This is a genomic window from Paenibacillus gorillae (genome assembly GCF_000513275.1).
Lineage (GTDB): Bacteria > Bacillota > Bacilli > Paenibacillales > Paenibacillaceae > Pristimantibacillus > Pristimantibacillus gorillae.
On sequence record NZ_CBVJ010000145.1, the window covers coordinates 1 to 57,671 of the forward strand.

Here is a 57,671-nt window from a genome sequence, read left to right on the forward strand (position 1 = left end):
CCCTCAGACTTTCTAACGATCTGTATCTCCATCACTCATAGCAAATAAGCGCTCCAACCTCTCGATAGGAAAGCAGTGAAGGAACAAGGATTCTATATCCCAACTGCTCCTCCATCTATCGTACCTCCTAAGCTCTCTAGTAGAGCCCTATAAAGTAACCAAGTGTACTAGCTCTGACTCCGACAACTAACCTTACTCGCACATGTAGGCAGAAAAGTGTTACACATGACTCCCTAAACCCGAACAAGCCCGATCAAAATGCAAAAGTACATGTTGATGAAGCAAAAAACGCCTTAAACAGCCTTCAAAATGTAAAAGTGCAGGTGAAAAGGGGTAAAATCGCCGAAATGACCTCAAGAAGCCGAATCAAACTGCACTTTTGCATGTTGATGGCCATTTTGGCCGAATTTGAGCCAAACAAACTGTACTTTTACATTTTGTTCGCTCGATGAGCGTGAAAACGCTAGAGTAAGTCAGGGAACTCTGGAAAAGGAGCTAGTGTGTAAGGCAGGAGCGGAGCGAAACGAGTCCAGGATGACTTTTCGATGCTTTCATAGATGATGGAGCCGGGTTAGCGGCGGGGGATGGAAGCAAGAACGGTAGCATGGGCCGTTTCGCGCAGCGGAGGCTGGTTTACGCGCAGCGGAGGCTTGTTTTAGCGTATTTGGCAATTGAAGCCTGTCCCACCCTCGCTTCAGCAAGGCAGAGCAGGCTCACATAATTGAGTCTACCGATGATAATAGGAGGCTTCGAACTTTTGCAGGCGAAGTACGCCGTCCTTCTCTTGGCGGCGAAAGACGAATGAAAGCAGCATACGCGGGACAAGAAGCCAGAAATGCCAGAAGATGATGCTGATCATAAGCGATTCATGCAGCCAAGGATACATAATACAGGCGACGCACAGGCCGATCCAGAACAGATGGCGGTGAACGCGGCGGAAGAGCTTCAGACGAATATCATTGGCTGGCTTGAAGCCAAACCAGGGAGGGGTAATGCCCCACTTCCATTTACGGTCGACAGCTTCGTCCACTCGGATGAATGTGAGCAGCAAGATGGCAAGGTGAATGACTTGTACAACAGCGAAACCGAATAGCCAGCTAAACACGCCTTGCATTCCATATACGAGCAATTCAAATCCAAAAAGGATAGCAGCGGTCAGGATATGACTGGATACGAGCTCAGGCTGTATAAGCTTTCTTTTAACAAGTCTATATTGGTACACGGTAGCGGATGATTGATCGGATAACGATTGGCGCACCGGTTAACGTTCCCCCTTAACAAAACAGTATCTAATAGTATATCGGCTTAATCGCAATATCTGTCCATAGCATCACGATAAAAAATCAGCTGCTGTAGCAATCACCAAATGGGCGGATGCCGCATACGATATAGAAATATTTGAAAATGGACTATGAAAGAAGTATAAACCGCTAGAATATATGCCATAATAGTAGCTATATAGATATACAGGAAGGTGGAATAGCGTGATGACAGAAGATCGCCGACTGCACTGTATTATATGCGGCCAACATAAGGCCGAGGGTGAAGGGATTTGCATCGTAACCGAATTTATATGCGATAGCTGCGAGGTCGAGATGGTCCGTACCGACGTACAGGACGCTAAATATCCTTTTTTTATTCATCAGATGAAACAAATCTTTATCGAAAAAAATGCATGAGCGGACTCTGTTGCCAGAAGCCGCTCTTTTTTTGCCCCAAACTTGAGATACAATAGAAGAAAGACGCAAATAGAGAGGAAAAACTACTGCTATGGACCGATTATATGCACCGCTATTTGATTCGCTGAGGAAGCTTGCTGATCAACGGCCTGCAAGCTTCCACGTACCGGGGCATCGGTATGGCTCAATTTTCGGCGAAGGCTCCAGCAGCAGCATCGAACCGGAAAAAGCCGCGTTTCAAGCTATCATGCAGCTGGATGTCACGGAACTTTCCGTTACGGATGATCTGCATCACCCAGAGGCTGCTATTGCGGAAGCCCAGCAGCTGGCTGCAGCTTGCTTTGGAGCGGAGGAAACTTGCTTTCTCGTAGGCGGCAGCACCTCAGGGAATTTAGCCTTGCTGCTCGGCGTGTGCGATCCCGGCGACATTATCATCGTTCAGCGGAACGTTCATAAATCCGTGATTAACGGGTTAAAGCTGGCAGGCGCGCGCGCGGTATTCATCATGCCCCAGATTGACGAGCGGACAAGCATTGCGACGCTGCCATCGTTGGCTTCCATTAGCCAAGCACTTGCTCAATATCCGGAGGCAAAAGCCGTCTTTCTTACCAATCCCAATTACTACGGTATGAGCGTGAGGCTGAGGCCGTACTCAGATTTAATACATGAACAGGGTAAAATACTGCTCGTAGACGAGGCGCATGGCGCCCACTACGGCTTTCATCCGCTTTTGCCAGAATCGGCTATCCAGTCAGGAGCCGATGCAGTGGTGCAGTCTACGCATAAGACACTGACTGCACTCACGATGGGCGCAATGCTCCATATGCAAGGAGAGAGGCTTCCGAGAGCTGCAATACGGCAGGCTCTGGCCACTATACAGAGCTCTAGTCCTTCTTTTCCAATCATGGCTTCACTCGATATTTCCCGAGCAATGATTGAACGCCACCGTGAGAAATGGTTTGAACCAGGCATTCAGGCTGCTGCGGCTTTCAGGAATTGGTTAGCGGAGCGAAATCCAAATTGGCTGACAACTCTTTATCCCGATGAGCAATCATCAGCTTACAACCAGCTTGATCCGCTTCGTATTCTGATTACGGATATAACGGGCAATCATTCCGGATTTGAGCTGCAGCGGCTGCTTGAGGAGCAAGGCTGTTGGGCGGAGATGGCCGACCCCCGGTATGTTGTACTAGTGTTCGGTATTCAGACCTCTATACAGGATGTAGAGCGTTTAATGAATGCCTGCATAATGATTGAGGCACGTATCGCTAGCCATGCAGCGGCATCGCAAGTAATATCCGAACCCCAACAGAAGCTATTAAATGGGGAACCCTATTCATCATCACAGGCTGCAACTGAGAAGGAAGCAGAATTTCAATCTGCAGTTCTATTAGAAGAAATTCAAACAGGAAATCTAGCAGAAGTCCAAGCTGTGGCGGAGCCGATTTCTTTTTCCAGAAAAGCTGCTGACTCTATTTCCCGGGTAAGGCTAGCGGAGGCGGCAGGCCGCTGTGCTGCTGAGATGGTAGTACCGTATCCTCCAGGAATTCCTGTTCTCTATGCGGGAGAGAGAATAACGGAGGCGTCCATTCGCCAGATTAATCACCTTGCTAAGCACGGGGCGAAGTTTCAAGGCGCCTCAGACCCGTCTATGCAGACGATAGAAGTCCAGGAATGATGGGAAATGTTAAGGGATATGAGGCAATTCTCATTGACATGGGTATAGGCTTTGCTAGAATGGTAGTAAGGCAAAACGTATTGCCTTTTATATAGAAGGTTTATTACGAATCAGGAGCATAAGACGTTGAACAAGGGAATTTTCATTACAATAGAAGGCGGAGAAGGTTCCGGCAAAACTACACTGATCGAGCGCATCTCGCATACGATGCAGCAGCGGGGGAAAACCGCCGTGATTACACGTGAGCCGGGCGGCATACCAATCGCCGAACAGATCCGCGCGGTCATTCTCAACCGCAGTCACACAGAGATGGATGCCCGGACGGAAGCGCTTCTGTATGCAGCGGCACGCCGGCAGCATCTCGTCGAGAAAGTCATTCCAGCGCTTGAAGCCGGCAAGATCGTTATCTGTGATCGATTCGTCGACAGCAGCTTAGCTTATCAAGGTCATGCCCGCGGGTTAGGAATGGAGGAAGTATGGTCGATTAATCAATTTGCGATTAATGGCCTTATGCCTCACCTGACGATCTACATGGACATAGATCCTGTAGTCGGGCTCAACCGGATCAGCCAAGCCGCGGAACGGGAAGTGAACCGTCTCGATCTGGAGTCGCTTGCTTTCCACGAAAAGGTACGCGAAGGCTATCGCCTGTTGCTGGCGGAATATCCGGATCGGATCGTTAAGCTTCAGGCCGAGAACACCCGGGAGGTTGTCTATAAGGAAGCTATGGCGGTTATCGACACCAGATTTGCCTCCTTTTTCGTCGCTGACGGGGTATAAGAAGAAGCAAAAAGAACGATAAAACCATCTAAAACAGGAGGTATGAGGATGAAATTAGTCATTGCGATCGTGCAGGATAAAGACAGCAATCGGTTGTCCAATGCGTTGGTGAAGGATGGATTCAGAGCGACCAAGCTTGCCAGTACAGGCGGTTTTCTAAGAGCAGGCAATACGACATTCATGATCGGGATTGAGGATGAGCGTGTTCATGAGGTGCTTCAAGTCATTAGCTCCAATTGCAAAGTAAGAGATCAACTGGTTACGCCTGTCTCGCCGATCGGTGGCTCAACGGATTCCTATATTCCATTCCCTGTTGAAGTGCAAGTAGGCGGCGCAGCCGTATTCGTCGTACCGGTGGAACGGTTCGAACATTTCTGAAATGGGCGTGAGCAGCGATGAAGATTGATTCAGGTTATCGTCCGCTGGGGCAAAGCCGTACGAACGCTGATACTGCGACGAAGCCAGTGCAGATGAAAAGCTTTGCTGACGCCATGGTACAGCAGGATGCGCAGCGTACGCAGGAACAGCTGCAGCAGAAGCTGCAGGATATTCATAATCAGGGCGAGAGGCTCGCTAGGACGATGACTGTCCGCGAGCTTAAGCTCTATCGCCAGATGGTGAAGCGTTTCCTCGAGGATACGGTTCGCCGGGGCATTGGTCTGAAGGAGCTTCGCGGTTTCGACCGCAGAGGCCGGACGAAACGGTACAAGCTGCTGGACGAGATTGATGAGGCGCTTGTCTCGATGGCTGAAGAGCTGCTGGACAGCGAACAGGGACGTATTGAGCTGCTTGGGCGGATTGGCGAAATCCGCGGTATGCTCATTAATCTATTGTTTTAAAAGAAGGAAGGGTAGCGAAGTGCAATGAGCATGGAACAAGTAGCCGGACAATGGAAAGCGAAGCGAATATTAAAGCATGCTCTTCAAAGCGGCAAAGTATCGCATGCTTATTTATTTAACGGACCTGCCGGAACGGGAAGGATGGCGCTGGCCCGGGCATTTGCAAAAGCGTTGTTTTGCACCTCAGGCGGTGATGACGCTTGCGATCAGTGTCTGGAATGCCGCAAGTTCGAGAACGGCAACCAGCCGGATCTGCTGCGAATTGAGCCGGACGGACAATCAATTAAGATCGAGCAAATTCGTGATCTGCAGCGCGAGCTTGCCTACCGGGGCAGCGGCACAAAACGCAAAATATATATGATCGAGCGAGCGGAAAAAATGACGGTTCAAGCTGCAAACAGCTTGCTTAAATTTTTGGAAGAGCCGCTATCTCCAGTAGTAGCGATTTTAATAACCGATAATGGACAAGCCGTCCTCCCAACGATCCGGTCGCGTGCGCAGTGGGTACCTTTTCTGCCATTCTCGCCAAATGAGATGCTGCAGGCTTTGATAGACGAAGGAATATCCCCGACATTAGCCCGCGCGGCGGTGCAGCTCAGCTCCGGATTGGATGGGGCTAGAGAAATCATCCAGCAGAATCAGTTTGCAGAAATCAGAAACGTAGTGATACAATTAGGGAAGGAGAGTCTGACCCGATTCACCGCGGCAATGATTTCCATTCAGCAGCAGTTTATTAAGACGGATTTGGCGAACAATCCACAGCTGTTGCTATCACTATTCGTTTTATGGTTCAAAGACATGATTCAATTTCAAGCTGGAAGACAAGAAAGCATCGTTTATATAGATCAGTTGGAGTGGATAAGCAAGCATGCGTTCAGCCGTCCGATCGAGGGATGGGTGGCCTGTATTGAGCATACGCTTGAAGCGGGTAAGCGCATACGTTCTAATGTAGCGCCTCAACTTGCATTGGAGCAATTATTGGTAAACCTACAGGAGGGCTAAATCCTTGTATAATGTCGTCGGCGTCCGCTTTAAGAAAGCGGGCAAGATTTACTACTTTGATCCGGCCTTGCATCCGGTGGACAAGGACCAGCATGTCATTGTCGAGACGGCGAGGGGTATCGAGTACGGTAAAGTTGTGGTAGGACAAAAAGAAGTCGGTGAATCAGATGTCGTCCTCCCGTTAAAGAAAGTGATTCGTATCGCAAGCGATGTGGACGCCAAGGTTGTGGAAGAGAATCGCTCCGCAGCTAAGAATGCGTTTGCTACCTGCTTGGACAAGATAAAGGATCATCAGCTGAAAATGAAGCTAGTTGATGTCGAGTTCACCTTCGACCGCAACAAAATCATTTTTTATTTTACAGCTGAAGGCCGAGTTGACTTCCGCGAGCTGGTAAAGGATTTGGCCAGCGTGTTTCGCACCCGGATCGAGCTTCGGCAGATCGGTGTACGTGACGAGGCGAAGATGCTTGGCGGAATTGGACCATGCGGACGAGTGTTATGCTGCTCGTCATGGCTGGGAGACTTTGAGCCTGTATCTATTAAAATGGCCAAAGACCAGAATTTATCGCTCAATCCGACGAAAATTTCCGGATTATGCGGCCGTCTTATGTGCTGCTTGAAGTACGAGCATGACAATTACGAAAGCATTCGCGAAGAGCTTCCCGCTGTCGGGAAGATTGTAGTAACATCTTTCGGTGAAGGCAAGGTTACTGGCATCAATGCTTCCACGAAATCGGTATATGTCCAGCTATTTGATGTATCTGGCAAAGCGAAGGAACTTTCGATGGACGATGTCGTAGTGAAATAAGAAAGGCAATGCAGCCAATAACGGCGACCGCCGTTGATGCTTAACTATGTTTGATGCTCTGGGGTGGAAACTTGGAGAAAAAAGAGATCTTCGAACAAATGGATGAGCTGGACACTCGGATGGGACAATTCCATACCGAATTAGGCGCACTGAAGCAGCGGGTCAAACAGCTGCTGGAGGAGAATAAGCGACTAAGCTTAGAAAATAGCCAGCTGCGTAAAATTTTAAAACGCGAGACAGTCCCCGTGCAGGCAGCTTCCGCAGCGAGAACGGAGACTGCGGAAGCCAAGCCGAAACGGCAAACCGAAGCTGCTTCACATGAAGTCAGCACGGCAGATCATTCGGACGGGCTCGACCCATTCGAGTCCTCGCAGCAAGCTGTCGGAGAAGGCCATGACAATCTGGCCAGACTCTATCATGAAGGTTTCCATATATGCAATGTGTACTATGGACATCTTCGGACAGAGGGCGATTGCTTGTTCTGTTTATCTTTCTTGAATAAATAACCGAACATTTACCGTCCTTGCAAGAAGAGGACGGTATCTTTATGTCAGAGGAGCTATATGGACGTGGAAGAGCAGATGGAGATCAAACTTGAAGCGAATGAGCGAATTGATGATTTAATGACGGAGACGGGTTTGAAAATTATACAGAGCCGGGAAGTATTCAGCTTCTCGCTGGATGCTGTTCTTCTCTCCAAATTTGCAACGGTTCCGAAGCGCGGACGGATCATCGATCTTTGTTCAGGCAACGGAGTCATTCCGATGCTGCTGACGACGCGGACGAAAGCCAGTATAGACGCCGTGGAAATTCAGCCGAGATTGGCTGATATGGCCCGCAGAAGCGTCGCTATGAATAAGCTGGATGAGCAAATAAAGATTATCGAAGCCGATCTTCGCCAATATATGAAGGAAGCGGGCAATGGCGTCTACGATGCGGTTACCGTTAATCCTCCCTATATGGCGGTTAAGGCCGGCGATTCCAATGAAAATGAGCATTATTCGATTGCCAGGCACGAGGTGCATTGCACACTGGAGGACGTCGTTCATGCTAGCGCCAGACTTGTTCGGTCAGGCGGAAAAGTAGCAATGGTACATCGCCCATCCCGGTTTATCGATATTATGGAGACGATGCGCAAATACCGGCTTGAACCGAAACGGGTGCAGTTTATTCATCCCAATGCCAAAGGCGAGGCGAATATGGTATTAATAGAAGCTATTCGCGATGGAAGGCCGGAGCTTCGAGTGCTGCCTCCCGTTATGGTCTATGAATAAGAAAGCAAAGGAGGGACGAAAATGATAAGCATACAAAAAAGCTTTTCAGATCAGGGACAAGAAATAAAAGGGACGTTATATTTGGTAGCGACACCGATCGGCAATTTAGAGGATATGACATTTCGTGCGATTCGTACGTTGAAGGAAGTATCATTAATTGCGGCAGAGGATACGCGCCAGACACGTAAGCTGCTGACTCACTTTGAAATTGCGACGCGGATTGTCAGCTATCACGAGCATAATAAGCAAGCGAGCGGTCCAGAGCTGATGCGGCTTCTGGAAGAAGGTCAATCGATTGCTCTCGTAAGCGATGCAGGTTTGCCCGCTGTCTCTGACCCCGGTGCAGATCTTGTAGCAGACGCAGTCGCATCAGGTATTAAGGTAGTGCCGATACCGGGAGCGAATGCTGCTCTGTCGGCGCTTATTATTTCAGGTCTGTCGACGGAGAAATTCGTCTTTACCGGATTTCCGCCGCGGGACAAAAAGTCGCTGACGAAGTGGCTAAGCGCGTTGAAATCGCAAAACGGCACGTTGATGACGTATGAATCGCCGCATCGGCTGCGTAAGACGCTGGAAGCGATGCTGGAGCAACTAGGTGATCGACGGATTGCGATGATTCGGGAGTTAACGAAGCGGCATGAAGAAGCAGCAAGAGGTACTTTATCGGAATGCATCGCCTGGATACAGGAGCATCCGCCACTCGGAGAGTACTGTCTCATTATAGAAGGGGCAGACGCTGCAGCCGAAGCGGGAAGGTCATCTGGAACAGAGGAAGAAGCCGAGATATGGTGGAAATCTCTTGAGCTAGAGGATCATGTCGCCCATTACGAGGCGGAGCATGGCCGCAAGGAAGCGATTAAGCTGGCAGCCGTTGATCGCGGTTTGCCGAAGCGGGATGTCTATAACGCAGTGAATCGTTAATCGATCGCTGCGGTATAGGCTTTTTTGGGTAAAAAAAAGACCTTCCTGGCCGGGTTCTAGCACAGGAAGGCATAAAGGAGTATAAAAAGGTTAGAATTAACAAGTGAAGTATTTCTATTATAACCTATATTTCTTATTTTGTCACAGGAGTCGGCATTTCCGATAGACAAATATGGCAAACAATTTTACCTTTGAAGTAAGATACGTTCTCTGCGTTACCACAGAAGATGCATGCCGGCTCGTATTTCTTCAACATGATGCGTTCGCCATCTACATAAATCTCGAGGGCATCTTTCTCACCGATTCCCAGTGTGCGGCGCAATTCAATTGGAATAACAACGCGCCCCAATTCGTCAACCTTACGAACAATACCTGTAGATTTCATCATAGCTTTTGTTTCCCCTCTCAAAAAGTGATTTGATTTCGTCACTATTCGACATATTTTTTCTATTTGTGTCTACTATAATACCAACGATTACCAGAATAGTCAACCATCATTATTAGAATGATTACAAGAAGTCAATAGATTTGACTATATAGTAAGGTCATATTAATCTTACTATAGAATACAACAGCTTCGACATTTTGGAAACTAAATTACGACACTATTCGACATTTTAGCATGGCATTGTGTCGAAAATATGAACAAAAGGGAGTTGAATTGGCGAAATGAATCCGTATATAACCGAAGAGAAAGTGTTCAAGGATCCCGTCCATAAATACATTTATGTGCAGGATCAGACGATCTGGGATTTGATCAACACGAAAGAGTTTCAACGGCTAAGACGCATTCGTCAATTGGGAACTTCTTACTTAACTTTCCATGGCGCCGAACATAGCAGATTCTCCCATTCGTTAGGCGTGTATGAGATAACGAGAAAAATTATTTCCCAGTTCGAACGCAATGACTATCCTGGTTGGCCAAGAGAGGAGAAGCTGCTAGCTTTATGTGCGGCATTGCTTCATGATCTAGGGCACGGTCCCTTTTCTCATTCGCTCGAAGAGGTATTCGATACGCATCATGAGGAATGGACCTGCAGTATTTTATTGGAGGATACGGAAATTAATCGTGTTCTGAAGCAGGTATGTGATGATTTTCCAGACAAGGTAGCCGCGGTCATTCAGAAGACCTACCCGAATCCGATTGTCATCAGTCTTATCTCCAGTCAGATGGATGCTGATCGTATGGACTATTTACTGCGGGATGCTTATTTCACCGGCGTTCATTATGGAAATTTCGACCTAGAACGGATACTGCGTGTGCTTCGCCCCGTTCAGGGCAAAATCGTCGTGAAAGAGAGCGGCATGCATGCCGTTGAGCATTATCTAATGTCACGCTATCAGATGTATTGGCAGATTTACTTCCATCCCGTGACAAGAAGCTCGGAAATTATTTTGCGGCAAATTTTCCGCCGGGCGAAGGAGCTTTTTGAACAAAATTATCGTTTCGAGTGGATGCCTGAACCGATCAAGCAGCTGCTGGATGGAACCATTACGGTTAAGTCCTACTTAAAGCTGGATGAAGCGTATGTGCAAGCTGCATTTCTCCACTGGGAGGATGAGGGGGATGCGCTGCTTGCAGAGCTGTGCAACCGCTTCTTAAATCGCCGTCTTTACAAGTACATTACGATGACCAATCCTGACGATACTTTATTAGAAGAAATAAGTTTGCAGTTCGCTTCAATCGGCTTAAATCCAGAGTATCATATGGAGATCGATTTCCCGTTTGACCAGCCTTATGACGTATACCGTCCGGACTCGAAAAAAGGTGGAAAAGAGGAGAAAACACCGATTTTGCTGCTCGACGAGCAAGATCGTTTAACCGAAATCTCCGCTAAATCCGACATTGTACGATCGATCACCGGACTGCATCAAGGGGAGTATCATTTGTATTATCCGGAGGAGCTGCTTATTGAGGCCGGAACCAAGCTTAGCCTTGCTGTAAGAGAGTTGTTCAAGCTCTAAGACATGCACCTGGAAAATGCGCCCATACGCCCATAACTGGGACAGCCATTCCGATTACATATATATAGAAGGAGAAGGTTAGAAAATGATTTCTTTATTCGACACACATACGCATATGGACAGCTCCAAATTCGACAGCGACCGCGTTGAAGCGATCAACCGTGCAAGGGAGGCTGGCGTAGATTTGATGCTCAATATCGGCTTCAACCGGGAGACGATCCCGACGACGCTGGCGCTCGCTGAGCAGTATGATTTCGTCTACGCAGCCGTTGGCTGGCATCCGGTAGACAGCATCGATATGCAGCCGGGAGATCTGGAATGGATTGAAGAGCTATGCTCGCATCCGAAAGTGGTGGCAATTGGAGAAATCGGGCTGGACTATCACTGGGATACATCGCCCAAAGACGTGCAGCAACGGGTTTTCAGGGAGCAGATTCAACTCGCCCGCAAGGTGGGCAAGCCCATTGTCATCCATAATCGTGATGCGCATGAGGATATTGTTAAGCTGCTTAAGGAAGAAAATGCGGCAGAGGTTGGAGGAGTCATGCACTGCTTCTCCGGGAGCTGGGAAACGGCTCGAAAAATGCCTCGATATGAACTTCTATATTTCATTCGGCGGACCCGTCACTTTCAAAAATGCAAGGGTGCCAAAAGAGGTTTTGGAAAGGGTTCCATTAGACCGGCTTTTGATCGAAACAGATTCCCCTTATTTGTCTCCACATCCATTTAGAGGGAAGAGAAATGAGACTGCATTTGTGACCTATGTAGCGGAGGCTGCAGCAGAAATAACAGGAAAAACAGTGGATGAAATTGCAAAAATTACGATGGAAAACGGTAAAAAATGTTTTGGTATTGTATAAAAAAGGCCAAAAAACAAAGATTGAGAGACCTTTCAGGCGATAAAACTGATTTTTATTGCGAAAATCGGCTCTCTTTTCCGTCATAATCCAGAAATTTAGCTAAAATCGTCTTTTATCGCTTCTTTACAACAGGTGGCCCGTGAAGGTATGATTCATTTCAGAGCTTTAAGTTTTTGTATTGGATTTCCAGTTGACGCTTAATTTCCGGAACCGGAAAGCGGGGGAACCAGGCATCGAATCTGCAGCCATCGACGGCTTGGCAGTGACGAGCTTTTGATGTTTCTCAATGGGGTGAATTTGGCGGCGATTGCCATGAGCATTCGACCGTCGATAGGGCAGCTCTCTTGCCCGAATCCGACAGCTAACCTCGTAAGCGTAAATAGAGAGCGATCAATCTCGTGCATTCACCATTCCTGAAGTCTACCGACAATCCGGGAAGCCACGAAACAGATCCTCTGTCGACGGCTTCTTTTTATTTTCTGAATAACTCGGAAAAGGTCGACATAGGGTAAGTCTCAGGGGGTGGGAGGCTGCGAGAACATAGGAAATGCACTGGAGCGTGCTTGCACGCCAATATACTTAATAGTCGCGTCTATTATGATCATGCGTCACACAAGGGCGGCGGGGCTATGAAGGAGGACCGATGAAGTGGGCATTATCCAAGCTAAGGAGACCCATGGGAAACGATCATCCAGCATGTCTTTCGCATTGCGATGGAAGCATGAAAACTTGCGTTTGATTCTTTTGAGTGCCATTATCTCAATCGCTATGACTTTCATGTTTTTGGTGTTGTTGTACGGAACGGCTGACAAAAGCGTATCCGTAGTGGTGAATGGACAAGAAACCGTTGTGAAAACAAAACAATGGGTCCTGCAACGCCTACTGGATGAACAAGCTATTACGATTGGCCCGCATGACAAGGTATCCGTACCTCTCAATGCGTCAATCAAAGACGGTGACCGAATCGAGATTAAGCTCGCGGTACCGGTCGTTGTAGTAGCGGACGGCAAGACATCAACGGTGTACACGACGGAGAAGACAGTCGAAGCAGCGATTGGAGAATTAAATATTGCTGTGCGCGATCAGGATCGGGTAACACCTTCTAGAGGCACGCTGGTTGCAGATGCGATGACGGTCACCGTTACTCGCGTTGATACGAAAGTGTCTGAATCGGAGAGAGTTACGCCATTCTCGATCGTGAAAAAGCAAGACCCGAACCTCGAAGAGGGTAAAGAGAAGCTGGTGCAGACCGGCAAAGAGGGTCTTGTCGTCGAACATGTACAAAGGCAATACGAGAATGGAGTTCTCGTATCTCAGAAGATCGTAAACAAGGTTGTTGAAGCGAAAGCGGTCAACCAGGTTGTTGCGATCGGAACGAAAAAACCAGAGCCTAAAGTGAAGACGTTATCCAATAACGGCGGAGCTACTCTGGCGACGTTCACGAAACGCGGTGTTTCGTTCAAAGCCAAGAAGATATTGAATAATGTAACGCTGACGGCTTATACCGCAGACATGGAGTCTACGGGCAAAGACGAGAGCCATCCGCAATTTGGCATTACCGCCTCCGGGACGAAGGTTCAGGAAGGCCGCACGATCGCGGTCGATCCGAAAGTCATTCCGATCGGCTGGTGGGTCTATATCGAAGGAATCGGCTTCCGCCGGGCTGAAGATACGGGCAGTGCCATTAAGGGCAGTAAGATCGACGTTTATTTCGACAGCTCCAAGCTGGCGAATAAGTTTGGGCGCAAGAAGGGCTACACGGTATACGTTCTTGGACCAAATAAACCGACATCAAGCTAGCGTGCAAGGAATATAAGTCGATTTGTATTGGAAAAACTTATAAAGCCTTATATGATAAGAAGGGGCATTGCCTCTTCTTTTTTGTATTTTCACGTATATAAGTCTAGACGGCGGCTGCCGCTGCAATGTTGCGGTTCGCTGGCATAAAATATGCCCGGTCATGAAGAAAAGATCAGGCGTCGCAAGAAAGGGATGTAAATCATTGATTAAGGAAATTATCGTGGTGGAAGGCAAGGACGATACAGTAGCCGTGAAGCGTGCGGTAGAAGCCGATACGATCGAGACGAATGGCTCGGCAATCGGCGAGGAGGTGCTCCGCCGCATTGAGCTGGCACAGGAGCGTCGAGGCGTTATTATATTTACCGATCCCGATCATGCGGGGGAACGCATCCGCAAAATCGTGGCGAAGCGGGTGCCTGGCTGCAAGCATGCGTTTCTGCCGCAGGAGAAGGCGTTGTACAAGGGCGACATTGGCATCGAGAACGCGAGCCCGGATGCAATCCGGCAGGCGCTGTCCGAGCTGCGGACCGAGAATCCGGAGGGCGAGGGTGCAGGCGAGATCACCTGGGATGATCTGATGGATGCAGGCTTGATCGTACATTCCGATGCGGCCAACCGCAGGCTGAAGATGGGTAAGCTGCTTGGCATCGGCTACGCGAACGGCAAGACGTTTTTCAAGCGTTGTACAAGCTTCCGGATTTCCCGTACGGAATTCGTGGAAGCTCTGCGTAAAATGCAACAGGGACAGGAGTGAGCGGTGTGAGCGGACAAGAGACGAACGGCTCGGCTATGAAGGCGTTAGAAGTGGCAACGCCCAAGCGAACGAAAGAAATTATTGCGAAATACGGGTTCTCCTTCAAGAAAAGCTTGGGACAGAACTTTCTGATCGACCAGAATATATTGCATAAGATTGTGGCAGCGGCAGGCCTGGATAAGACGAAGGGTGCGCTGGAGATCGGTCCGGGCATCGGCGCACTGACGCAGCACCTGGCTGCTGAAGCGGCTAAAGTGACTGCTGTGGAGATCGATCCCCGGCTTATTCCGATTTTGCGCGACGTGCTTGCCCAAGATTCCCATGTAGAGGTCGTTCATGGCGACGTGCTGAAGCTGGACTTGAAGCAGCTGTTCGAGGAGAAGTTTGCGGACGTGTCCAAAGTGAGCGTCGTGGCCAACTTGCCTTATTACGTCACAACCCCGATTCTGATGAAGCTGCTGGAGGAGAAGCTCCCGCTAGAGAACATCGTCGTCATGATCCAGAAGGAAGTGGCAGAACGGATGGCGGCGAAGCCGGGCGGCAAGGAGTATGGTAGCTTGAGCGTGGCGGTACAGTTCTATTGCGAGCCGCAGATCGTGTGCCTCGTTCCGCATACGGTGTTCATTCCGCAGCCGAACGTTGATTCCGCTGTTATTAAGCTTGCCCTTCGGGACAAGCCGCCTGTAGATGTGCCAGATGAGGCTCATTTCTTCCGTATTGTGCAGGCTAGCTTTGCGCAGCGGCGCAAGACGCTAGCCAACAACCTGACGGCGCTTGTCGGCAAAGAACGGCGCGAGGAATTGACGCAGCTGCTGCTCAGCTGCGAAATCGATCCTGTGCGGCGCGGAGAGACGCTATCGCTGGAGGAGTTCGCCCGCATAAGCCGGGCTTTTCTAGAGGCAGGCTGGAAGGGCTAGCACAGGCCCATAAACAAAGACGTTCGCACACTCCGCACGTTACATCCATACGATAGACGAAGAGGTGATTTACCCATGAAGCAAGGGGACCTGGTCGTCCGCAAATCGTATGGCGGTGACGTGCTGTTCCGAGTTGAAGATGTTCGATCCGAGCGAGCCCTATTGAAAGGCACGGACTATCGATTGCTTGCGGATGCGCCGATTCCCGATTTGTCGGTTGTACGCGACCCCGAATCGACGAGAGCGACCCAGCAAGTGCGTATTAAAGTTAACGACTCCTTAAAGCGCATGCGGCAGCAAAGAGCACAGCAGCAGTCGGTGCAGACCGGCGACGAAATTAGACTGGCGGCTGCACAGCAGGCGCAGCCATATTTCGAAATGCCAGGTAAAGTACTCCATCTCGATGGCGATGGGAATTACTTACGAAAAAGCATGCAGCTGTACGAGGCGATGAAGGTGCCCGCACATGGCGTGCATGCTCATGAGTCGCAGATGGCGGACCTGCTGTACCGTCTGCTGCCCCAGGTGAAGCCTGATATTGTCGTTATTACTGGCCATGATGGCGTGCTGAAAAGCCATGCCAATGGTGACCTATACAGTCTGGGCAGCTATAAGAACTCGCAGAGCTTCGTCAATGCTGTTCACGTTGCCAGAGAATATGAGAAGAACCGCGACGGCTTAGTCGTCATAGCGGGAGCCTGCCAGTCTCATTTCGAGGCGCTTCTTCAGGCTGGCTCTAATTTTGCAAGCTCGCCTGGACGCATTCTGATCCATGCGCTGGACCCGGTCTATATTGCAATCAAATCCAGCTATACGTCCATTCGGGAGACCATTAATTTATCCGATGTCGTGCATGGCACCATAAGCGGTATTGATGGTGTAGGCGGAATTGAGACGATAGGCCGATGCCGGGTAGGTCTGCCTAAGCCGAAAGCGGCTGTGACAGCCTCCTTGCTGAAGACAACTTCCTAGTCATTTCCATCCGGAACAGGCTCTGCATCTGGGATGTTGCGGAGCTATGCCCTATTTATTTGTCCATTATTCCTCATATTAGAAAAATAAGAAAAAATACCGTTGACAAACAAATAAAATGGCTGATATAATATTTTGCTTTGTTTGACAACCTCCCTCTTTTTGGTTATAATGGACAAGGAAAGAGGTGGTAGTGGACAATGGTAAAAAATGCGCTGTTGGAAATTAAACGAAATTTGGAAGCCCATGTCGGCTCCAAAATCCGTCTTCGAGCAAACGGTGGCCGTCGTAAGACCATCGAACGAACCGGTACGTTGGAAGAAATCTACCCTTCTGTTTTCATTGTAAAACTGGATCAGGAGTCTCACGCCTTTAAGCGTGTCTCTTACAGTTATGCGGATATACTGACGGAGTCGGTGGAAGTGACCGTATGCAATGATGAAGGTCAAGTCCGTATCACCCATATGCAGCAATAGAGCAGAGCTATAGATGCCGAAAGGCCGTTTGTTTGGACGCGGATGGATTCCCATTCGCGTCCTTTTTTTCTTGAAGTCTGCAAGGCATGAACGAGGAATGACTGGCGCATACTAAAGCGCAGCAACCCCATTCCTAAGGAGGGCGACAGAAACAATGAGCCGCAGAAGATCCGTCATGTCAGAGCAGTTGAAATATGAGCTTGCCAAAGACCTTGGTTTCGCGAATAAAGTGGATCAAGAGGGCTGGGGCGGGATTACGACGAAGGAAGCGGGCAATATGGTCAAGCGCGCCATACAGCTTGCCGAGCAAGCTGCCGCGAATAAAGCGGGCCGTCCGTAAGGGCGAGGAAAGCTGTAATTCACAAGCTAAGGACACGGTGCAGGAAAGCAGCCGCAGTCTCTTAGCTTTTCTTGTGTCCGTTTGTTATAATGTTGCTTAAGCTAACGATACGAACGGGAGAGCTTATGATGAAAATATATGAGAAAGCGCCGGCTAAAATCAATCTGCTGCTCGATGTGCTGAGAAAGCGCGAGGACGGCTTCCACGAAGTCGAGATGATTATGACCATGGTCGATCTGGCAGATCGCCTGGAGATGGAGGAGCTGCCGCGGGATACGATTATTATTTCGAGTCAGGCCGGATACATACCGCTGGACGAGAAAAATTTAGCCTTCCAGGCCGCTAAGCTCATTAAAGACCGCTATGATGTACGTAAAGGCGTATATATTCATTTGGATAAAAAAATACCGGTAGCCGCAGGCCTTGCAGGCGGCAGCAGCGACGCCGCCGCCGCGCTGCGGGGATTGAACCGGCTATGGGGGCTTCAGATATCGGAGGACGAGCTGTGCAAGCTTGGCGCGGAGCTGGGCTCTGACGTGCCGTTCTGTGTAACGGGAGGCACTGCTCTAGCCACTGGCCGCGGAGAGAAGCTGGAACCGATTGCGGCGCCGCCTCAGTGCTGGGTTGTGTTGGCCAAGCCTCCAATCAATGTATCGACGGCTGACGTGTACGGCAAGTTCAGAGCGAATGAGCTGAAGACACATCCGTCAGCTGCGGATATGATATCGGCGATCGAGCGGGGTTCGTTCAACGACGTATGCGAAGGTCTAGGCAACGTGCTGGAGAACGTGACGCTGGAGCTGCATCCCGAAGTGCTGCAATTGAAGGAAAGCATGCAGCGGCTGGGAGCCGATGGCGTGCTGATGTCAGGCAGCGGGCCGACTGTATTTGGCCTGGTGTCGAAGGAAGCCAAGCTTGCCCGGATCTATAATGGGCTTAGAGGATTTTGCAAAGAGGTATACGTGGTAAGAATGCTTACATGACGATGACGTTCATCTTGATTAAATCCGTATAAAAATGTTATATTGTCTATATATTATTCGGGTTTAGGTGGGAGGGAGATGGCTTTGAAAAAATTAAAGCGCAGTGCGCGACTAGTAGAAATGACGCAATACTTGCTTAGTCGTCCTCACACGTTAATATCGTTGACAGCTTTTGCTGATCGTTATCAGTCTGCGAAATCATCTATTAGTGAAGATTTAGCTATCATAAAAGAAGTGTTCGAGGAAGAGGGCTTTGGCGAATTGAACACGCTGGCGGGCGCAGCGGGTGGCGTTAGATATACGCCTAAGATGCACACTGACACCGCCCTTTCGATTATGAACAATATTTGCCGCCAATTGGAGCAGCCAGAACGGGTGCTGCCAGGCGGTTATTTGTATATGACGGATATGCTGGGTCAGCCGGATCTTCTTGCTGATGTGGGGCGGATGTTCGCGACTTCTTTTGCAAGCCGCAATATTGATGTGGTCATGACGGTAGAGACCAAAGGGATTCCGCTCGCGTATGCGGTAGCTTCCTGCTTGAATCTGCCTGTCGTTATCGTACGCAGGGACAACAAGGTGACGGAAGGCTCTGCGGTTAGCATCAACTATGTATCTGGCTCCAACAAGCGGATTCAGACGATGTCGCTGGCCAGACGCGCATTGAAGGAGCAGTCGAGGGTGCTTATTATCGACGACTTCATGAAGGCTGGCGGAACGATTCAAGGCATGATGGATTTGCTCTATGAATTCAAAGCTACCGTAGCGGGAGTTGGCGTGTTCGTCGAGTCCGGTGAAGTGGAGCTGGAAGAACGTCTATTAGAGGATTATGTATCGCTAGCCAAATTGACGGCAGTCGATATGAAGACGAAGCAAGCGACAGTAGTGCTGGGCAATTATTTCAAATAAACGGGCGCTGATGCTATTGTTCAAGCTAACTATGAAAGGCTGGGAATTGAAGTGACACAGAAACCTATTCCGCAAGTCGTATCCACCGATAAAGCGCCTGCAGCGATTGGACCTTATTCGCAAGCGATCAAGCTGGGCGGATTGCTGTTCACATCGGGACAAATCCCGCTGGATGCATCCGGTCAATTAGTGGCAGGCGGAATTGAAGAACAAACGCATCAGGTTTTCCAAAATTTAAAAGAAGTTTTGGCTGAAGCGGGAGCGACATTTCAAGACGTTGTGAAAGCGACCGTTTTTCTGAAAGATATGAATCAATTTGCAACGATTAATGGCATCTATGCTTCCTATTTCGGAGATCATAAACCGGCTCGCTCAGCTGTAGAGGTGGCAAGGCTTCCGAAGGATGTTCTTGTCGAAATAGAGGTCATTGCATCGACAATTGTCGAATAGAAACGAAAAAGATTCAAACTAAAAAAAATATTTTAAATAGTGCATTATTTTGCCAAATTTTTAGAAGGAATTTGCACAAAAACGTGGAAGTATACACCAAGTCTCAGATAGGCAAAGGTGGTGAACACAAGTGCAAATTACTGATGTAAGACTCCGCCGTGTAAATTCGGAAGGACGCATGAAAGCTATTGCTTCCATTACCATTGATAATGAATTCGTCGTTCACGATATTCGTGTCATTGACGGTAACAATGGTATGTTTGTTGCAATGCCTAGCAAGCGGACTCCTGATGGAGAATTCCGGGATATCGCGCATCCGATTTCTTCGACTACCCGCGAGAAAATCCAAGCTGCAGTGCTCGCAGAATACGAGCGTGCTGCTACGGAAGAAGTAGCAATCGAAGAAGGCGCGTAACCTATTTCAAATCGATTTATGAATAATGCCCGGGCATGCGGTTTAGGCCGATTGTTGCTTGGGGGGTCACAGGAGGGAGAGCCGGAAGGCTCTCTTTCTTTTTTGTCTGTAATGGGATATATTCAAAAGAACAAAGCGCATGATGAGTGGGAGGAATTACGGTTGAAAGTGATGGCGATTGTGCTTGCGGCTGGACAGGGCAAGCGGATGAAATCGAAATTATATAAAGTTTTGCATCAGGTATCAGGCAAGCCGATGGTAGGCCACGTATGGAATACGGTGAAGGAGGCTCGCAGTGAGCGCACAGTTGTCGTTGTAGGGCATGGCGCGGATGCTGTGAAGGGCTATCTTGGCGACGGAGCTGAATATGTGCTGCAAGAGCAGCAGCTTGGAACTGGCCATGCCGTTCAGCAGGCGGAAGCCTTGCTGGGCTCAGAGGAAGGCACGACAATCGTCATTTGCGGGGATACGCCGCTTGTGCGGGCAGAGACGATTCAGTCGATGCTGGAGCTGCACAGCTCTACAGGCGCGGCGGCAACGGTGCTGACAGCGTCCTTTGATAACCCGACTGGCTATGGTCGCGTCATTCGCGGCGGCGATGTTGTAGAGCGGATTGTAGAGCAGAAAGACTGCACGCCGGAAGAAGCGGCTGTGAAAGAGATCAATACGGGCACCTACTGCTTCGATAATAAAAAGCTGTTCGCGGCACTGGCTCAAGTGAAGAACGACAACGCCCAGGGCGAATTTTATTTGACGGACGTCATCGGCATTTTCCGCGGGGCAGGCGAGGTCGTTCAGGGCTACTGTACATCTGATCTGGCGGAAGCAATCGGCGTCAACGACCGTGTCGCTCTTGCGGAAGCAGAGGGCTATATGCGGGAGCGGATTAACCGCAAGCATCTGCTGGAGGGCGTGACGCTTATCGACGCGTCGTCCACTTATATTGAGGCTGACGTACGTATTGGATCGGATACGATTATTTATCCGGGTACGGTTCTGCGCGGCTCGACCGTTATTGGGGAAGATTGCGTCATCGGACCTAATGCCGATATTCAAGATTCCGTTATCGGGAATGGTGTTACGGTGAAATATTCGGTAGCGGATCAATCCGTCATCGGCAACGAGAGCACTGTAGGGCCATATGCGAATCTTCGCCCGGGCTCCAAGCTTGGCGTCGGCTGCAAGATCGGCGATTTCGTTGAATTGAAAAACGCAACGCTTGACGACGGCAGTAAAGTCTCCCATCTGAGCTATGTTGGCGACGCCAAGGTTGGCAAGGACGTCAATATCGGCTGCGGCGCCATTACCGTTAATTATGACGGTTTCAATAAGTTCGTCACGGAGATTGGCGACAATGCCTTTGTAGGCAGCAACGTCAATCTGATTGCACCTGTGAAAATCGGGGACGGCGCTTATGTGGTAGCTGGCTCCACGATTACGCATGACGTGCCTGCTGGCGACCTTTCGATTGCGCGTGAACGCCAAGTGAATAAGCCGGGTTATGCGGATAAAATCCGGGCCCGGGCTAAAGTGAAAAAAGAAAATGCGAAGAAGGCAAAGTCCGAATAGCGTCTAGCTTTTGCTAGTAGAATCAAATGCTATGATTAATTCTCTGCCGGTTTGGGTACAGTTATACGGAATATGACTTTACTAGGAGGTTCCGATAGATGACCATACCGATGAATGTTGAGCAGAGAACAATTGGAACGAAAGGCGCGCTTCGCCTGTTGAGGGAAAGCGGCAAAGTACCGGGTGTCATATACGGCAAACAGCTTGCAGCGCCGGCTGCCGTTGCATTGGAAGAGAAGCAGGTGCTGGCACTGCTGCGAACTCATCCGAACGCAGTGTTGGACCTTGATATTCCCGGTGCCGGGAAGCAGCCGGTCATGATCAGCGAAGTGCAGCGCGAACCGCTGTCGCGCCGCTTGCTTCATATCGACATGCGCCAGATCAATATGAACGAGGAAGTAAGGACGCAGGTGCGGATTGACTTTGTTGGCGAAGCCAATGGCGTAGGCCAAGGCGGTATCCTGCAAGTGCTGCTGCATGAGCTTGAGGTCGAATGTTTGCCGGGCAGCATTCCGGAGGCGCTGGAGATCAATGTGGCCGATCTGGAGCTTGGGCATAGCCTGCTTGTTCGCGATGTACGTCCACCTTCCGGCGTTGAGGTGCTGTCGGACCCAGAACAAGTCGTCGTGACTGTGCTGGCGCCGCAGAAGGAACTGACGGAGGAAGAGGCAGAAGCGGCTGAAGTTGAACGGGTTGAAGCGGAGTCGAGATCCGAGGAAGCTCAAATGCACGAGGTGGATTTCGCTTAATTTCGCTTAACAAGCGGTATCGCCCTACGGCCTTGGTTACAGGCGTGGGGCAGATGCCGTTTTCTGTTTTATACAAGGGCAGGCAGGGATAACTGCTATTCGTGTAGAATGAAGAAGGACAACAACTAGCAAGAATGGGGACGAAGGTATGAAGTGGATTGCAGGGCTGGGGAATCCCGGCGCCGCTTATCAGAATACGAGGCATAATGTCGGTTTCATGGTAGTCGACGAGTTGGCAAGACGCTGGGACATCTCTGTCACGCAAAATAAATGCAAGGCGCTCATTGGCGAAGGCAATGTGAAGGGGACGAAGGTTGTTCTTATTAAGCCAATGACGTATATGAATCTATCGGGTGAGTCGGTTCGCGGCTTCTTGGATTATTTCAAGGCGGACCGCGAGGACGGCATTATCGTCTATGACGATATGGATACGGAAATAGGCAAGATCCGGCTGCGCTATCAAGGCAGTGCCGGCGGCCACAATGGCATTAAATCGCTCATTCAGCATTTGGGCACCCAGCAGTTCAATCGGGTGCGTATGGGCGTCTCACGGCCGCAGCCGGGACGCAGCATCGTAGATTATGTGCTTGATAACTTTCCGAAGAGCGAGCATGAGCTGCTGAAGACGATGGTTGAGCAGGCATGCGATGCGATTGAATACTCGCTCAGCAATTCATTTGACAACACGATGGCAAAGTTTAACCGCTAAGCCGTTAATTTACGCCAAAGCCGGGCATACTGAAGGGTATAACAATTCTTCAGGAGGCATACATATGGCTGTAAACTATATTTGCAGGCACTGCCGCACATCAATGGGGACTATCGAGCAAAGCGGAATAACGGAGCAGCAGCTCGGTTTCCATTTCTTGACCCCCGAAGAACGCAGCGATATAATAGCGTATAACCCAAACGGAGATGTGACGGTTAAAGTCATTTGCGACTACTGCAGGGAAGCGCTTGATGCCAATCCCGAGCTGGTTTTGGTCGCAAGCCCGCTGCAATAAGCGGGGAAATGAATGGTATGGCAAGGCCTTAGCGAACGCTGAGGCTTCTTTTCGATTGTTTGCAGAAAGCTTGTTTGATTGGAATAAAAGGCTTGGCAAATTGAAGGAGACGGAAATTTGCGAACGGGCTTTTGTCGCCAATGGACGGTTTAGAAACGAGGTGCCTTAACGATTGGAAGCATTAGTACAGGCTTTTGCTGCGGATCCGGACGTTCAGTCCATTATCGCCGGTGTCCGCAAAGGGATGCGGGAGCAGATGGTGTCGGGGCTCGCAGGCTCCTCCAGACAAGTGCTCGTCGCAGCCGTGAAATTGGACGTGGAGCGTCCGATGCTTGTCGTGACGCACAATATGTACGCCGCACAAAAAATAGCGGAGGATTTGCAGGAATGCTTTTCTCCCAATGAAGTATTGCTATATCCCGCCAATGAGCTGGTAGCTGCCGAAGCGGCGATCTCGAGTCCTGAGACGCTGGCGCAGCGCATGGACGCGCTAATCAAGCTGTCCGAAGGCTTCCGCGGGATCGTTGTCGTGCCTTTCTCCGGGGTTCGCCGCTATTTGCCTGTCCCAGGTGTAATGGCACAAGCGAAAATCCAGGTGCGAGTCGGAGACGAACTCGCTATTGAGCAATTTTTGCGCCAAATGGCCGGCATTGGCTATACACGCGTAGACCGGGTGGAGTCCAAGGGGGAAATGAGCGTTCGCGGCGGTATCGTCGATTTCTATCCGCTGACGTCGGCAACGGCGTACCGGATCGAATGGTTTGGCGACGATGTCGATTCGATTCGTACCTTTGATCCTGGCGACCAACGGTCGCTCGATAACTTGCAGGAGCTGACCGTTCCTCCGTGCCAGGAAATTTTGGCGGATGAGCGCCGCTTCAAGGCGGCTGCCGATCATGCGGCATCGCTGCTGGAGCAGCAGCTTGAGAAGATGACGGACCGGACGGCCAAGGATCGGCTTCGCAGTGAAATTGGCGGCGAGATCGAGAAGCTGCGGGAACAGGTTTATTTTCCGGAAATTTATAAATATATTTCTTTGCTGTACCCGGAGCGCCAGACGATATTGGACTATGTTCCGGAGGATACACTGCTCATAATGGATGAGCCTACTCGTCTGATCGAGACAGGCAAACAGCTCGAACGCGATGAAGCGGAGTGGGCGACGCATTTGCTCTCCAATGGCAAGTCGCTGCCAGGCTTTACGCTTGCGCGCGCTTCGGATGAAATCTTGCATCACCGCTCGTTCCAGACGTTGTTCCTGTCGCTGTTCCTGCGCCAGATTCCGCATACGCAGCCGCAGAACATCCTGAATATGACGAGCCGGGCCATGCAGAATTTCCATGGTCAGATGAATGTGCTCAAGGCTGAGATGGACCGCTGGCGCAAGACGGGCGCTAATGTCATGATGCTTGCCGGCAATGCTGAACGGATGGATCGGATGCGCCGTGTGCTTCAGGACTACAATATTGAGCCGCCTAAGCTGATTGAGGGCAACCTGCAGTCTGGCTTTGAGCTGCCTTCTTCGCATCTGGTTGTCATTACAGAAGGCGAGATGTTCACACAGAAGCAGCGGAAGGCTCGCCGCGTCGATAAGAAAATCGACAATGCGGAACGGATAAAAAGCTATACCGAGCTGAAGGTCGGCGACTACGTCGTGCATCAGAATCACGGCATCGGCAAGTACGTTGGTATCGGAACGCTGGAAATCGGCGGCATACACAAGGATTACCTGCATGTTCTCTATGCGGGCGGCGATAAGCTGTCTGTGCCGATCGAGCAGGTCGATATGATTCAGAAGTACGTCGGCTCCGAAGAGAAGGAACCGAAGATCAATAAGCTCGGCGGAAGCGAATGGACAAGGGCGAAGAATAAGGTTCGTTCGTCCGTTCAGGATATCGCTGACGACTTGATTAAGCTGTATGCGGAGCGTCAATCTGCACCAGGCTTCGCTTTTGGACTGGATACGGCCTATCAGAACGAGTTCGAAGCGATGTTCCCTTACGATGAGACGCGGGATCAGCTGCGGGCGATTGAAGAGATCAAGAAGGATATGGAGAAGTCGCAGCCGATGGACCGGCTTCTTTGCGGCGACGTTGGTTATGGCAAGACGGAGGTCGCGGTGCGTGCAGCATTCAAAGCGGCAATCGAGGGCAAGCAGGTAGCGATCCTCGTGCCAACGACGATTCTGGCTCAGCAGCATTACGAAACGTTCCGCGAGCGGTTCTCCGGCTATCCGTTCAACATTCAAGTGCTCAGCCGTTTCCGCTCCCGCAAAGAGCAGAATGAGACGATGAAGGGCTTGAAGGCAGGCACGGTCGATGTCGTAATTGGCACACATCGTCTGTTGTCGCAGGATGTTATCTTTAAGGATTTGGGACTGCTTATCGTAGACGAGGAGCAGCGGTTTGGCGTATCGCATAAGGAGAAGCTCAAGAAGCTGAAGACGAATGTCGATGTGCTGACGCTGACTGCGACACCGATTCCCCGGACACTGCATATGTCGATGCTTGGGGTGCGGGATCTGTCTGTCATTGAGACGCCGCCAGAGAACCGGTTCCCGGTTCAGACGTATGTTGTGGAGTACAATATGTCGCTTGTCCGCGAGGCGATTGAGCGCGAGCTCGCCCGCGGCGGCCAAGTCTACTATTTGTACAACCGGGTGCAGGGTATCTACCAGATGGCGGAGCTGATCAATTCGCTAGTTCCGGATGCGAAGGTCGCGGTAGGCCACGGGCAAATGTCGGAGCAGGAGCTCGAAAAAACGATTCTGGACTTCCTAGACGGGGAGTCGGACGTGCTCGTCAGTACGAGCATCATCGAGACGGGCGTCGATATTCCGAACGTAAATACGTTAATCGTGCATGATGCGGATAAAATGGGTCTCTCCCAGCTCTATCAGCTGCGGGGCAGGGTTGGACGTTCCAACCGGATTGCCTATGCTTATTTCACGTATCAGCGCGACAAAGTGCTGACGGAGGTGGCGGAGAAGCGGCTTCAGTCCATCAAGGAATTTACCGAGCTGGGCTCCGGCTTCAAGATTGCGATGCGGGACCTCGCTATTCGCGGAGCGGGCAATCTGCTCGGAGCGGAGCAGCACGGCTATATCGCTTCGGTCGGCTTCGATCTGTATTCGCAAATGCTGGCTGATGAGATTACGAAGCGGAAAGCGGAGATGGAAGGCGTTGAAGTGAAGGAAGAGCGTTCGGTCAGCACGCTAATCGATGTGAGCATCGACGCGTACTTGCCGTCCGATTACATCTACGACAGCATTCAGAAGATCGAGATCTACAAGAAGGTCGTGACTGTCCGTTCATTCGACGAAGCGGATGATCTAACGGAGGAGATTATGGACCGGTTCGGCAATCTGCCGCAAGCTGTCGATAATTTGCTGTCGGTTGCCCGCTTGAAGGTGTACGGCGCTATGTATGGCATCGAGCAGATTAGTCAAAAGGCTGACGATCTGATCGTCAAATTTGCGGCGCGCGAGAAAAAACGGATCGATTCGAAAAAGGTCGATCAGCTTTGTGTGGCCTTCGAGAACCGTTTCCGTCTAAGCAATGGCGTGCAGGATGATTACCCTTCCCTGCTGCTGCGCGGCAAAGGGCTGGAGATGGATCAGAAGCTGCAATTGCTGGAAAGGTTCCTGAAATCTTTCCAAGAGGCTCAGATTGGCGCGGAAGCACTGCAGGATGCGACATCCGGATAGAAAATTCGCATTGCGATGATGTTTTCTGTTACAATACTAACAACTTCCTATTTTGAAAGGGGATTCAGCATGTTGCATGGTACACGCAAATCGGCATGGCGCAGAAGCGCGCTGCTTGTAATCGCGGCAGTGCTCGTCATGACGGTTATGGCGGCTTGCGGCAAGAAGGATGAAGGGACAGGCACCACGTTTAAAGGGGCGGGAGAAGGTACAGTAATCGCCACTTATAAAGACGGTAAGGTAACGGAGCCTGAGTTCGACAGATATTTGGGCGTATTCAACATTATGCAGCCTGGATATGAGCAAGTCTTGGCGATTCCGCAATTCAAGGAACAATTGCTTCAGCAGTTCGTGTCCTACAAAGTGCTTGCTGGACAAGCTACTGAAGAGAACGTGAAGAAAGCTGGCGAAGAAACAGACAAGCAAATGAAGGATTTCGAAAAGGCGCTTAAAGAAAATGCCGATTTGAAAAAATCGCTTGATGATAAAAAAGTGACAAACGCCGACGTTAAGACATACTTGAGCTTGATGCTCGTCGTTGTAGAGCATATGAATTCCCAAGTAACCGAGGATCAAATTAAAGCCGAGTATGAGAAAAACGGCGGCAATTACAACCCGGTAACCGTTCGCCACGTATTGGTGACAACTACTGATCCTTCTACGGGTCAAGAGAAGCATAAGCCAGAAGAGGCGCTGAAGCTTGCCAAGGAAGCGAAAGCGGAATTGGAAGCCGGCAAGAGCTGGGATGAAGTCGCGAAGAAATACTCCGAGGACGGGGGCTCCAAAGACAAAGGCGGCCTCTATGAGAATGCCAATGCAGGGGATTGGGTAGAAGGCTTCAAGAAAGCGGCACTTGAGCAAAAAGTAGGCGTAATTGGCGATCCGGTTGAAACCGAATATGGCTATCATGTCATCAAGGTTGAGAAACGCGACGTGAAAGCTTACGCTGACCTCGACGAGAAAACGAAAGAATCCGTGAAGAGCGCGGTTGCTTACGAGCATATGAACACGTTCATGAAGGATGAAATGCCGAAGCAGGATTTGAAAATTACGCTTCCTAAGCCGTCTGCATCTCCGGATGCATCGGCTTCGCCTTCACCTGAAGCTACGTAAAAAACCTGAAGACGCAAAGTAATAACGGATTGAAAAGGACTGCCCCATGCGGGCAGTCCATTTTTTTGTTGGCTTCTTTCCTCAGATTTCAATTTTTGTGTAATATATATGTAATATATAAATAAGCTTTAAGAGGTATTGCGGCAGGTTTTATGGTGAAAATAAGCGGAAAATGCCCCGAATAACAGTTTCGTGAGACAAACGTCCCCCCTTTTTTAAAAATTTAATGTTATATATATTGACATACAATCTGACCGCCCCCTATAATAAGGATGCGAACATTGGAAATGCATTCCATGTAAATGTTCGTCATTAGATTAAATTTATAGAAGAATTGGGGAGTGGAGAGATGAGAAAGAAATGGTTTTATCAGATGGGACTCACTGCGGTAGTGCTTAGCATGGTGCTGGCTGCTTGTGGCAACAATGAAGAACCTGTATCCACTACATCAGGAGGCAATTCAGAGGCAGCATCGGGCGATACGATTAAGGTAGGGGTGCTTCATTCTTTGAGCGGTACGATGGCCATTAGTGAGGTGTCGGTGCGTGATGCCGAGATTATGGCGATCGAAGAAATTAATGCCGCAGGCGGCGTGCTTGGGAAGAAGCTTGTAGCCGTAGAAGAGGATGGCGCATCGGATTGGCCGACCTTCGCTGAGAAAGCGCGCAAGCTTATTTCTGAAGATAAAGTCGCGACCGTGTTTGGCGGATGGACGTCCTCCAGCCGTAAGGCGATGAAGCCCGTATTTGAAGAGTTGAACGGCCTGCTCTGGTACCCGGTTCAATATGAAGGACTTGAATCCTCTCCAAATATTTTTTATACAGGAGCCACAACGAATCAGCAGATCGTGCCCGCAGTTGACTGGTTGTTAGAAAATCGCGGCAAAAAGTTTTACCTGCTTGGCTCGGACTACGTTTTCCCGCGTACAGCTAACTTAATCATTAAGGAACAGCTGAAGGCTAAGGGCGGAGAATTGGCTGGCGAGGAATATACACCACTTGGCCATACGGATTACAGTACGATTATTAGTAAAATCAAAGCTGCGAAGCCGGATGTCGTGTTCAACACGTTGAACGGCGACAGCAACGTCGCTTTCTTCAAGCAGTTGAAGGATGCAGGCATTACCGTGCAGGACATGACGACATTGTCTGTGTCTGTAGCGGAGGAAGAAATCCGCGGCATCGGCGTCGACGTGCTCCAAGGCCATTTGGCAGCTTGGAATTACTATCAAACGACAGACACACCGGCGAACAAAAGCTTCGTTGCCAACTATAAGAAGAAGTACGGCGAGAATAGAGTGACGGCTGACCCGATTGAAGCGGGCTATACGGCAGTCTACCTCTGGAAAGCGGCTGTAGAGAAAGCGGGCTCCACTGATGTCGACAAGGTCAAGGAAGCGGCGAAGGGACTGGAGTGGGATGCGCCGGAGGGCAAAGTGAAGATCGACGGCGAAACGCAGCATATTTACAAAACGGTGCGGATCGGAGAGGTGCAGGCTGACGGGCAGTTCAAGGAGCTGTGGAATTCCGGTGAAGCGGTGAAGCCGGATCCGTACTTGAAAGGCTATGATTGGGCGGCAAGCATCAAGCCTACGGAATAGCGGGCTAAGCGGCAGCGCTCGGCGTCACATAAACGGTAACAGGCGGAGGGAGTATTCTAGGGCAATAGATAGATACTCCCTCTGTTGTTGCAGTGGGCGGCGACGCGCAAATCATGAAGGAGTTGAAGGCATATGGAAGTATTTACGCTGCAGTTATTCAACGGGCTGAGCGTTAGCTCGATTCTGCTTCTCATTGCATTAGGTCTCGCTATTACGTTCGGATTGATGAAGGTCATCAACATGGCGCATGGTGAGCTTATAATGATCGGCGCCTACTCCACCTATTTAACGCAAAATATTTTTAAAGACATATTGCCGCCATCGCTTTTCGACTGGTATTTTGTGCTGGCGATTCCGGTCAGCTTCCTTATTGCTTTTGTGCTTGGCCTTATTTTAGAAATGAGCCTCATTCGCTTCCTGTATGGCAGGCCGCTCGACAGTTTGTTGGCCACCTGGGGCGTTGGATTGGTGCTGCAGCAGCTGGCGAGATCGATCTTCGGGGCGCCAAATGTTGCGGTTACGAGCCCGTCTTGGTTTAACGGCGGTGTAGAGGTGTTAGGTGCCGTGCTGCCTTATAAGCGATTGTTCATTATTGGGCTTGTTGCCCTATGCTTGCTTGCCATGTACTTCTACATTTACCGCAGCCTAGAGGGGCGCAGAATGCGTGCTGTGATGCAGAATCGCGATATGGCTGCTTGTCTTGGTGTATCTACCAGACGCGTTGATGCCATGACCTTTGCGATCGGCTCAGGCATAGCGGGTATCGCAGGGTGTGCGCTTACGCTGTTGGGTCCTATTGGGCCGTCCCTTGGTACCTACTATATCGTCGATGCGTTTATGGTAGTCGTTCTTGGCGGTGTCGGCAAGCTGGTCGGCACAGTGCTTGGCGCAATGGGAATCGGCGTATTTAATACAATGTTCGAATATTGGACGAATGCTTCGCTCGGCAAGGTGCTCGTATTCCTCTGTATCGTTGCTTTTTTGCAATGGAAACCGATGGGGTTCGTGGCGATGCGCTCGCGTTCGCTTGATTCATAGAGAGAGGTGGAGAGACGGATGTTGACGCTGAAAAAATTAACGCCAGGGCGGATCTGGCTGTTGATTGGATATGCTGCCGCGGCTGCTGCTCTATTCTCGGCTCCGCTATTTCTAAGTGATTTTCGATTGAATCTGCTTGCGAAATTTCTCGCATTCGCTATTGTGGCGCTTGGGCTTGATCTGATCTGGGGTTTTACCGGTATTCTAAGCTTGGGTCATGGCATCTTCTTCGGTCTTGGTGCCTATGCGATGGCGATGTATTTGAAGCTGGAGGCGGGCGGCGGCAAGCTGCCGGACTTTATGGGCTGGAGCGGCCTGAATCAGCTGCCTTGGTTCTGGAAGCCGTTCGAAAACTTTGGATTTACAGTGCTAATGGGCATTCTCATACCCGCTTCACTGGCGCTTCTCCTAGGCTTCTTCACGTTCCGCAACCGCATTCGGGGTGTTTACTTTACGATTCTGACGCAGGCTTTGGTCATTATTACGACGACACTGCTCGTCGGCCAGCAAGCTTATACAGGCGGGACGAACGGTGTTACCGGCTATAGCAAGATCCTCGGCCAGTCTATTGCATCCTCCGATACGAAGCGGATGCTGTATTGGATTACTGCGGCGGTGCTGATCGCTGTTTTTATCCTTTGCCGCTATATCGTCAAGAGCCGGTTTGGCAAGGTGCTGTGCGCCATTCGAGACGGTGAGAACCGGGTGCGCTTCATTGGCTACAATCCGGCTGTCTATCAAATGGTCATTTTCACGATTTCTGCTGCGTTGGCTGGCATCGCTGGCATGTTGTTTGTACTCCATGTCGGAATCATTTCCCCGTCGATGATGGGGATCGTTCCTTCTATTGAGATGGTGCTGTGGGTTGCGATCGGGGGTCGCGGCACGTTAATTGGCGCAGCGCTCGGCGCGGTGCTGATGAACTGGGCGAAGAGTGAGTTCAGCACGACGTATCCGGAGGGCTGGACGTATTTTCTTGGAGCGGTATTTATTGTGGTGGTCGTATTCCTGCCAAACGGGCTGATGGGGCTTGCTAGCAAGTTTAAGCTAGGCAAAGGCAAAAAAAGGAGTGAGCCAAAGCATGATGGAGTCGAGTATCCTGCGGTGTGATGAAGTGACGGTGGAGTTTGACGGCTTCAAGGCGGTGCAAGGGATGAGTTTACAGCTTAAGAAAGGGGAGCTGCGCTTCCTAATCGGGCCTAACGGCGCCGGGAAAACGACGATGCTTGATGTCATCTGCGGCAAAGTGCGTCCGGCGTCCGGCCGTGTTACGTTCAAGGAATCTGTCGATATCGCGAAGAAAAAAGAGCATCAGATCGCCGAGCTCGGCATCGGACGCAAATTTCAGGCGCCTTCGATATTTCCGTCGATGACAGTAGCTGAGAATCTGGAGATCGCAATGCGCCAGCGGCGTGGTGTATTCACCGTGCTGTTCGCGAGAATGAAGGCGGAGGATGCTGCTCGAATAGAGTATCAGTTGGAGATGATCGGGCTGCAGGATAAGGCGGATTGGCGCGCGGGAGGTCTGTCTCATGGCGAGAAGCAATGGCTGGAGATCGGTATGATGCTGCTGCAGGAGCCGGAAGTGCTGCTTCTTGATGAACCGGTCGCCGGTATGACGGATAAGGAAACGGATAAAACGGGTGAGCTGCTGATTGAGATTTCACGCCAGCGCTCTATCGTTGTTGTGGAGCACGACATGGAATTTGTCCGTAATTTTGCGAGCAAGGTGACGGTCATGCATGAGGGGAAGCTGCTCAAGGAAGGGACGATGGAGGAAGTGCAGCGGGATGATCGTGTGGCTGAAGTCTACTTGGGAAAAAGGCGGGATGCGGATGTTAGCCGTTCAACAGCTTGAAGCGGGTTATGGTGAAAGTGTTATCCTTCGCAATGTGTCACTGAAGGTGAAGCCAGGACAGGTCGTGTGTCTGCTCGGCCGTAACGGAGTTGGCAAAACGACGCTTATGAAAAGCATTATGGGGCTGCTTAAGGCTCGAGGAGGCGTGGTTTCCTACAACGGGCAGGAATTGACGAAGCAAGCGCCGGGGCGGCGCGCAAAGAGCGGCATTGGCTATGTGCCGCAGGGCCGTGAAATATTCGGGCAGCTGACCGTTTACGAGAATATATTGATTGGATTAGAGGCTTCCCGCGACAAATCTGCGAAATCCATTCCGCAGGAGGCGATTGCTAATTTTCCCGTGCTGCCGACAATGTACGCTAGACGCGGCGGCGACTTGAGCGGCGGGCAGCAGCAACAGCTGGCATTCGCGCGAGCGCTGGCATCGAAGCCGGAGGTGCTTCTGCTTGATGAGCCGTGCGAAGGTATCCAACCATCTATTGTCGACGATATTCGGGATGTCATTCGATCTATTAAGGCAGATGGCAAGACGGCGATTTTGCTGGTGGAGCAAAGCTTGGAGTTTGTGAAAAGCGTTGGCGATTATTTTTATGTCCTAGAGAAGGGTGCGGTCGCTTGGGAAGGCGGCTTGGAATCGTTGACGGATGATGTTATTAAAAAGTATCTGACGGTGTAGACGGCGAGTGGTAAGTGATAGCCGGCCTCTTTGTGGAAGCGTTAAAAGACGTTTTCGCGAAAAGGCCGGCTATTGTTGTTCATAAATGCAAGGAGGTAGGGAAAAGTATGGAGGTAGTTGGCGTGATAAACGATAAATAGGGTGAAGGGTGGTGACAATGTGGCTAGAAGAAATCGAAGGCTGCTGGTGCCGGGGGCTAGAGCGGCGATGCAGAACTTCAAAGCCGATGTGATGCGGCAAGAAGGATATACGGTTGATCCCAATAATCCTGATGGAGTGAAGTATGAGGTGGCGAGTGAATTGGGTATTCCGCTCAAGCCGGGAGATAACGGGGATTTGAAGACGGAGGATGCCGGTCAGATCGGCGGGAAAATCGGGGGCTCTATGGTGCGCGAGATGATCCGGCTGGCGCAGGAGAAGTTGGCCAGACAATAATTATGGAGCTGAATAACAGGTCGTCCTGAAGATCGCAGCACGGGATCGGAAGGGCGGCTTATTTATTTGTGGTTTACTTATAATGTAAAAAGTGATATCATGATCATATCAAAATAATATAAGGGGCTGGTTCTATGAAGGAAAAACAAGCATGGCATGTTAACGGGTTTCTGGCGCTGCTCATTGCATTGGCGTCAATTGCTGGCGGGATAGCACTCATTGTAGCCGGTTCGACATCAACGGAAACGAATGCAGTCTTCATTGTGTTAGGGATTGTTCTTGGTGCTGTATTTGTTGTAGCGGTGTCGTCGCTGACGATCGTGCAGCCGAATGACTCCAAGGTCATTACGTTTTTCGGTTCGTATGTAGGGACCGTCTCAAGAAGCGGAATGTGGATGGTGCTGCCGTTCACGAACAAGAGCACGGTTTCGTTAAAGGTGCGCAACTTCAATAGCCAGACGCTGAAGGTTAATGATGCGGAGGGCAACCCTATCGAAATCGGAGCAGTTGTCGTTTTCAAAGTAACGGACTCGGCTAAAGCAAGCTTTGATGTCGATAATTATGAGAAATTTGTTGCGATTCAAAGCGAAACGGCGGTTCGGCATACAGCGGCTCAATACGCCTATGATACGTTCGAGAACGAAGATGCGTTGTCATTAAGAGGCAATGCGGATGAAGTGGCGAATGAGCTGATGAAGGAGCTGCAGACACGTTTGTCCGTGGCGGGTGTGAAAGTGATAGAGACGAGACTGACGCACCTGGCTTATGCCCCGGAAATTGCAAGTGCAATGCTCCAGCGGCAGCAGGCAATTGCAATCGTGTCCGCTAGGCAAAAGATTGTTGAAGGCGCGGTTGGTATGGTGGACTCTGCTTTGAAGCAATTAATCGAGAATGGGATCGAGCTTGATGCGGAGAGGCGTGCGGCGATGGTGAACAATTTGATGGTAGCCATCGTTTCGGACCGCGCGGCAACGCCGGTCATCAATACTGGATCTCTTTATACCTAAAGGAGACTCCTGATGGGGAAAGAAAAGAAAGCTTTCGCGCTGCGCCTTGATCCTGATATTCACCGTGCGCTGGAGCAATGGGCAAATGACGAATTCCGCAGCGTCAACGGCCATATCGAGTTTTTGCTCAGGGAAGTGCTCGGGAAAGCGGGAAGGCTGCCGAAGCCTTCCTCCAGCAAACCGCAATCACAAGAAGAATAAAGGGATGGCCGATTGTTCCGATACGGGAATGATTCGGCCATTTTTTATTTATGTTATATAATCTAACATTAATATTGACAAATCCATACGCTCCCTACTATACTACGATTAAACGTTAGGTTTTCTGACAATTAAATAAAGGTTCTGTCCTTCTAATTGATGAGGATGAGAGCGAAAATGCTGTCTAGGGTTCCGTTGAGGCTTTGCATATGCAGAGAATCAAGTCTGGTCCAAGAGACGGCGTACAGTCTGATCGGGCTGTATAACACGGAAGGATAAAAGCCTGGGAGATTACATTCTCTCAGGCTTTTGTTTATTTTAGAGCCCGGAGGGCAGCACGATTGGCTGTTCGGAGCGAAATAGACAAGGAGTGGGGAGAATGGAAAAGTTGACGATGAAGAGACTGTGCAGCCTGTTGCTTGTGATCGCGATGTTCACCATTGCAGGCTGCGGAGGCGGCTCTAAAGCTTCTGGAGGAGCGGGAAGTCCGGTTACAATTGCGCTCAGTCCTTGGCCCGGCTGGTATATGTGGTATTTGGCGGAGGAAAAGGGCTTTTTCGAAAAGCACGGGGTTCAAGTTAAGCTGGAGTTTTTCCCTGTCTACAGTGACTCGCTTCAAGCTCTCGCGACGGGCAAGGTTGACGCTAACAGCCAGACACTTAGCGATACGCTAGCTCCGATCTCCAAAGGAATCCCGCTCAAAGCAGTGCTTGTGAATGATAATTCTTTTGGCGGCGATGCGATTGTCAGCAAAGCGAACATCAACTCCATTGCGGAATTGAAAGGTAAAACCGTTGCGACCGAGCTGGGGACGGTAGATCATCTGCTGCTGCTCACTGCTCTCGCGGAGAATAGCATGAAAGAAACGGATATTAATTACGTCAATATGACTGTCAACGACGCGGGTCCTGCTTTTATATCCGGCAAAACCGATGCATCGGTGCTGTGGGAGCCTTTCCAGACGATTGCGGTGAAGGAAGGGAAGGGCAAGGTATTGTTCTCATCGAAGGATACGCCGGGGCTTATTCCTGACTTGCTCGTATTCCGGGAGAAGATGGTAAAGGAAAGGCCGGAAGAGATCCAGAAAATCGTAGATGCCTGGTTCGATGCGGTCGCTTACTTCCAGGAAAATCAGGAGGAGGCCATCTCCTTGCTTGCGGGGAAGGCGGAGACGTCTCCCGAAGATTTCAAGCTTGGTATGGACAGTATCAAGCTGTTCTCGGTAGAGGATAATCTTCATGCGTTTGAGAAGCGGGATGAATATACGTCGCTTGAATATACGGCAGGAAAAACGGCGGCTTTCTTGAAGGGGCTCGATATGGTCGATGAGATTAAAGACGTAAGCGTCATGTTCGACTCGCAATTCGTTAAAAATACGGCAGCAAGGAAGTGATGCGAGATGAAACCGGTCAACAGACGCAAGCCGTATCGTATGCAAATCTTCAAAGAAATAGGAGCAAAGCCATTTGCCCTGACAGCAGGAGCTTCCTTCCTAGCCCTGCTGTTGATCTGGTCGGTGCTTAGTTATATGAAGCTCGTCAATCCGGTTTTTCTGCCGGAGCCGCATCAAGTGCTAATGGAATTGTTCAGGCAGCTTGGTACGGAGGCCTACTGGCATCATATCGGCATTAGCGTGTTCCGCGTCTCGGCCGGCTTCCTGCTTGCTTGCATCGTCGGCATTCCGATCGGCCTGTTTGCCGGGACGTTCAAATACGGCGAAGCTGTGGTGGAACCGCCTATGGAGTTCATCCGTTACATGCCGGCGGTTGCTTTCATTCCGCTCATTATGGTGTGGGCGGGTATCGGTGAATGGGCGAAAATATTGCTCATCTTCATCGGCTGCTTTTTCCAGCTCGTTCTGATGGTTGCCGACAACACGCGCCGGGTGTCGCATGACCTGCTGCAAGCCTCCTTCACGCTGGGAGCAAGCCGCTGGAAGGCCATTGAGACGGTGTTGATCCCGGCCATGCAGCCGCAATTAATGCATACGCTTCGTCTCATTCTCGGCTGGGCATGGACGTATCTGGTAGTGGCTGAGCTTGTGGCCGTCAACAGCGGTTTGGGGTATGCGATTATGAAGGCACAGCGATTTTTGAATACGGATCAAATCTTTGTCGGCATCATCGTTATTGGTTTGCTTGGTCTCATAAGTGATCGGATATTCGCCTTCATGAACAAGCGGTTTTTCCCTTGGGCCTAGCGGCTGATTGAACAGTTAAATAAAGGTTCCCGGTTAAGCAGCAAATGGGGACGAAAAAAGTTGTCTAGGGTTCCGCTGATGGGATGCGTGTAGTCATTCTAACAGGGCTGGACCGAGAGACGGCGTATGGCGCTTCGCCATATAACACGGAAGGATAAAAGCCTGGGAGAACAGCTCCTTGGCTTTTTCTATTTTAAACAAGCGGGAGGAACGCGGCATGATGTGGAGCAAAACGATAGAAGCGGGCGGCAAGTGGTCGGGAAGTATCGGCAAAGGGAGGCTGGTTCGCTTTACGGCTCAAGAGGCCGGGGCGAACTTATCAATTCTGTTGTTCAATGCGAGAGATTTGACAGAGCGTTACAACATGCCGGATACGTTGAAGGCGCAATATACAGCGCGTTTGACGCGGGGGCATACACTAATGAGCGACAACGGCCGTGTTCTGGCCAGTATTGTGGAGGATAGCCTGGGCTGGCATGATCCGATAGCCGGTTACATGAGCCGGTCGCTGACGGATCACAAATACGGGCTGACAAATTACCAGCAGCAGCGCAATGATTGGCTGAGGAGCGGTCAGGAAAATTTCGCAGTTGAGCTGGTGCGCAGCGGACTGGGGGTGCGGGATATGATGCCTGTCGTCAATTTGTTTGCCAAAGTCAGCTGTGATAATGAAGGCGACATGCATTATGACGAGCTTCATTGTCCGGCGGGGGCGACGGTCACGCTCCGCACGGAGATGGATGTGCTGCTGCTTCTGTCGAACACGCCGAATCCGCTGGATTCCCGCGTCGTCTATCCTTCTGTTCCTGTGCTGCTCGAAGTGTCGGAAGCGGCCGCGGTTGATCGGGACAGCGACTATTGTGTCCATTATCGCCCTGAGAACGTAAGGGCGTTCGAAAATACTTGGGAGTACCAGCTGCTGCTCGGCATTTAGCGGGAAACGATCATTTTACGAGGGAGGAAGTTTGCGATGACGGTATTTAATCGGGTAGAAAGCGTGAGAGATGAGGCAGATGCAGTCTATGAGGCAACGGTACTGGCGGGGGACGGCTGGATGTATGACCTGAAGCCAGGACAGGTGCTGCGGATCGTGGATATGGAAGGCAATCAAGCGGCGGACACGATATTTTACGCTGCGGATGATCCGGAGGATCACTATAGTGCCGTGGCGACAATAGCCGGGCAAAAAAATATTTATTTGACGGCGGGGTCCGTCTTGCTTGCTGAGTCGGGAAAGGCGCTTCTTCGGATTGTTGCTGATACCTGCGGCCGTCATGATACGGTGGGCGGTTCTTGCTCGGCTCAGAGCAACACCGTCCGCTACGCCCATGAGAAGCTTCATATGCATAACTGCCGGGATACGTTTATGCTGCAGCTGGCGAAGCGGGGCGGGTCGTATTCGAAGCGTGATCTGGCGCCAAACATCAATTTCTTCATGAATGTCCCGGTAACGAGCAATGGCGGTTTAAAGTTTGACGACGGTGTATCGTCGCCAGGGGCGTACGTGGAGCTTGAATCGCTTGGCCGAACGACAGTCTTGATCAGCAATTGCCCGCAATTGAACAATCCTTGTAATGGCTATAATCCGACGCCGATTCGCGTCTTGATCTGGGAGAATTGAAACGGACGCTCGCTAAGGGGGAATACATGATGTTTACAAAAGTGCTAATTGCTAACCGCGGTGCTATCGCTGTACGTATAGAGCGGACGCTGCGCCGGCTCGGCATCCGGTCCGTTGCTGTCTATACACAAGCGGATCAAGACAGTCGGCATGTCGATGAGGCGGATGAAGCGGTGTTGATTGGTGATGGCCCGGCTAAGGAAAGTTATTTGAATGCGGAGCTCATCCTCAAGACGGCTATGGAGACCGGGGCGCAGGCGATCCATCCTGGCTATGGATTTTTAAGTGAAAATGCAGATTTTGCGCGAGCCTGCCGTGAGCAAGGCATTGTGTTCATCGGTCCGACGCCGGAGCAGATGGAGCAGTTCGGGCTGAAGCATTCCGCGCGGGAGCTGGCGGAAAAGGCGGGAGTCCCGATGCTGCCGGGTACACCGCTCATTACGGAACTTGCGGAAGCTTTGAGTGAGGCCGATCGAATCGGCTACCCGGTCATCTTGAAAAGTACTGCTGGCGGCGGCGGTATTGGGATGAGAGTGTGCGACGATGAGGGAGCGCTGATCGCCGCTTATGACGGCGTGCGTCATCTGGCCGAAACGAATTTCAAAAACGGCGGCTTGTTTTTGGAGAAATATATCGCCAGAGCCCGTCATGTCGAGGTGCAAATTTTCGGCAATGAATTCGGTGAGGTCGTTGCGCTTGGAGAGCGCGACTGCTCCATCCAGCGCCGCAATCAGAAGGTAGTTGAGGAAAGTCCGGCGCCGAATCTGCCGGAAGCCGTGCGTGCCGGTCTGCTTGCTTCCGCTACTCGGCTTGCTGCTGAAGTAGGCTACCGCAGCGCCGGGACGGTGGAATATCTATATGATCCGGAGAGCTGCGCCTTCTATTTCCTCGAAGTGAATACAAGGCTGCAAGTGGAGCACGGTGTGACGGAGGAAGTGCTGGGCATCGACCTTGTCGAGTGGATGGTTCGCGAAGCTGCGGGAGAATTGCGGGGGCTGGAGACTTTGGTTCCCGAACCCCAAGGACATAGCATACAAGCTCGAATCTATGCCGAGGATTGCTTGCAGAACTTCCGTCCGAGCGCCGGTCAGCTGGACCGGGCGGTATTTTCCGAGAATGCCCGTAATGAGAGCTGGGTGAGGGATGGCATTCAAATTACGACGCTTTACGATCCGATGCTGGCGAAAATCATCGTACACGGCAAGGATCGCGAAGAGGCTATCGCGAAGCTCCTAGCCGCGCTGGGTGAAACCAGGATGTTCGGCATTACAACCAATCTGCAATATTTGCAGGCGCTGCTTCAGGAGGCAGAATGCCGAGACGGTCTGGTCTACACGCGAATGCTGGAGGGGTTTGCTCCGGCTGAGGCTGCGCTTGAGGTGCTGGACGGAGGGATCCAGACGACGGTACAGGATTTTCCTGGACGGGTTGGACACTGGGATGTAGGGGTGCCGCCATGCGGACCGATGGACCCGTACTCATTCCGGATTGGCAACAAGCTGCTTGGCAATGCCGACGATGCGGCAGGTCTCGAACTGACGCTGCGCGGCGGCGCTTATAAGTTTCGCGACGATATTTGGTTTTGTCTCACTGGCGCGGATATGGGGGCAGAGCTGGATGGGGAGCCTGTTCCGCTCCACCGGCCGTTGCGCGCTGATCGTGGTCAGGTGCTTCGCTTCGGTGAGACTTCTGCTGGGCTGCGGACGTACTTGCTGCTCGCAGGAGGGTTGGATATGCCCCGCATATTGGGCAGTTCTGCAACCTTTACGTTAGGCGGCTTTGGTGGCCACGGCGGACGGGCGCTTCGCGCGGGCGACGTGCTGCGGGTGAATGGCGGTCATCAGCCGCCGCCATGGAGCGGGTATATCGATGAAGCATTTCTTCCAGCTGTTGTCCGGGAGTGGACGATTGGCGTTATTCCGGGTCCGCATTGCACGGAGGAGTTTTTGCGGGCGGAGTATTTGACGCAGCTTACCGAGACGATATGGGAGGTGCATTTCAACAGCTCCCGGACCGGCGTGCGATTAATTGGACCGGCTCCGCTGTGGACCCGAGAGGATGGAGGTGAAGCGGGGCTTCATCCTTCTAATATTCATGACAATGCGTATGCAATTGGGACGCTGGATCTGACCGGCGATATGCCGATTTTGCTCGGTCCGGACGGGCCAAGTCTTGGCGGTTTCGTCTGTCCGGTAACGACAGCCTCCGCGGAGTTCTGGAAGCTGGGCCAATTGCATCCCGGCGACAAAGTGAGCTTCCGTCTGCTGACGCTGGAGGAGGCAGATGCGCTGCGTGAGGCTCAAGAAGCAAATCTGCAAGCGATTGGTCGTGGAGATGTGCAGGCACTTGCTGAATTAAGCTTGCCGCCCAAGCCGGATCGTTTGTTGGCGCCATCTTACCCGCTGTTAGTGAGCGAATCTGTGGGGCGGCGTTTTCCAATTACGATTCGCTGCAGCGGCGATGAGAATCTGCTCGTGGAATATGGCGCGTTGGAGCTTGATCTGCTGCTGCGTTTCCAAGTGCATGTCTTAATGGATGCCATTCGCGACTGTGCGGACCTTCCTGTGCTGGATTTGACGCCGGGCATCCGCTCGCTGCAAGTGCATGTGGATCGCTCGCGAATAACGGTGGGCGAGGCCTGCCGTCTTATTCTTGAACTCGATCGTAAGCTTCCGCCGCTGGAGTCAATCCAAGTGCCTTCGCGAATCGTCCGGCTCCCGCTCTCGTGGGATGATCCGGCTACTCAGCAAGCGATTGACCGCTATCAGCAGACGGTACGGTCCGATGCGCCTTGGTGTCCGAGCAACATCGAGTTTATCCGCCGAATTAACGGGCTGGGCAGTATCGATGAGGTGCAGAGCATTGTGTATGACGCAAGTTATCTGGTACTGGGACTTGGTGACGTTTATCTGGGCGCGCCTGTGGCAACACCGATGGATCCGCGTCATCGTCTCGTAACGACGAAGTACAATCCGGCCCGCACCTGGACGCCGGAGAATGCGGTTGGCATAGGCGGCGCCTACATGTGCGTGTATGGGATGGAAGGGCCTGGCGGCTATCAATTTGTCGGCCGGACAATCCAGATGTGGAACAAGCTCCGTACGACGGAAAGCTTTCAGCCAGGTAAGCCTTGGCTGCTCCGGTTCTTCGATCAGATTCAGTTTTTCCCGGTAAGCGCCGACGAGCTGCTTCGTCTTCGCGAAGATTTTCCGCGCGGCCGCTATGAAGCTGAGATCGTAGAGACGACTTTTGATTTGGGAGAGTATCTGGCTTTCTTAGAAGAGATCGGGGACAGTGTGGAGCAATTCCGCGTGAAGCAGCGTGCGGCTTTTACTGCGGAAAGAGAGAGCTGGAAGGCGCTTGGTCTGGCTGAATATGTGTCGGAAAGCGATTCGGGACAATTGGATGAGGAAGAGACGCTTCCACCCGGAACGGAAGCGGTGCGCTGCAATATGCCGGGAAGTGTATGGAAGGTGCTTGTCTCGCCGGGTGAAGCGGTTAAGAAAGGTGACACGCTGCTTATTATTGAGAGTATGAAGATGGAATTCTCGCAGCAGGCTTCCTGTGATGGCGTTGTGGCTTCCGTCTTCGTCAAGCCGGGCGATGAAGTGCATACGGGGCAGCTAATCGTCGGCATTACGACAGAAATTGGGGTGGTGGCAGGATGACGGTTTTGAATATGCCAATCGTTTTATCTATCGGATGGTTGAAGGAACAGTATGCAGCAGGGCATCTTTCGCCAGAAGTTGTGATTGCTAGTATTGTGGAACGAGCTAAGGCCGACGACGCTAAAAATATATGGATCACCCCGCCGTCTTACGAGCACATCCAGCTGTATTTGGACCGGTTGGCTAGTCTAGCTCCCGCTGATGCACCGCTTTGGGGTATTCCATTCGCGGTTAAGGACAATATGGATGTGGCTGGCCTGCCCACTACGGCGGGCTGTGCCGAGTATGCCTATATACCTGCCCATCATGCGGCTGTCGTGGAGCGGCTGGTAGAAGCGGGGGCTATACCGGTTGGCAAAACGAATCTTGATCAATTCGCGACGGGGCTTGTCGGAACGAGAAGTCCGTATGGGGAAACGGTTAACTCCCTTCGTCCTGAATTGATTAGCGGCGGTTCGAGCTCGGGCTCGGCGGTAGCAGTTGCACTTGGTCATGCGGCATTTTCTCTAGGTACGGATACGGCAGGCTCCGGCCGCGTGCCGGCTGCGTTGAATGGCTTAATTGGCTTCAAGCCCAGCCTTGGCGCTTGGCCAGTCAAAGGGGTAGTTCCGGCTTGTGAAAGCTTGGATTGCGTGACTGTATTCGCCCATAGCCTGGAGGATGTGCTTGCGGTGGATCAAGTGGCACGCGGCGCCCACCCCTCCGATCCTTGGTCGCGCAGTCTGCCTCAACCGGCTGCCAAGTTGCCTTCAAAGCTTTATTTGCCGAAGAATCGGCCTAGTTTTTACGGTCCATTCGCAGATGTGTACGGCAAAGCTTGGGATGCGGAGGTTGCGCGGTTCGTTAGGCTGGAGGAGCGGGGCCGGCTCGGCATGATAATCGAGTATATTGATGATGCGCTGTTCTCAGAGGCTGCGGCGATTTTATACGATGGGCCATGGATTGCAGAGCGGTGGGCAGAAATGGAGGGCTTCGTCGAGGCGAGTCCGTCAGGAACGGTGTTTCCGGTGACGGAGCAGGTGCTGCGCTCGGGTGGTTCTGATGCTATGACGGCTGCTGCTACCTTCCGGGTGATGCACAAGCTGGCGGGCTTCAAGCTGGAGGTGCGCCAATTGTTGGCGGATGCCGTGCTGGTGATGCCAACGTGCGGAGGCACGTGGACGCGTGAAGAGGTGCGTCTGAACCCCGTTGCGACTAACAGCGCGATGGGGCTGTATACGAATCATTGCAATCTGCTCGATCTATGTGCTGTTGCTATTCCGGCAGGCGAAGCGGAAGCGGACTTGCCGTTCGGCATTACGATGTTTGCCTTGGCGGAGAACGAAGGTTTAATCGTTGGGGCGGCAGCGCGTGCTATGGAAGTAGAGGTGCCTGTGCATGTTGAGGGTGCTGATTCGGTTGTTGTAGATCGTGAACTTGGTCTGCCGGGCGGGGAAATGGCGACTACGCTTATTGCTGTATGTGGCCTTCACATGCGAGGTTTTCCGTTGGAGAAGCAGATGCTTGGCTGTGAAGGGGTTTATATTCGTACTGCGAGATCGGCTGCTAAGTATAAGTTGTTCACGCTGCCAACGGTGCCTGTGAAACCGGGGATGATCAAGGTGGAAGGCGGGGGAGCTTCAATTGAAGTGGAATTATGGGAAATGCCGCTCAACAGATTTGGCGAGTTTGTGGCATCCATTCCAGCACCGCTCGGTATCGGCAAGATAGAGCTTGAGGACGGATCGGTAGTGCCGGGCTTTATATGTGAAGGGTACGCTGCTCAAGGAGCGGAGGATATTACGGCTGCTGGCGGTTGGCGTTACGTGTGAAAGTGTGGGGTAATCTTCTATGATAAGAGTTAATTTTGATTCATATGTAAGAATACCTAACATTAATATTGACGAAGCGGCGGGTCTGCTTTAATCTAAGGATAAAGAAGGTTAACTTAGCTGACAGGAATAATAAAATAAAGGTTGCCGGTGATTGATGAATCGGGAACAGCAAAGTTGTCTAGGGTTCCGTTGAGCTGAGCTGCTCAAGTCTGGTCCGAGAGATGACGTATAGCAGGCGATCACCCGCAAGCGGAGGCCCTTCTATATACACGGAAGGATAAAAGCCTGGGAGATCACTTTCTCCCGGGTTTTTTGCTATTCGAATAATGCAACTCTACGACGAGGATGGGGGCATGAACCATGCAGGCAGCCAAGAAGCTTGATGTGAATACAGGTACAGCTGTACAAATGGGGGAAGTAAAGCTTGCAGACACCGTGGCTGAACGGGGCAGAATTGAGATTTCAGGGATTCAAAAAGTGTATGAGACGAAGAAATCCCGGTTCGAGGCGCTTCGAGACATTCAATTGACGATTGATTCTAATGAATTTCTGACGATTCTGGGTCCTTCAGGCTGCGGCAAATCGACGCTGCTTCGTATGGTGGCTGGTCTCGATGAGCCAACCGAAGGGGAATTGATGCTCGATGGCGAACCGATTATCGGTCCATGTGCCGACAGGGGCATGGTTTTTCAAGGGTATACGCTCTTTCCATGGCTGACCGTAAGAGAGAACATCGAATATGGCCCGAAACTGAAGGGTATTCCCACGCTGGAGCGCAGAAAAATATCCAATGAGTGGCTGAGAACGATTCGGCTGGAGTCATTCGATAAAGCATTTCCGAAGCAGCTATCGGGCGGGATGAAGCAGCGGGTAGCGATTGCAAGAGCGCTGGCCAACAAGCCGAAGGTGCTGCTGATGGATGAGCCGTTTGGCGCGCTTGATGCGCAGACGAAGCTGGAGATGCAGGAGATGCTGCTGGAAGTTTGGGAAAAGGAGCGGACGACGGTGCTGTTCATCACCCATGATATTGATGAAGCGATTTTTCTGTCGCAGCGCATCGTTGTAATGGGCGCGGGACCGGGCCGGATATTGAAGGAATTCAAGGTGCAGCTGCCGGATCGGCTTGCGCCGGATGTGCGAGAGACTCCGGAGTTTCTCGGACTAAAGCGTGAATTGGCCGGGTTGCTGAAGCATGATTGAGGAGGAGGGGAAGTATGGAAGCTAATGGAACGAAATTGGAATCAATCAATGAATTGGAAAACATTAATGAAACGTCATCTGGTTTCAATACGACTGAGACTGCTTTACTCCCCGTCCCGCCATCCCGCGGGTGGCGTCCGGTTTTGCTTAAAGTGTTAGGCATTACTGCCAGAATACTGCTCGCCAGACATCCTGCCGCTCTTTCCAGAGAGGCAGGATGTTTTTGGTATGAACAAGCTGATAAACGCGATTAAAAAATGCGATCACTTCATAAAAGACATGTAAGCTCTGCAGATTTTCGGGGAATGCTGGAAGAACGGCCGGTTTGGAAGCGAGACTGCAAGTTGCGCAACTGCTGCCATGGAATTGTGTATAAGAAAATGGGAGCCGATGAATACTATGGTCAGATTCACAACGAATTCGTTATCGAACTCGCTCGATCTCGAGGACAGCCCGCATCGCCTGATGTTCAAATAAGCTGTTCATCGCCCGAACGTATCCGTTAGCCGTACGCTAAATATTTTTACCGCAAGGGGCAGGCAAGTCATTAAAGGCTTGTATCTAGCCGGAATATCCAGTCGACTCAAAATCCTCTAGGAAAGTGGGGCAACATGAAATGAAAGCAACTGGAATTGTACGTCGCATCGATGATCTCGGGCGTGTGGTGATTCCGAAGGAGATTCGCCGCACATTGCGTATCCGTGAAGGCGATCCACTCGAGATCTTCGTAGACCGCGACGGTGAAGTTATACTCAAGAAATATTCCCCAATCGGCGAGCTTGGCGACTTTGCGAAGGAATATGCCGAGTCTTTATTTGAAAGCACGAACCATGTCACGCTTATTACCGATCGCGATACGGTTATCGCCGTTGCAGGAGCTTCCAAGAAAGAGCTGCTGGACAAGCAGATCGGCTCGCTCTTGGAGACTTGTATGGAAAACCGCAAGACGGCCGAAGGCGCGGCAGGCACCTATGAAATCGTTAAGGACGTGCAAGATGCTTACTCCGCTTATGTGGCTGCGCCAATCGTGGCTGGCGGAGATCCAATCGGCACAGTAGTGCTGCTGAGCAAAGACGATAGTGTGAAAATGTCTCAGATGGAGACGAAGATGGCCGAGACGGCTGCAGGCTTTTTAGCGAAACAAATGGAACAATAAGTTGAAGAGAATGGACGAAGACTTGGCTTTCGGTGCGCGGCGATGCGGCATATCGGGAGCCGGGTCTTTTTTTTGCATAGCTAAATCCGGCTGGAGATTTATTTATGGCTTGTCCAGCTGTTCCCGATATGTGCGGGGAGGGCTTCCGATCGTTTTTTTGAACATTTTGCTGAACAGGAATGGATCAGTGTACCCGACAGACCGGGCAATGTCACTGACCGTAAGATCGGGGTTAGCGAGCAGCTCTATGGCGCGGTTCATCCGGAATTGCAGCAAAAATAATTGCAGCGACAGTCCGTATTGCTGTTTGAAGAGACCCGACAAATAAGTCGAATCCAGGCCGACAGCTTGTGCGATGTCTTGCACAGTCGTTTTTTGGCTATAGTTGTTTTCGATAAAGGTAATGGCTTGGCCCATATACACTTCTTTCGAATTTGCCCGCTTGGGCTCATGGGAGCGGGATCCCGAGCATTCAACAAGCTCTGCTATATACCGGTATAGGAGGCTTTGTTCTAATATATCGTTTGATTCACGCTGGTAAGCATCCATCAGAAGACGATGAGCCTCCTCGAACCAGTTGGTCTCCGCATCGTTTCTGTTATTGGCGTGGAAAATCGGTTGCGACACGCTTAGTCCTGCACGCTGCATGAAAGCTCTGGCGTGGAGGCCGTCGAATCCGATCCAGCTATAGCTCCACGGGTCAGTATCGTCGGCCGTGTAATGAACGAGTGTCCCTGGAATAATTAGAAAACCGGACCCTGCGGAGAGCTTATAGGTTTCTCCCCCTGTGGAGAATTGCCCTTTGCCGCTGTGAACGTAGTGGATAATGTATAGGTCCCTCAGACCGGGTCCCCAGCTATGAAGGGGTTGGCAATGCTCTTCTCCGAAGAAGCGCAGGCGCAGCTCCATTTGCCGCTGGGGAGGCTCTTTTTTCTGATAAATTTCCATTGCCGGGACCCCTTTCGAATAATCAATATTATGACATGGATTATTATAGTATTATGCGTGAAATCACGCAATGAAAAGGAATTATGACAGGTAATTCGGGATTTAACCCATGTTCGCGAATGCCTCTCCGCCTTATAGTTAAGGTATTAAATTCAACGATAAGACGGAGGCGAATGAAATGTCCAAAATTACGTTTCTAGGCGCAGGCAGCACGATTTTTGTTAAAAACGTTCTCGGTGACGTTATGCTGACGGAAGCGCTTCAAGGCTTCGAGCTGGCATTATTCGATATCAACGACAACCGGCTGCGCGAGTCGGAGCAATTGCTTCTTAATATGAAGGAATCGATTGGCAGCACTTGTGTCATCAAAGCCTACACGAACCGTAAAGAGGCACTGCGTGGTGCAAAATATGTCGTTAACGCCATTCAAGTAGGCGGCTACGATCCTTGTACCATTACGGATTTTGAAATTCCGAAAAAATACGGCTTGCGTCAGACAATTGCTGACACCGTTGGCATTGGCGGCATTTTCCGCAATTTGCGCACGATTCCGGTTGTGCTTGATTTTGCTAAAGATATTCAAGAAGTATGCCCGGATGCGCTGTTCATGAACTACACGAATCCAATGGCTGTATTGACTAATGTGTTGACTACACATGGCGGCTTGAATACAGTTGGTCTTTGCCACAGCGTGCAAGGCTGCGTACCGCATCTATTTGAGCACTTGGGTATGGATACTGCGGGTGTGAAGACGAAAATCGCCGGCATCAACCATATGGCTTGGCTGCTGGAAGCCACGAAGGACGGCGTCGACCTGTATCCGGAAATGAAGCGCCGTGCTGCTGAATTGCAGAAGGAGAAGCATCATGACATGGTGCGTTTCGAGCTGATGCAGAAGTTTGGCTACTACGTGACAGAATCTTCCGAGCATAATGCCGAATACCACCCATACTTCATTAAGCGTAACTATCCGGAGCTTGTGGACCGGTTCAACATTCCGCTCGACGAATACCCGCGCCGCTGTATCGAGCAGATCAAGGGCTGGGAAGCACAGCGTGATGCAATGCTTGCCGACAAGAAAGTTGAACACAAGCGTAGTGAAGAGTATGCTTCGCACATTATGGAAGCCATGGAGACGGACATTCCGTACAAAATCGGAGGCAACGTCATGAATACAGGGCTCATTACCAATCTTCCTAAAGAAGCATGCGTTGAAGTGCCGTGTCTGGTGGACCGCTCCGGCATCCAGCCGACTTTTATCGGCGATTTGCCGCCACAGCTTGCTGCGCTTAACCGCACGAACATTAACACGCAGCTGTTGACCATCGAAGCCGCTATAACGGGCAAAAAAGAACATATCTACCACGCGGCGATGTTCGATCCGCATACTGCGGCTGAATTGTCGCTCGACGATATCGTATCGCTCTGCGACGATTTGATCGAAGCACATGGCAATTGGCTGCCATCCTTTAAGTAACATGATTTTCTCAGGCTGCTCTGGGCGGGACAAGCACGCCAGGCAAAGGCTTTTCCTTGCGTGTGATCCGCCGCTCGGTTGGGTCAACTCTCGCTAACCTACTGCGTAACCTTATGTTACCTTTGTGTGGAGTTAGGGTTCATTAGCGAAGCGGGTGCGCTATTTCCCTGAAGGGTAGGCACTTGTCCTCGGTTGGAGTTGATTAGCGAAGCAGGTTCGCAAAAGAACGAACCAATTTTCGCTAATAGCCTCGCTGAGGGGATGTAGAACGAGATAACGAATCATTTTTCGCAAAACATGAACCTAGGTTCTCGAGTAGCGAAGAAAGGTTCGTTATAACTGAATGTGCTGGTGCCTCACGTGGTCTTGAGCGAACTTCCCTTCGTTATTTTGCGAAGGAGGTTCGCTTTTTTGGGTTTGGCGCTGCTGTCTGGCCCTATTTAGTTTAGAGAGCGGTCTTGGGGCATCATGTTGAGCGTAATAGGTCTGTTACAAGCAAATGGAGAAGCCGATTTGTTAAATATAGGGCCTTTTTTTCTGTTTCCCTGACGTATGGGCACTTGTGCTCGGTTCGTACTGATTAGTGAAGCAGGTTCGCAAAAGAACGAACCAATTTTCGCTAATCAGCCTAGCTGAGGGGATGTAGAACGAAATAGCGAACCTTTCTTCGCAACTCATGAACCTAGGTTCTCGAGTAGCGAAGAAAGGTTCGTTATAACTGAATGTGCTGGTGCCTCACGTGGTCTTGAGCGAACTTCCCTTCGTTATTTTGCGAAGGAGATTCGCTTTTTTTGGTTTGGTGCTGCTGCCTGGCCCTATTTAGTTTAGAGAGCGGTCGTGGTGCATCATGTTGAGCGTAATAGGTCTGTTTCTTTGGGTTTGGTGCTGCTGTGAGGCCTTTTTTGGTTTAGAGAGCGGTCGTGGGGCATCATGTTGAGCGTAATGGGTCTGTTTTTTTTGGGTTTGGCGCTGCTGCCAGGCCTTATTTGGTTTAGATAGCGGCTGATGGGCATCACGTTGAGCGTAATGGTTCAATTATCGGTTTAGGAAGTTGCGCGTTTTAGTTAGTTTGAGTAGGGAGGCTAGATGAGGATGGCCGGTTAGCAGCAAAAGTCCGCACGACTTGCTCTGCCGCCTGCTCCAGCAGCTCGGCCGTGCGCGACATGGCCTCCTCCAGCGACATGGGACCATTGACGATACTATGGGCGCTCACAATACCTGCATCGTACAGCGGCTCGATGCCTGAGCCGACCGATCCCGCCAGAGCGATGGCCGGGATGCCGAGCCGCTTCGCTTCCAGCGCCACCCCCATAGGCGCTTTTCCAGCGGCGGTCTGGCCGTCCATCCGGCCTTCGCCGACCAATACAAGCGCAGCACCATCCAACTGGCGGCGAAGGCCCGTATAGTCCATGATGACGTCGATGCCGCGTCGTACTGCTGCGGGGAAGAAGGCGAGGAAGGCGCCGCCTAGACCGCCGGCCGCTCCCGCGCCGGGAAGCTCGTGCAAGCTGACGCCGGTTTTCCCGGCGATCAGATCGGCCCAGGCGGTCATGCCCTCCTCGAGTTGTTGAACCATGGCCGGATCGGCTCCTTTTTGCGGGCCGAATACTTGCGATGCGCCGTTTGGACCGACAAACGGACTGCCAACGTCAGTTGCGATAATGAAGCGGGATTCAGCAATTCGCGAATCGAATTCGCTGTCATCGATGGCAGCGATATCGATTAATGAGCCGCCCCCGATTCCCTCGGCGATGGGTTTACCCTCATGGCCCAACAGCTTCATGCCCAGTGCTTGCAGCATGCCTGCGCCGCCGTCATTCGTCGCGCTGCCGCCAAGCGCCAATACGAATTGACGGCATCCTGCATCTAGTGCATGGCGAAGCAGTTGCCCTGTGCCGTAAGTGGATGCGAGCAACGGATTACGGTCATGAAGGGGAACGAGCATCAAGCCGGACGCTTCAGCCATCTCAACTACGGCAATGCCACTGCGATTTGCAACATGCCCAGTCATTTCCGCTGCTACAGGCTGCTCGTCGTCCACGCCCCAGCCCTCACCTAGACGTGCCTGTGCATCCTCACCCAAATCATCTTCCCCGCAAGAAGCTAAACTTCCATTATGGTTCCCGACTGCTCCTAGGCTTCTGTTTGCATTCTCACCCAAGTCACCTTCCCCGTAAGCAACTAAGCTCCCACCGTAGTTCTCGCCCGTGTCTGGGTTTCTATGTGCGTCCTCACCCGAGTCCTGTTTTCTGCTTTCATCCTGGCTCTCATACTCCGCCCTTCCCAGCAGTCCGTAAGTGGCGTGCACGGGCTTGCCCATGGGGCCGGTCACCTCGGCCTCCACCCGCTGCCCGCCGGTAGCCGCTAGCAGGCAGCTAAGCGTGCCTTCGCCGCCGTCGGCGACGGGCACTTCTATGACGTCAGCCTGCGGCAAGGCGCGCCGCACGCCGCGGGCGATGGCGGCCGCAGCTTCGACGGCGGACAGGCTGCCTTTGAAGGAGTCGGGTGCAGCTATTATTTTCATCCGGAACACCGCCTTTTCTCGCAATTTTGTTTGCATTATGGTATTCTCAGTATTCCAAATTTAGAGTTGGGCCGCAAGCAATGGTATACTACCTGTAGCGTAATTTTGCCATCAGGCAAGGAGGAGTATGACATTGACACATTCGATTACAGTCGTCGGCCTCGGTTCCGGCGATTCCGATCAATTGACATTAGGCGTATGGCGCCGGCTGCAGTCTGCTGAGCGTCTGTATGTACGCACAGAGCATCATCCGGTAATGGCACTGCTGCGGGAGGAGAATCTTGCATTCACTTCCTTCGACGGTGTGTATGAACAGCATGCTACGTTCCCAGAGGTGTATGAAGCGATTGCTCAACAGCTGATCGACGAAGCAAGCACTGGCGAATCGGTGCTATACGCCGTTCCCGGCCATCCGATGGTGGCTGAACGTACAGTTCAGCTGCTCCGCGAGCGTTGTCTGCAAGCTGGCATAACGCTTGAGATCCTCGGCGGCGAGAGCTTTCTGGATCAAGCTTTTGTCCGGCTGGGCTTCGATCCGATCGAAGGCTTCGCCTTGCTTGATGCAGCCGAGCTGCAAGCTTCTCAGCTTCAGCCGCGCGTTCATACGCTCATTGGCCAGGTTTATGATGCTTTCACCGCCTCCGATGTGAAGCTCGCACTGATGGAGCGTTACCCTGACGATTTCGAAGTCGTGGTGGGTCACGCGCTGGGTGTGGCGGGGGAAGAAACAATCGTCAAGGTTCCACTCTATGAATTGGACCGGACCGAAGGCTTCGGCAATCTGTCGCTGATCTGGGTGCCGCGCACGGAGCAAGCTGCCGTGCTCAACCGCTCCTTCGACCGGCTGCATGAGATTGTTGCGATTCTTCGCAGTCCGGAGGGCTGTCCTTGGGATCGCGAGCAAACGCATCAATCGATCCGCAAAAACTTCATCGAGGAGCTTTACGAAGCGCTCGAAGCTATTGATAACGACGATCCTGACGGTATGCGCGAGGAGTTTGGCGACGTCGTTCTGCAAGTGATGCTGCACAGCCAGATGGAGGAGGAGAATGGAGCGTTCTCCGTCTATGACGTTATAGAGTCATTGAACGAAAAGCTTATTTTCCGCCACCCGCATGTATTCGGTGACCGGGATGCCAATGATGCTGATGAGGCGCTAGGCAACTGGGAGCAGATGAAGGCGGAGGAGAAGAAGCGCAACGGCTCGGATCAGAGCCGCAAGTCTCAGCTTGACGGCATACCTGCGGATTTGCCCGCGCTTATGAAAGCCTACGCGCTGCAGAAGAAGGCGGCGAAGGTCGGGTTTGACTGGGACGAGCTTGGTCCGGTGCTTAGCAAAGTCGAAGAAGAGCTGGCGGAGCTGCGCGAAGCGGTTGGCACAGGCGATGCGGAGGAGCAGGCAGGAGAGCTTGGCGATCTGCTTTTTGCCGTGGTGAATGCTTCACGTTTCATCAAGGCCGACCCGGAGGAGGCACTTTCCCGCACGAATGCGAAGTTCAAGAAACGATTCTCGTATATTGAGGAGCAGCTTCGTATAAACGGTAAAAGTTTTGACCAGACTGATCTAACAGAAATGGATCGCTGGTGGGAAGAGGCGAAGCGACAATAGCAGCCGCTATTCGTCAACAATCGAAGTTTTCCGCTACGATTCGGTAAAAAATTTTTAATAACAGCAGGATTTCTTGCAGCCGAGCAGAATATGTATTCTTCGTATAAAGGATTTAACAGTAAAAATTACCACTCAGATAATAGACGGCCTAGCCTATGCCGACCGCCGATACTGAACTGAGGGCAATTTCAAATTAGGAGGATTTTAATAATGAACAAAACAGACCTGATCAACAACATTGCAACAAAAAGCGGTTTAACTAAACGTGACGTAGAAGCCGTTCTTAACGGTTTCCTGGGCGAAGTAACTGACGCTCTTGCCGGTGGAGATAAAGTACAACTGATCGGCTTCGGTACTTTCGAAACTCGCAAACGTTCCGGCCGCGTGGGCCGCAACCCGCAAACGGGTAAAGAAATCACGATTCCAGAATCCAAAGTTCCTGCATTCAAAGCAGGCAACAAACTCAAGGACGCTATTAAGTAGTTCATGAGATTGGATAAATTTCTCAAAGTGTCCCGGTTGATCAAGCGTCGTACTGTCGCAAAGGATGTGTCCGAGCAAGGGCGCGTCTGGATCAACGGCCGCGAAGCGAAAGCGAGCAGCACCGTTAAGGTCGGGGACGAGCTCACAATTCAGTACGGTCAGAAGAACGTAACCGTTCGTGTAGAACGGATAGCGGATACGACCCGTAAGGATGAAGCCGGTGAGCTTTACACGCTAGTGAGAGAAGAGCAGCGCCCGCGCGAGAACGATCTCGGCTGGTAGCTGGAAGGGCTGTTCCGCAAGCTTAGGCTTGCCGGACAGCTTTTTTGCTTTTTAGAGGGCATGGTTGAGCATCTAGCGAAGAATAATGAAGAGGGGCATAAGGAGGGAATTGGAATGGCATTGACTAGAATGGGCTGGATTCGGCACGGAAGCACGGCGTGGAATAAAGAAGGACGGGCGCAAGGGCAGTCAGACATACCTCTTGATGCAGAGGGTGTGCAGCAGGCGGAACGTCTGGCTGAGCGGCTCAGCGGCGAGAAGTGGGATGTGATCTACTCCAGCGACTTGATGCGGGCGCGCGCAACGGCGGAGGCTGTAGCGAGGAGGCTGCAGCTGGGCGAAGTGAGGCTCGACGAAAGACTGCGTGAAGCGAACGGCGGACAAACCGAAGGGACGACGGAGGCAGAACGAGTCGTGAAGTGGGGCGCCAATTGGCGAGAGCTGGAGCTGGACCGGGAGACAAGAGAATCGCTGCTGGAGAGGGCAACTGCGGTGCTGGATGAAATCACAGAACGCCACCCGGGGCAAAACGTGCTTGTCGTCAGTCACGGCGCTCTGATCGGCCGGGCGATGGAGACGTGGATTCCAGAAGCCTATACCGGCGAGTCGCTCGTCAATACATCCATAACGACAATCTGCAGGAATGACGGGGACGAAGCAGGCTGGGCTTGCGAGCTGTTCAATTGCTCCAGACACTTGGACTAGACGAGGCTATACCAGCAAAAATAGTTCTAATGGTTGTCCCTTGTTCATAGGCTAGTCTCAAGCGATGTTTCGAAGCTTTCGAAGCGGATGGAGGGACAAGTCGAATGAATGATCAAGTCAAAGGGCAGAAGCGTCAGGAAGTAAAGATGCTGAACCGCAAGCTGCTTGAACTAACCGGCGTATTGAACGTAGAAAGCTTCGACAGTGAGGAATTTTTGCTGGATACGGAGCTTGGTTTCCTGACGATTAAAGGGCAGAATCTGCATATTAAGCATCTCAACCTGGAACAGGGTCTTGTAGCTATCGAAGGCTACGTCCATTCACTCGCCTATTTGGACGGAACCGGCACTTCGAAATCCAAAGGGCTTTTCGGGAAGTTATTTAAGTGACGCTGAGCATGCAATGGTTCACCATGGCGATGATGCTGCTCTCCGGCATCGGCATGGGGGCGGTGTTCGACGGCTACAGAGTCGTATCGAACGAGCTTCGCTTTCCGAAGTGGTGGCTTCCCGTGCTCGACATGGTGTATTGGCTGGCCGCGGCTCTTATTATCTTCCGTGTCTTGTACGCCAGCAACTACGGCGAGGTGCGGGCGTATGTGTTTGTTGGCTTGCTTGTCGGCGTTCTGAGCTACTATTGGCTCTTCAGCAAAGCTGTCATTGCCATCGTCAAATGGGTGATTGAGGCATTCCGTAAGCTTATCCGCTTCGTGCTCAGATGCTTGGATTTGCTCATTGTGAAGCCTATTATTCTACTGTACAAGTTAGTCAAGGTAATTGTTGGAATTGGGACTGCGATCACTATTTTCGTCTTCAAAATTGTGTTACAATTACTTCGTCCATTTTGGCTTTTGCTTCGCTGGATGACTCGCCCGCTTACTCGTCTGCTGGGACGCTGGCTGGGGCCGATCGTCGAAAGCTGGCAAATTCCTTCGAGATGGAAGGAATTTAGGGTACGATTAACGAATGTATGGAAAAGATGGTTCAAGCGGGAGTGATGGCCTCAAGCTTTTCGGACCGACCTGAAGGAGGGTGTAAGCAAATGGCAGCAGCCGCAGCGACGGGCAAGACGATAATCAGCGCCGGTTCCAGACGCCGTATTCGGATCTGGGGGATGGCCTGTGTTCTATTTATGTGCTGGGCAGCTTATACTTTCATAGGGCAATGGAACGAGCAGAAGGTGATGGAGACGAAGCTTTCCGCGGCCCAGAAGCAATTGGAAGAAACGACTGTGCAGACCAAAGGGCTTCAGCAGCAGATCGAAAGGCTGAACGATCCTGAATATATTGAACAACTCGCAACAAAGGATCAAGGGATGGTTAAGGACGGCGAACGGCAGATTCAAGTCGTCAAGTAGAGCGGCTGTATCGAAATAGACGCTGTAAACGGGTGAACGTCTGTTGACCTGCCTTCAACCGTTCGGTTATAATCACGGTGTGAGGCTAATTAGCAAATATCTTAGGGAGGAACATTTTATTTTATGGCAATTGAAGTGGGCGCCAAGTTAGAGGGCAAAGTGACAGGCATTACGCATTTCGGGGCATTCGTCGATTTGTCGGGAGGTGTCACAGGGCTCGTTCACATCTCGGAGATTGCCGATAATTACGTCAAAGACGTGAAGGATCACCTGAAAATTGATGACATCGTCAAAGTTAAAGTGATCAACGTCGATAAAGACGGTAAAATCGGACTTTCCATTAAACAGGCAGTTGACCGGCCGGAGGGCCAACAACCGCCGCAACGCGAACCGCGTCCAAGTGGTGGAGGCGGCGGAGAACGTTTCAACCGCGGAGGCGGCGGCGGCGGGCAAGATCGAGGCGGACGTCCCTTCAATAAGCCATCTTCTGGCAGACCGTCTTACGGAAAACCGTCATTCGAAGATAAAATGTCGCGCTTCTTGAAAGATAGCGAAGAGCGCATCTCTTCCTTGAAGAAAAACACCGAAGGCAAACGCGGCGGACGCGGAGCCAAACGGGTATAGATCGGTTTTTTATACAATCCTATGGAAAGCAGAACCCAAGTGGTTCTGCTTTTTTACTGTCTTCAGAGGCATTGCCGTACGATTTTGGCAGAATAAGAGTCTCAAGTCTAGAAAATATGGGAAAATTTTCTGAGGAACTTCGCTATTACCGACAGCGTGAAGTCATCATTCGTCAACGAAAAAGAGGTGCCATCGACGGTTTTTGTTGAAGCGGGCCAGGTGCAAACAGTCAGTGATCGCCGTTCAACTCCGCGCGGGGCAAGCGTTTCCACGCTGGCGACAAGCAATGCGCAGGTAGACCATTTTGTCGGAAAAAACTTTTGAACAGGCTACGTTAAACTGACAAACTTCATACGGACAACCTCCTATAATGAGAAACACAATAAAGTCGGAATGGTGGTGTCGGGAAGTGTACAAGGAGAACGTAGTAGTATTTCCGGGTGGAGAGAGCAAGAAGGCGGGTTGGGGACGAGCGTGGCTGCGCAGGGGCGGGGAATGGGCATCTTCGCTTCGGTTCGTACAATTGCTGCTGGCCAAGAAGTGGACGTTCCTGCTGGTGCTTGTCGGTTTCTTGCTTGGACGGGCTGTTATTCTGGAGTCGCTGATGCCGTTTGCCGCCGCTTATTTCGCTGTCATTTACTTTATGCGCAGAGACGTGCATGCATGGGTAGCGGTCTCGCTAATTGCCGGAAGCTGGTTTGCGGCCGTTCCTTCTCCGATGTGGATTGCAATGGAAATTGCCGTACTGTTTCTTTTATTCAAAGGACTGGAAGCTTATGAAAAAGCAGAGTTGTCGTCAGCGCCGCTGCTTGTATTCGCCGCCATGCTAATCGTTCAGCTATTTTCCGTATTTATCGGTGATTCTCTAAGCTGGTACAACTTTATGATGGTCGTCGTAGAAGCGGGGCTTGGTTTCGTTCTGACGCTAGTGTTCATTCAGGCTATTCCGGTGCTTACGATGTCGAAGAAGACGGCCACGCTGAAAAATGAAGAAATTATATGCCTGATGATAATGCTTGCCTCGGTCATGACGGGAGCGGTAGGCTGGGTCGTCTACGGCATGTCTGTCGAGCATGTGATGTCTCGCTATATGCTGCTGCTGTTCGCTTTGGCGGGCGGTGCACCTCTCGGAGCTTCGGTTGGCGTCGTCGCCGGATTGATTCTGAGTTTGGCCGATCTGACGGCTATTGTGCAGATGAGCCTTCTCGCCTTCGCAGGTCTGCTTG

Annotated in this window: 58 protein-coding genes, 1 pseudogene and 4 riboswitches (1 of these 63 running past the window's edge); of the genes and pseudogenes, 55 read left to right on the forward strand and 4 right to left on the reverse strand. The window is 51.3% G+C overall.

Annotated features, from left to right (window positions below; genetic code table 11):
- Positions 1-727: 727 nt before the first annotated feature.
- Positions 728-1,258 (reverse strand): hypothetical protein, encoded by a 531-nt coding sequence (locus TY10_RS27475; protein ID WP_042171162.1) that lies wholly within the window; start codon positions 1,256-1,258, stop codon positions 728-730.
- 229 nt (positions 1,259-1,487) lie between these two features.
- Between TY10_RS27475 and TY10_RS27480 the strand changes: the two genes are divergently transcribed.
- From TY10_RS27480 to rsmI, 10 genes are all read left to right on the forward strand, one after another.
- Positions 1,488-1,679, forward strand: coding sequence for a sigma factor G inhibitor Gin (locus tag TY10_RS27480; protein ID WP_042171165.1), 192 nt, complete (start codon positions 1,488-1,490; stop codon positions 1,677-1,679).
- A gap of 91 nt (positions 1,680-1,770) precedes the next feature.
- A complete protein-coding gene (locus tag TY10_RS27485) occupies positions 1,771-3,357 on the forward strand; it encodes an aminotransferase class I/II-fold pyridoxal phosphate-dependent enzyme (protein WP_042171167.1) in 1,587 nt (528 codons plus the stop codon).
- Between the two features lie 126 nt (positions 3,358-3,483).
- Positions 3,484-4,137 carry a dTMP kinase gene (gene tmk / locus TY10_RS27490; RefSeq protein WP_042171171.1) on the forward strand — a complete coding sequence of 218 codons (654 nt, stop codon included), beginning with the start codon at positions 3,484-3,486 and terminating at the stop codon, positions 4,135-4,137.
- Between the two features lie 48 nt (positions 4,138-4,185).
- Positions 4,186-4,515: a cyclic-di-AMP receptor gene (locus tag TY10_RS27495; RefSeq protein ID WP_012772016.1), complete on the forward strand. Its 330-nt coding sequence runs from the start codon at positions 4,186-4,188 to the stop codon at positions 4,513-4,515.
- A 17-nt stretch (positions 4,516-4,532) separates the two neighbouring features.
- Positions 4,533-4,976 carry a YaaR family protein gene (locus tag TY10_RS27500; RefSeq protein WP_042171176.1) on the forward strand — a complete coding sequence of 148 codons (444 nt, stop codon included), beginning with the start codon at positions 4,533-4,535 and terminating at the stop codon, positions 4,974-4,976.
- Positions 4,977-5,000: 24 nt separating this feature from the next.
- Positions 5,001-5,978, forward strand: coding sequence for a DNA polymerase III subunit delta' (holB, locus tag TY10_RS27505; protein WP_042171179.1), 978 nt, complete (start codon positions 5,001-5,003; stop codon positions 5,976-5,978).
- A gap of 4 nt (positions 5,979-5,982) precedes the next feature.
- The gene (locus tag TY10_RS27510) at positions 5,983-6,786 is read left to right on the forward strand and encodes a PSP1 domain-containing protein (protein ID WP_042171181.1); all 804 of its coding nucleotides are present in this window, start codon (positions 5,983-5,985) and stop codon (positions 6,784-6,786) included.
- A gap of 71 nt (positions 6,787-6,857) precedes the next feature.
- Positions 6,858-7,292, forward strand: coding sequence for an initiation-control protein YabA (locus TY10_RS27515; RefSeq protein WP_042171183.1), 435 nt, complete (start codon positions 6,858-6,860; stop codon positions 7,290-7,292).
- A gap of 57 nt (positions 7,293-7,349) precedes the next feature.
- Entirely contained in the window at positions 7,350-8,060 is a 711-nt protein-coding gene (locus TY10_RS27520; RefSeq protein WP_155986071.1) for a tRNA1(Val) (adenine(37)-N6)-methyltransferase, read from the forward strand.
- Positions 8,061-8,081: 21 nt separating this feature from the next.
- Positions 8,082-8,981 carry a 16S rRNA (cytidine(1402)-2'-O)-methyltransferase gene (gene rsmI, locus TY10_RS27525; RefSeq protein WP_042171186.1) on the forward strand — a complete coding sequence of 300 codons (900 nt, stop codon included), beginning with the start codon at positions 8,082-8,084 and terminating at the stop codon, positions 8,979-8,981.
- 133 nt (positions 8,982-9,114) lie between these two features.
- Here rsmI and TY10_RS27530 read toward each other — a convergent pair whose 3' ends face one another.
- A complete protein-coding gene (locus tag TY10_RS27530; protein ID WP_028609554.1) occupies positions 9,115-9,369 on the reverse strand; it encodes an AbrB/MazE/SpoVT family DNA-binding domain-containing protein in 255 nt (84 codons plus the stop codon).
- A 281-nt stretch (positions 9,370-9,650) separates the two neighbouring features.
- On the opposite strand from TY10_RS27530, the gene TY10_RS27535 reads away from it, so the two are divergent.
- The 35 genes and pseudogenes from TY10_RS27535 to spoVT all read left to right on the forward strand — a co-directional run bounded on the left by TY10_RS27535 (position 9,651) and on the right by spoVT (position 46,437).
- Positions 9,651-10,946, forward strand: a complete 1,296-nt coding sequence (locus TY10_RS27535) for an HD domain-containing protein (protein WP_042171191.1) — start codon at positions 9,651-9,653, stop codon at positions 10,944-10,946.
- Positions 10,947-11,031: 85 nt separating this feature from the next.
- Positions 11,032-11,806, forward strand: a pseudogene (locus TY10_RS27540) (TatD family hydrolase).
- A 184-nt stretch (positions 11,807-11,990) separates the two neighbouring features.
- Positions 11,991-12,198, forward strand: a riboswitch (cyclic di-AMP (ydaO/yuaA leader).
- 256 nt (positions 12,199-12,454) lie between these two features.
- Positions 12,455-13,606, forward strand: coding sequence for a 3D domain-containing protein (locus tag TY10_RS27545; protein WP_042171194.1), 1,152 nt, complete (start codon positions 12,455-12,457; stop codon positions 13,604-13,606).
- Between the two features lie 202 nt (positions 13,607-13,808).
- Entirely contained in the window at positions 13,809-14,360 is a 552-nt protein-coding gene (gene rnmV / locus TY10_RS27550) for a ribonuclease M5 (protein WP_042171196.1), read from the forward strand.
- Positions 14,361-14,395: 35 nt separating this feature from the next.
- Complete coding sequence (rsmA, locus tag TY10_RS27555; protein WP_042171299.1) at positions 14,396-15,277, forward strand: 16S rRNA (adenine(1518)-N(6)/adenine(1519)-N(6))-dimethyltransferase RsmA; 882 nt, start codon at positions 14,396-14,398, stop codon at positions 15,275-15,277.
- Between the two features lie 75 nt (positions 15,278-15,352).
- Complete coding sequence (gene yabG / locus TY10_RS27560) at positions 15,353-16,249, forward strand: sporulation peptidase YabG (protein ID WP_042171199.1); 897 nt, start codon at positions 15,353-15,355, stop codon at positions 16,247-16,249.
- A 200-nt stretch (positions 16,250-16,449) separates the two neighbouring features.
- The gene (gene veg, locus TY10_RS27565; protein ID WP_042171201.1) at positions 16,450-16,725 is read left to right on the forward strand and encodes a biofilm formation stimulator Veg; all 276 of its coding nucleotides are present in this window, start codon (positions 16,450-16,452) and stop codon (positions 16,723-16,725) included.
- Positions 16,726-16,879: 154 nt separating this feature from the next.
- A complete protein-coding gene (locus TY10_RS27570; protein ID WP_042171204.1) occupies positions 16,880-17,065 on the forward strand; it encodes a small, acid-soluble spore protein, alpha/beta type in 186 nt (61 codons plus the stop codon).
- Positions 17,066-17,193: 128 nt separating this feature from the next.
- A complete protein-coding gene (gene ispE, locus TY10_RS27575) occupies positions 17,194-18,048 on the forward strand; it encodes a 4-(cytidine 5'-diphospho)-2-C-methyl-D-erythritol kinase (protein ID WP_042171207.1) in 855 nt (284 codons plus the stop codon).
- A gap of 84 nt (positions 18,049-18,132) precedes the next feature.
- Positions 18,133-18,957, forward strand: coding sequence for a pur operon repressor (gene purR / locus TY10_RS27580; RefSeq protein ID WP_042171301.1), 825 nt, complete (start codon positions 18,133-18,135; stop codon positions 18,955-18,957).
- Positions 18,958-19,008: 51 nt separating this feature from the next.
- Positions 19,009-19,407, forward strand: a complete 399-nt coding sequence (locus tag TY10_RS27585) for a RidA family protein (RefSeq protein WP_042171210.1) — start codon at positions 19,009-19,011, stop codon at positions 19,405-19,407.
- A gap of 130 nt (positions 19,408-19,537) precedes the next feature.
- Positions 19,538-19,822 carry a septation regulator SpoVG gene (gene spoVG, locus TY10_RS27590; protein WP_042171213.1) on the forward strand — a complete coding sequence of 95 codons (285 nt, stop codon included), beginning with the start codon at positions 19,538-19,540 and terminating at the stop codon, positions 19,820-19,822.
- 162 nt (positions 19,823-19,984) lie between these two features.
- Complete coding sequence (gene glmU, locus TY10_RS27595) at positions 19,985-21,391, forward strand: bifunctional UDP-N-acetylglucosamine diphosphorylase/glucosamine-1-phosphate N-acetyltransferase GlmU (protein ID WP_042171303.1); 1,407 nt, start codon at positions 19,985-19,987, stop codon at positions 21,389-21,391.
- 98 nt (positions 21,392-21,489) lie between these two features.
- On the forward strand, positions 21,490-22,140 hold the full coding sequence (locus TY10_RS27600; RefSeq protein WP_042171216.1) for a 50S ribosomal protein L25: 651 nt from the start codon (positions 21,490-21,492) through the stop codon (positions 22,138-22,140).
- A gap of 148 nt (positions 22,141-22,288) precedes the next feature.
- The gene (gene pth, locus TY10_RS27605) at positions 22,289-22,849 is read left to right on the forward strand and encodes an aminoacyl-tRNA hydrolase (protein WP_042171218.1); all 561 of its coding nucleotides are present in this window, start codon (positions 22,289-22,291) and stop codon (positions 22,847-22,849) included.
- Positions 22,850-22,913: 64 nt separating this feature from the next.
- The gene (locus tag TY10_RS27610; protein WP_042171220.1) at positions 22,914-23,144 is read left to right on the forward strand and encodes an anti-sigma-F factor Fin; all 231 of its coding nucleotides are present in this window, start codon (positions 22,914-22,916) and stop codon (positions 23,142-23,144) included.
- 172 nt (positions 23,145-23,316) lie between these two features.
- On the forward strand, positions 23,317-26,850 hold the full coding sequence (gene mfd / locus TY10_RS27615; protein ID WP_042171223.1) for a transcription-repair coupling factor: 3,534 nt from the start codon (positions 23,317-23,319) through the stop codon (positions 26,848-26,850).
- Positions 26,851-26,919: 69 nt separating this feature from the next.
- Complete coding sequence (locus TY10_RS27620; protein WP_042171225.1) at positions 26,920-27,963, forward strand: peptidylprolyl isomerase; 1,044 nt, start codon at positions 26,920-26,922, stop codon at positions 27,961-27,963.
- Positions 27,964-28,312: 349 nt separating this feature from the next.
- Complete coding sequence (urtA, locus tag TY10_RS27625; RefSeq protein ID WP_042171226.1) at positions 28,313-29,563, forward strand: urea ABC transporter substrate-binding protein; 1,251 nt, start codon at positions 28,313-28,315, stop codon at positions 29,561-29,563.
- A gap of 132 nt (positions 29,564-29,695) precedes the next feature.
- Positions 29,696-30,601, forward strand: coding sequence for an urea ABC transporter permease subunit UrtB (gene urtB, locus TY10_RS27630; RefSeq protein ID WP_042171228.1), 906 nt, complete (start codon positions 29,696-29,698; stop codon positions 30,599-30,601).
- A gap of 18 nt (positions 30,602-30,619) precedes the next feature.
- On the forward strand, positions 30,620-31,711 hold the full coding sequence (gene urtC / locus TY10_RS27635; protein WP_155986072.1) for an urea ABC transporter permease subunit UrtC: 1,092 nt from the start codon (positions 30,620-30,622) through the stop codon (positions 31,709-31,711).
- The gene (gene urtD, locus TY10_RS27640) at positions 31,683-32,459 is read left to right on the forward strand and encodes an urea ABC transporter ATP-binding protein UrtD (protein WP_042171230.1); all 777 of its coding nucleotides are present in this window, start codon (positions 31,683-31,685) and stop codon (positions 32,457-32,459) included. Before urtC ends, urtD begins: the two co-directional genes overlap by 29 nt.
- Complete coding sequence (urtE, locus tag TY10_RS27645) at positions 32,437-33,135, forward strand: urea ABC transporter ATP-binding subunit UrtE (RefSeq protein WP_042171231.1); 699 nt, start codon at positions 32,437-32,439, stop codon at positions 33,133-33,135. The genes urtD and urtE overlap by 23 nt, the downstream gene beginning before the upstream one ends.
- Positions 33,136-33,294: 159 nt before the next feature.
- Positions 33,295-33,570, forward strand: a complete 276-nt coding sequence (locus tag TY10_RS27650; RefSeq protein WP_081735528.1) for an alpha/beta-type small acid-soluble spore protein — start codon at positions 33,295-33,297, stop codon at positions 33,568-33,570.
- 134 nt (positions 33,571-33,704) lie between these two features.
- On the forward strand, positions 33,705-34,577 hold the full coding sequence (locus tag TY10_RS27655; RefSeq protein ID WP_042171236.1) for an SPFH domain-containing protein: 873 nt from the start codon (positions 33,705-33,707) through the stop codon (positions 34,575-34,577).
- Positions 34,578-34,589: 12 nt separating this feature from the next.
- On the forward strand, positions 34,590-34,778 hold the full coding sequence (locus TY10_RS27660; RefSeq protein WP_042171238.1) for a type II toxin-antitoxin system antitoxin: 189 nt from the start codon (positions 34,590-34,592) through the stop codon (positions 34,776-34,778).
- Between the two features lie 173 nt (positions 34,779-34,951).
- Positions 34,952-35,070: riboswitch (guanidine-I (ykkC/yxkD leader) on the forward strand.
- 87 nt (positions 35,071-35,157) lie between these two features.
- A complete protein-coding gene (locus TY10_RS27665; RefSeq protein WP_042171241.1) occupies positions 35,158-36,171 on the forward strand; it encodes an ABC transporter substrate-binding protein in 1,014 nt (337 codons plus the stop codon).
- Between the two features lie 6 nt (positions 36,172-36,177).
- Entirely contained in the window at positions 36,178-36,978 is an 801-nt protein-coding gene (locus TY10_RS27670) for an ABC transporter permease (RefSeq protein ID WP_042171243.1), read from the forward strand.
- A 53-nt stretch (positions 36,979-37,031) separates the two neighbouring features.
- A riboswitch (guanidine-I (ykkC/yxkD leader) is annotated at positions 37,032-37,149 on the forward strand.
- Between the two features lie 46 nt (positions 37,150-37,195).
- Complete coding sequence (locus tag TY10_RS27675; protein ID WP_042171246.1) at positions 37,196-37,912, forward strand: urea amidolyase associated protein UAAP1; 717 nt, start codon at positions 37,196-37,198, stop codon at positions 37,910-37,912.
- A gap of 36 nt (positions 37,913-37,948) precedes the next feature.
- Positions 37,949-38,599 (forward strand): urea amidolyase associated protein UAAP2, encoded by a 651-nt coding sequence (locus TY10_RS27680; protein WP_042171248.1) that lies wholly within the window; start codon positions 37,949-37,951, stop codon positions 38,597-38,599.
- Positions 38,600-38,628: 29 nt separating this feature from the next.
- Entirely contained in the window at positions 38,629-42,267 is a 3,639-nt protein-coding gene (uca, locus tag TY10_RS27685; RefSeq protein WP_042171250.1) for an urea carboxylase, read from the forward strand.
- Positions 42,264-44,078, forward strand: a complete 1,815-nt coding sequence (gene atzF / locus TY10_RS27690; protein WP_042171253.1) for an allophanate hydrolase — start codon at positions 42,264-42,266, stop codon at positions 44,076-44,078. Before uca ends, atzF begins: the two co-directional genes overlap by 4 nt.
- Positions 44,079-44,248: 170 nt before the next feature.
- Positions 44,249-44,375, forward strand: a riboswitch (guanidine-I (ykkC/yxkD leader).
- Between the two features lie 114 nt (positions 44,376-44,489).
- A complete protein-coding gene (locus TY10_RS27695) occupies positions 44,490-45,281 on the forward strand; it encodes an ABC transporter ATP-binding protein (RefSeq protein WP_042171307.1) in 792 nt (263 codons plus the stop codon).
- 14 nt (positions 45,282-45,295) lie between these two features.
- A complete protein-coding gene (locus TY10_RS27700; RefSeq protein ID WP_042171255.1) occupies positions 45,296-45,535 on the forward strand; it encodes a hypothetical protein in 240 nt (79 codons plus the stop codon).
- Between the two features lie 362 nt (positions 45,536-45,897).
- Positions 45,898-46,437 carry a stage V sporulation protein T gene (gene spoVT, locus TY10_RS27705; protein WP_042171258.1) on the forward strand — a complete coding sequence of 180 codons (540 nt, stop codon included), beginning with the start codon at positions 45,898-45,900 and terminating at the stop codon, positions 46,435-46,437.
- A 102-nt stretch (positions 46,438-46,539) separates the two neighbouring features.
- Here the strand turns inward: spoVT and TY10_RS27710 are convergent, their stop codons facing one another.
- Entirely contained in the window at positions 46,540-47,385 is an 846-nt protein-coding gene (locus TY10_RS27710; protein ID WP_042171260.1) for an AraC family transcriptional regulator, read from the reverse strand.
- A 178-nt stretch (positions 47,386-47,563) separates the two neighbouring features.
- Here TY10_RS27710 and melA point away from each other — a divergent pair, with 178 nt between their 5' ends.
- Entirely contained in the window at positions 47,564-48,862 is a 1,299-nt protein-coding gene (melA, locus tag TY10_RS27715; protein WP_042171262.1) for an alpha-glucosidase/alpha-galactosidase, read from the forward strand.
- Between the two features lie 1,060 nt (positions 48,863-49,922).
- On the opposite strand, the gene TY10_RS29295 is transcribed toward melA, so the two are convergent.
- A complete protein-coding gene (locus TY10_RS29295; RefSeq protein ID WP_052350813.1) occupies positions 49,923-51,386 on the reverse strand; it encodes a glycerate kinase in 1,464 nt (487 codons plus the stop codon).
- A 133-nt stretch (positions 51,387-51,519) separates the two neighbouring features.
- Here TY10_RS29295 and yabN point away from each other — a divergent pair, with 133 nt between their 5' ends.
- From yabN to spoIIE, 9 genes are all read left to right on the forward strand, one after another.
- Positions 51,520-52,995, forward strand: coding sequence for a bifunctional methyltransferase/pyrophosphohydrolase YabN (gene yabN, locus TY10_RS27725; RefSeq protein ID WP_042171266.1), 1,476 nt, complete (start codon positions 51,520-51,522; stop codon positions 52,993-52,995).
- A gap of 210 nt (positions 52,996-53,205) precedes the next feature.
- A complete protein-coding gene (locus TY10_RS27730) occupies positions 53,206-53,478 on the forward strand; it encodes an HU family DNA-binding protein (RefSeq protein WP_042171268.1) in 273 nt (90 codons plus the stop codon).
- A gap of 3 nt (positions 53,479-53,481) precedes the next feature.
- Positions 53,482-53,760, forward strand: a complete 279-nt coding sequence (locus TY10_RS27735; protein ID WP_042171271.1) for an RNA-binding S4 domain-containing protein — start codon at positions 53,482-53,484, stop codon at positions 53,758-53,760.
- A gap of 120 nt (positions 53,761-53,880) precedes the next feature.
- Positions 53,881-54,465, forward strand: a complete 585-nt coding sequence (locus TY10_RS27740) for a histidine phosphatase family protein (RefSeq protein ID WP_042171311.1) — start codon at positions 53,881-53,883, stop codon at positions 54,463-54,465.
- A gap of 104 nt (positions 54,466-54,569) precedes the next feature.
- Positions 54,570-54,854 carry a sporulation protein YabP gene (gene yabP, locus TY10_RS27745; RefSeq protein ID WP_042171273.1) on the forward strand — a complete coding sequence of 95 codons (285 nt, stop codon included), beginning with the start codon at positions 54,570-54,572 and terminating at the stop codon, positions 54,852-54,854.
- Positions 54,851-55,462 carry a spore cortex biosynthesis protein YabQ gene (gene yabQ / locus TY10_RS27750; RefSeq protein WP_042171275.1) on the forward strand — a complete coding sequence of 204 codons (612 nt, stop codon included), beginning with the start codon at positions 54,851-54,853 and terminating at the stop codon, positions 55,460-55,462. Before yabP ends, yabQ begins: the two co-directional genes overlap by 4 nt.
- Positions 55,463-55,506: 44 nt before the next feature.
- Positions 55,507-55,821 (forward strand): FtsB family cell division protein, encoded by a 315-nt coding sequence (locus tag TY10_RS27755; protein ID WP_042171276.1) that lies wholly within the window; start codon positions 55,507-55,509, stop codon positions 55,819-55,821.
- A gap of 123 nt (positions 55,822-55,944) precedes the next feature.
- On the forward strand, positions 55,945-56,445 hold the full coding sequence (locus TY10_RS27760) for a S1 domain-containing RNA-binding protein (RefSeq protein ID WP_042171280.1): 501 nt from the start codon (positions 55,945-55,947) through the stop codon (positions 56,443-56,445).
- A 409-nt stretch (positions 56,446-56,854) separates the two neighbouring features.
- Positions 56,855-57,671, forward strand: the beginning of a protein-coding gene (gene spoIIE / locus TY10_RS27765) for a stage II sporulation protein E (protein WP_042171282.1). Its footprint extends 1,682 nt past the window's final position; the window shows 817 of its 2,499 coding nt (coding positions 1-817); the start codon lies at positions 56,855-56,857; its stop codon lies off the right edge, out of view.

Coding starts and splice junctions, on each gene's coding strand:
- TY10_RS27610 (WP_042171220.1), top strand. CDS start 22,914: ATGGCTGTAAACTATATTTGCAGGCACTGCCGCACATCAATGGGGACT.
- uca (WP_042171250.1), top strand. CDS start 38,629: ATGTTTACAAAAGTGCTAATTGCTAACCGCGGTGCTATCGCTGTACGT.
- TY10_RS27530 (WP_028609554.1), bottom strand. CDS start 9,369: ATGATGAAATCTACAGGTATTGTTCGTAAGGTTGACGAATTGGGGCGC.
- rsmI (WP_042171186.1), top strand. CDS start 8,082: ATGATAAGCATACAAAAAAGCTTTTCAGATCAGGGACAAGAAATAAAA.
- rsmA (WP_042171299.1), top strand. CDS start 14,396: ATGAAGGCGTTAGAAGTGGCAACGCCCAAGCGAACGAAAGAAATTATT.
- urtC (WP_155986072.1), top strand. CDS start 30,620: ATGTTGACGCTGAAAAAATTAACGCCAGGGCGGATCTGGCTGTTGATT.
- spoVT (WP_042171258.1), top strand. CDS start 45,898: ATGAAAGCAACTGGAATTGTACGTCGCATCGATGATCTCGGGCGTGTG.
- TY10_RS27665 (WP_042171241.1), top strand. CDS start 35,158: ATGGAAAAGTTGACGATGAAGAGACTGTGCAGCCTGTTGCTTGTGATC.
- TY10_RS27520 (WP_155986071.1), top strand. CDS start 7,350: ATGGACGTGGAAGAGCAGATGGAGATCAAACTTGAAGCGAATGAGCGA.
- pth (WP_042171218.1), top strand. CDS start 22,289: ATGAAGTGGATTGCAGGGCTGGGGAATCCCGGCGCCGCTTATCAGAAT.
- veg (WP_042171201.1), top strand. CDS start 16,450: ATGGTAAAAAATGCGCTGTTGGAAATTAAACGAAATTTGGAAGCCCAT.
- TY10_RS27500 (WP_042171176.1), top strand. CDS start 4,533: ATGAAGATTGATTCAGGTTATCGTCCGCTGGGGCAAAGCCGTACGAAC.
- yabP (WP_042171273.1), top strand. CDS start 54,570: ATGAATGATCAAGTCAAAGGGCAGAAGCGTCAGGAAGTAAAGATGCTG.
- urtD (WP_042171230.1), top strand. CDS start 31,683: ATGATGGAGTCGAGTATCCTGCGGTGTGATGAAGTGACGGTGGAGTTT.
- TY10_RS29295 (WP_052350813.1), bottom strand. CDS start 51,386: ATGAAAATAATAGCTGCACCCGACTCCTTCAAAGGCAGCCTGTCCGCC.
- urtB (WP_042171228.1), top strand. CDS start 29,696: ATGGAAGTATTTACGCTGCAGTTATTCAACGGGCTGAGCGTTAGCTCG.
- melA (WP_042171262.1), top strand. CDS start 47,564: ATGTCCAAAATTACGTTTCTAGGCGCAGGCAGCACGATTTTTGTTAAA.
- TY10_RS27735 (WP_042171271.1), top strand. CDS start 53,482: ATGAGATTGGATAAATTTCTCAAAGTGTCCCGGTTGATCAAGCGTCGT.
- ispE (WP_042171207.1), top strand. CDS start 17,194: ATGAAAATATATGAGAAAGCGCCGGCTAAAATCAATCTGCTGCTCGAT.
- atzF (WP_042171253.1), top strand. CDS start 42,264: ATGACGGTTTTGAATATGCCAATCGTTTTATCTATCGGATGGTTGAAG.
- TY10_RS27495 (WP_012772016.1), top strand. CDS start 4,186: ATGAAATTAGTCATTGCGATCGTGCAGGATAAAGACAGCAATCGGTTG.
- TY10_RS27480 (WP_042171165.1), top strand. CDS start 1,488: ATGACAGAAGATCGCCGACTGCACTGTATTATATGCGGCCAACATAAG.
- TY10_RS27660 (WP_042171238.1), top strand. CDS start 34,590: ATGGGGAAAGAAAAGAAAGCTTTCGCGCTGCGCCTTGATCCTGATATT.
- TY10_RS27680 (WP_042171248.1), top strand. CDS start 37,949: ATGACGGTATTTAATCGGGTAGAAAGCGTGAGAGATGAGGCAGATGCA.
- holB (WP_042171179.1), top strand. CDS start 5,001: ATGAGCATGGAACAAGTAGCCGGACAATGGAAAGCGAAGCGAATATTA.
- TY10_RS27760 (WP_042171280.1), top strand. CDS start 55,945: ATGGCAATTGAAGTGGGCGCCAAGTTAGAGGGCAAAGTGACAGGCATT.
- TY10_RS27730 (WP_042171268.1), top strand. CDS start 53,206: ATGAACAAAACAGACCTGATCAACAACATTGCAACAAAAAGCGGTTTA.
- urtE (WP_042171231.1), top strand. CDS start 32,437: ATGTTAGCCGTTCAACAGCTTGAAGCGGGTTATGGTGAAAGTGTTATC.
- TY10_RS27535 (WP_042171191.1), top strand. CDS start 9,651: ATGAATCCGTATATAACCGAAGAGAAAGTGTTCAAGGATCCCGTCCAT.
- TY10_RS27620 (WP_042171225.1), top strand. CDS start 26,920: ATGTTGCATGGTACACGCAAATCGGCATGGCGCAGAAGCGCGCTGCTT.
- TY10_RS27485 (WP_042171167.1), top strand. CDS start 1,771: ATGGACCGATTATATGCACCGCTATTTGATTCGCTGAGGAAGCTTGCT.
- TY10_RS27655 (WP_042171236.1), top strand. CDS start 33,705: ATGAAGGAAAAACAAGCATGGCATGTTAACGGGTTTCTGGCGCTGCTC.
- TY10_RS27670 (WP_042171243.1), top strand. CDS start 36,178: ATGAAACCGGTCAACAGACGCAAGCCGTATCGTATGCAAATCTTCAAA.
- yabG (WP_042171199.1), top strand. CDS start 15,353: ATGAAGCAAGGGGACCTGGTCGTCCGCAAATCGTATGGCGGTGACGTG.
- TY10_RS27600 (WP_042171216.1), top strand. CDS start 21,490: ATGACCATACCGATGAATGTTGAGCAGAGAACAATTGGAACGAAAGGC.
- TY10_RS27710 (WP_042171260.1), bottom strand. CDS start 47,385: ATGGAAATTTATCAGAAAAAAGAGCCTCCCCAGCGGCAAATGGAGCTG.
- TY10_RS27570 (WP_042171204.1), top strand. CDS start 16,880: ATGAGCCGCAGAAGATCCGTCATGTCAGAGCAGTTGAAATATGAGCTT.
- TY10_RS27755 (WP_042171276.1), top strand. CDS start 55,507: ATGGCAGCAGCCGCAGCGACGGGCAAGACGATAATCAGCGCCGGTTCC.
- TY10_RS27695 (WP_042171307.1), top strand. CDS start 44,490: ATGGGGGAAGTAAAGCTTGCAGACACCGTGGCTGAACGGGGCAGAATT.
- urtA (WP_042171226.1), top strand. CDS start 28,313: ATGAGAAAGAAATGGTTTTATCAGATGGGACTCACTGCGGTAGTGCTT.
- TY10_RS27700 (WP_042171255.1), top strand. CDS start 45,296: ATGGAAGCTAATGGAACGAAATTGGAATCAATCAATGAATTGGAAAAC.
- TY10_RS27675 (WP_042171246.1), top strand. CDS start 37,196: ATGATGTGGAGCAAAACGATAGAAGCGGGCGGCAAGTGGTCGGGAAGT.